At 42.8% G+C, this 57671-nt stretch carries 48 protein-coding genes (1 of these 48 running past the window's edge); 19 read left to right on the top strand and 29 right to left on the bottom strand.

Translation table 11 applies throughout. The features are described 5' to 3' along the window. The 5 genes in view from BUC07_RS10835 to BUC07_RS10815 are tightly spaced (at most 27 nt apart) and all read left to right on the top strand, a layout consistent with a single transcriptional unit that may run on beyond the window. A protein-coding gene (locus BUC07_RS10835; RefSeq protein WP_073169261.1) for a PAS domain-containing protein crosses the window boundary here: on the top strand, positions 1 to 2160 show its 3' portion. The gene continues 81 nt to the left of window position 1, outside the view; the window shows 2160 of its 2241 coding nt (coding positions 82-2241); its start codon lies off the left edge, out of view; it ends in the stop codon at positions 2158 to 2160. A gap of 25 nt (positions 2161 to 2185) precedes the next feature. Beyond that, the gene (locus tag BUC07_RS10830; RefSeq protein ID WP_073169259.1) at positions 2186 to 2836 is read left to right on the top strand and encodes an MEDS domain-containing protein; all 651 of its coding nucleotides are present in this window, start codon (positions 2186 to 2188) and stop codon (positions 2834 to 2836) included. 15 nt (positions 2837 to 2851) lie between these two features. Next, positions 2852 to 4219 (top strand): PAS domain-containing protein, encoded by a 1368-nt coding sequence (locus BUC07_RS10825; RefSeq protein WP_073169257.1) that lies wholly within the window; start codon positions 2852 to 2854, stop codon positions 4217 to 4219. Positions 4220 to 4230: 11 nt separating this feature from the next. Beyond that, entirely contained in the window at positions 4231 to 6042 is a 1812-nt protein-coding gene (locus BUC07_RS10820) for a PAS domain S-box protein (protein ID WP_073169255.1), read from the top strand. A 27-nt stretch (positions 6043 to 6069) separates the two neighbouring features. Next, the gene (locus tag BUC07_RS10815; protein ID WP_073169253.1) at positions 6070 to 8364 is read left to right on the top strand and encodes a transporter substrate-binding domain-containing protein; all 2295 of its coding nucleotides are present in this window, start codon (positions 6070 to 6072) and stop codon (positions 8362 to 8364) included. On the opposite strand, the gene BUC07_RS10810 is transcribed toward BUC07_RS10815, so the two are convergent. Further along, positions 8340 to 8801: a peroxiredoxin gene (locus BUC07_RS10810; protein WP_073169251.1), complete on the bottom strand. Its 462-nt coding sequence runs from the start codon at positions 8799 to 8801 to the stop codon at positions 8340 to 8342. The genes BUC07_RS10815 and BUC07_RS10810 overlap by 25 nt on opposite strands. Before the next feature lie 550 nt (positions 8802 to 9351). On the opposite strand from BUC07_RS10810, the gene tnpA reads away from it, so the two are divergent. From tnpA to BUC07_RS10780, 6 genes are all read left to right on the top strand, one after another. Then, a complete protein-coding gene (gene tnpA, locus BUC07_RS10805) occupies positions 9352 to 9786 on the top strand; it encodes an IS200/IS605 family transposase (RefSeq protein ID WP_073169249.1) in 435 nt (144 codons plus the stop codon). Between the two features lie 268 nt (positions 9787 to 10054). Beyond that, positions 10055 to 11836: an L-fucose isomerase gene (locus BUC07_RS10800; protein ID WP_139279542.1), complete on the top strand. Its 1782-nt coding sequence runs from the start codon at positions 10055 to 10057 to the stop codon at positions 11834 to 11836. A 52-nt stretch (positions 11837 to 11888) separates the two neighbouring features. Then, positions 11889 to 12887 carry a GntR family transcriptional regulator gene (locus BUC07_RS10795; RefSeq protein ID WP_073169247.1) on the top strand — a complete coding sequence of 333 codons (999 nt, stop codon included), beginning with the start codon at positions 11889 to 11891 and terminating at the stop codon, positions 12885 to 12887. Positions 12888 to 12920: 33 nt separating this feature from the next. Then, a complete protein-coding gene (locus tag BUC07_RS10790) occupies positions 12921 to 14414 on the top strand; it encodes a TolB family protein (protein ID WP_083578210.1) in 1494 nt (497 codons plus the stop codon). 28 nt (positions 14415 to 14442) lie between these two features. Next, positions 14443 to 15918 carry a TolB family protein gene (locus tag BUC07_RS10785; protein ID WP_083578206.1) on the top strand — a complete coding sequence of 492 codons (1476 nt, stop codon included), beginning with the start codon at positions 14443 to 14445 and terminating at the stop codon, positions 15916 to 15918. A 13-nt stretch (positions 15919 to 15931) separates the two neighbouring features. Then, a complete protein-coding gene (locus BUC07_RS10780; RefSeq protein ID WP_073169242.1) occupies positions 15932 to 17707 on the top strand; it encodes a DUF6057 family protein in 1776 nt (591 codons plus the stop codon). A gap of 9 nt (positions 17708 to 17716) precedes the next feature. On the opposite strand, the gene BUC07_RS10775 is transcribed toward BUC07_RS10780, so the two are convergent. The 6 genes from BUC07_RS10775 to BUC07_RS10755 form a co-directional block, all read right to left on the bottom strand. Next, positions 17717 to 18559, bottom strand: a complete 843-nt coding sequence (locus BUC07_RS10775; protein ID WP_083578205.1) for an MFS transporter — start codon at positions 18557 to 18559, stop codon at positions 17717 to 17719. Next, positions 18457 to 18900, bottom strand: coding sequence for an MFS transporter (locus tag BUC07_RS20540; RefSeq protein WP_083578204.1), 444 nt, complete (start codon positions 18898 to 18900; stop codon positions 18457 to 18459). The genes BUC07_RS10775 and BUC07_RS20540 overlap by 103 nt, the downstream gene beginning before the upstream one ends. A gap of 108 nt (positions 18901 to 19008) precedes the next feature. After that, positions 19009 to 20892, bottom strand: coding sequence for a RagB/SusD family nutrient uptake outer membrane protein (locus BUC07_RS10770; RefSeq protein WP_073169241.1), 1884 nt, complete (start codon positions 20890 to 20892; stop codon positions 19009 to 19011). Between the two features lie 30 nt (positions 20893 to 20922). Continuing rightward, a complete protein-coding gene (locus BUC07_RS10765; RefSeq protein ID WP_083578202.1) occupies positions 20923 to 24357 on the bottom strand; it encodes a TonB-dependent receptor in 3435 nt (1144 codons plus the stop codon). Positions 24358 to 24474: 117 nt separating this feature from the next. Beyond that, positions 24475 to 25455 (bottom strand): FecR family protein, encoded by a 981-nt coding sequence (locus BUC07_RS10760; protein WP_073169238.1) that lies wholly within the window; start codon positions 25453 to 25455, stop codon positions 24475 to 24477. Positions 25456 to 25524: 69 nt separating this feature from the next. Then, positions 25525 to 26112 carry an RNA polymerase sigma-70 factor gene (locus tag BUC07_RS10755; RefSeq protein WP_073169236.1) on the bottom strand — a complete coding sequence of 196 codons (588 nt, stop codon included), beginning with the start codon at positions 26110 to 26112 and terminating at the stop codon, positions 25525 to 25527. Between the two features lie 483 nt (positions 26113 to 26595). Between BUC07_RS10755 and BUC07_RS10750 the strand changes: the two genes are divergently transcribed. Beyond that, positions 26596 to 28593: a DUF3078 domain-containing protein gene (locus tag BUC07_RS10750; RefSeq protein WP_073169234.1), complete on the top strand. Its 1998-nt coding sequence runs from the start codon at positions 26596 to 26598 to the stop codon at positions 28591 to 28593. A gap of 260 nt (positions 28594 to 28853) precedes the next feature. Continuing rightward, positions 28854 to 30026: an esterase gene (locus tag BUC07_RS10745; protein ID WP_073169232.1), complete on the top strand. Its 1173-nt coding sequence runs from the start codon at positions 28854 to 28856 to the stop codon at positions 30024 to 30026. A gap of 7 nt (positions 30027 to 30033) precedes the next feature. On the opposite strand, the gene BUC07_RS10740 is transcribed toward BUC07_RS10745, so the two are convergent. After that, entirely contained in the window at positions 30034 to 30771 is a 738-nt protein-coding gene (locus BUC07_RS10740; protein ID WP_073169230.1) for an NUDIX hydrolase, read from the bottom strand. A 148-nt stretch (positions 30772 to 30919) separates the two neighbouring features. Here BUC07_RS10740 and BUC07_RS10735 point away from each other — a divergent pair, with 148 nt between their 5' ends. After that, a complete protein-coding gene (locus BUC07_RS10735; RefSeq protein WP_073169228.1) occupies positions 30920 to 33241 on the top strand; it encodes a glycoside hydrolase family 3 protein in 2322 nt (773 codons plus the stop codon). Between the two features lie 26 nt (positions 33242 to 33267). On the opposite strand, the gene BUC07_RS10730 is transcribed toward BUC07_RS10735, so the two are convergent. The 10 genes from BUC07_RS10730 to BUC07_RS10690 all read right to left on the bottom strand — a co-directional run bounded on the left by BUC07_RS10730 (position 33268) and on the right by BUC07_RS10690 (position 39289). Next, positions 33268 to 34341 carry an MraY family glycosyltransferase gene (locus BUC07_RS10730; protein ID WP_073169226.1) on the bottom strand — a complete coding sequence of 358 codons (1074 nt, stop codon included), beginning with the start codon at positions 34339 to 34341 and terminating at the stop codon, positions 33268 to 33270. Between the two features lie 293 nt (positions 34342 to 34634). Beyond that, entirely contained in the window at positions 34635 to 34796 is a 162-nt protein-coding gene (locus tag BUC07_RS20925; protein WP_175552517.1) for a hypothetical protein, read from the bottom strand. Positions 34797 to 35034: 238 nt separating this feature from the next. Further along, entirely contained in the window at positions 35035 to 35751 is a 717-nt protein-coding gene (locus BUC07_RS10725; protein WP_073169224.1) for a hypothetical protein, read from the bottom strand. A 66-nt stretch (positions 35752 to 35817) separates the two neighbouring features. After that, positions 35818 to 36150 carry a type II toxin-antitoxin system PemK/MazF family toxin gene (locus BUC07_RS10720; protein WP_073169222.1) on the bottom strand — a complete coding sequence of 111 codons (333 nt, stop codon included), beginning with the start codon at positions 36148 to 36150 and terminating at the stop codon, positions 35818 to 35820. Beyond that, complete coding sequence (locus BUC07_RS10715; RefSeq protein WP_073169219.1) at positions 36147 to 36389, bottom strand: ribbon-helix-helix domain-containing protein; 243 nt, start codon at positions 36387 to 36389, stop codon at positions 36147 to 36149. Before BUC07_RS10715 ends, BUC07_RS10720 begins: the two co-directional genes overlap by 4 nt. Positions 36390 to 36441: 52 nt before the next feature. Continuing rightward, the gene (locus BUC07_RS10710) at positions 36442 to 37377 is read right to left on the bottom strand and encodes a radical SAM protein (protein ID WP_073169217.1); all 936 of its coding nucleotides are present in this window, start codon (positions 37375 to 37377) and stop codon (positions 36442 to 36444) included. A gap of 46 nt (positions 37378 to 37423) precedes the next feature. After that, positions 37424 to 37630, bottom strand: a complete 207-nt coding sequence (locus tag BUC07_RS10705) for a hypothetical protein (RefSeq protein WP_073169215.1) — start codon at positions 37628 to 37630, stop codon at positions 37424 to 37426. 42 nt (positions 37631 to 37672) lie between these two features. After that, complete coding sequence (locus tag BUC07_RS10700; protein ID WP_073169213.1) at positions 37673 to 37987, bottom strand: DUF5320 domain-containing protein; 315 nt, start codon at positions 37985 to 37987, stop codon at positions 37673 to 37675. A 17-nt stretch (positions 37988 to 38004) separates the two neighbouring features. Continuing rightward, the gene (locus BUC07_RS10695; protein WP_073169362.1) at positions 38005 to 38442 is read right to left on the bottom strand and encodes a DUF134 domain-containing protein; all 438 of its coding nucleotides are present in this window, start codon (positions 38440 to 38442) and stop codon (positions 38005 to 38007) included. A 193-nt stretch (positions 38443 to 38635) separates the two neighbouring features. Then, positions 38636 to 39289, bottom strand: a complete 654-nt coding sequence (locus BUC07_RS10690; RefSeq protein ID WP_073169211.1) for a carbohydrate-binding family 9-like protein — start codon at positions 39287 to 39289, stop codon at positions 38636 to 38638. A 131-nt stretch (positions 39290 to 39420) separates the two neighbouring features. Between BUC07_RS10690 and BUC07_RS10685 the strand changes: the two genes are divergently transcribed. Beyond that, positions 39421 to 42357 (top strand): DEAD/DEAH box helicase, encoded by a 2937-nt coding sequence (locus BUC07_RS10685; protein ID WP_073169209.1) that lies wholly within the window; start codon positions 39421 to 39423, stop codon positions 42355 to 42357. A 41-nt stretch (positions 42358 to 42398) separates the two neighbouring features. Here the strand turns inward: BUC07_RS10685 and pfkA are convergent, their stop codons facing one another. Further along, the gene (gene pfkA / locus BUC07_RS10680; RefSeq protein WP_073169208.1) at positions 42399 to 43415 is read right to left on the bottom strand and encodes a 6-phosphofructokinase; all 1017 of its coding nucleotides are present in this window, start codon (positions 43413 to 43415) and stop codon (positions 42399 to 42401) included. Between the two features lie 202 nt (positions 43416 to 43617). On the opposite strand from pfkA, the gene BUC07_RS10675 reads away from it, so the two are divergent. Continuing rightward, on the top strand, positions 43618 to 43836 hold the full coding sequence (locus BUC07_RS10675) for a hypothetical protein (RefSeq protein WP_073169206.1): 219 nt from the start codon (positions 43618 to 43620) through the stop codon (positions 43834 to 43836). Between the two features lie 27 nt (positions 43837 to 43863). Here the strand turns inward: BUC07_RS10675 and BUC07_RS10670 are convergent, their stop codons facing one another. The 10 genes from BUC07_RS10670 to BUC07_RS10625 form a co-directional block, all read right to left on the bottom strand. Beyond that, complete coding sequence (locus BUC07_RS10670) at positions 43864 to 44610, bottom strand: NYN domain-containing protein (protein WP_073169204.1); 747 nt, start codon at positions 44608 to 44610, stop codon at positions 43864 to 43866. Between the two features lie 2 nt (positions 44611 to 44612). Continuing rightward, positions 44613 to 45386: a tetratricopeptide repeat protein gene (locus tag BUC07_RS10665; RefSeq protein WP_073169202.1), complete on the bottom strand. Its 774-nt coding sequence runs from the start codon at positions 45384 to 45386 to the stop codon at positions 44613 to 44615. A 7-nt stretch (positions 45387 to 45393) separates the two neighbouring features. Further along, positions 45394 to 47208, bottom strand: coding sequence for a BatD family protein (locus BUC07_RS10660; RefSeq protein ID WP_175552516.1), 1815 nt, complete (start codon positions 47206 to 47208; stop codon positions 45394 to 45396). A 23-nt stretch (positions 47209 to 47231) separates the two neighbouring features. After that, entirely contained in the window at positions 47232 to 48005 is a 774-nt protein-coding gene (locus tag BUC07_RS20655; RefSeq protein WP_073169200.1) for a tetratricopeptide repeat protein, read from the bottom strand. A gap of 7 nt (positions 48006 to 48012) precedes the next feature. Continuing rightward, complete coding sequence (locus BUC07_RS10650) at positions 48013 to 49050, bottom strand: VWA domain-containing protein (RefSeq protein WP_245792698.1); 1038 nt, start codon at positions 49048 to 49050, stop codon at positions 48013 to 48015. Positions 49051 to 49063: 13 nt separating this feature from the next. Beyond that, the gene (locus tag BUC07_RS10645) at positions 49064 to 50059 is read right to left on the bottom strand and encodes a vWA domain-containing protein (protein WP_175552515.1); all 996 of its coding nucleotides are present in this window, start codon (positions 50057 to 50059) and stop codon (positions 49064 to 49066) included. Between the two features lie 6 nt (positions 50060 to 50065). Further along, positions 50066 to 51067, bottom strand: a complete 1002-nt coding sequence (locus tag BUC07_RS10640; RefSeq protein WP_073169198.1) for a hypothetical protein — start codon at positions 51065 to 51067, stop codon at positions 50066 to 50068. 4 nt (positions 51068 to 51071) lie between these two features. Next, positions 51072 to 51953: a DUF58 domain-containing protein gene (locus tag BUC07_RS10635; RefSeq protein ID WP_073169353.1), complete on the bottom strand. Its 882-nt coding sequence runs from the start codon at positions 51951 to 51953 to the stop codon at positions 51072 to 51074. 77 nt (positions 51954 to 52030) lie between these two features. Then, positions 52031 to 53026, bottom strand: coding sequence for an AAA family ATPase (locus BUC07_RS10630; RefSeq protein WP_073169196.1), 996 nt, complete (start codon positions 53024 to 53026; stop codon positions 52031 to 52033). A gap of 549 nt (positions 53027 to 53575) precedes the next feature. Further along, a complete protein-coding gene (locus BUC07_RS10625) occupies positions 53576 to 54016 on the bottom strand; it encodes an Hsp20/alpha crystallin family protein (protein WP_073169193.1) in 441 nt (146 codons plus the stop codon). Between the two features lie 696 nt (positions 54017 to 54712). On the opposite strand from BUC07_RS10625, the gene BUC07_RS10620 reads away from it, so the two are divergent. The 3 genes from BUC07_RS10620 (at position 54713) to BUC07_RS10610 (ending at position 57591) form a co-directional block, all read left to right on the top strand. Continuing rightward, the gene (locus BUC07_RS10620) at positions 54713 to 56473 is read left to right on the top strand and encodes a TlpA family protein disulfide reductase (RefSeq protein ID WP_073169191.1); all 1761 of its coding nucleotides are present in this window, start codon (positions 54713 to 54715) and stop codon (positions 56471 to 56473) included. 378 nt (positions 56474 to 56851) lie between these two features. Next, complete coding sequence (locus BUC07_RS10615; RefSeq protein WP_073169189.1) at positions 56852 to 57250, top strand: TerB family tellurite resistance protein; 399 nt, start codon at positions 56852 to 56854, stop codon at positions 57248 to 57250. Between the two features lie 2 nt (positions 57251 to 57252). Next, positions 57253 to 57591, top strand: a complete 339-nt coding sequence (locus BUC07_RS10610) for a hypothetical protein (protein WP_073169188.1) — start codon at positions 57253 to 57255, stop codon at positions 57589 to 57591. The last annotated feature ends 80 nt before the right edge of the window (positions 57592 to 57671 follow it).

Below are 57671 nucleotides of genomic sequence, written 5' to 3'. Positions count from 1 at the left end.
AACTACAATCTCTCCGAAAATGAACTTAATGAGGTATTGGAGGAAGTGGGCTTTTATCAGCAGGCGCTGGAGAAAAGAACACACGATTTGGGCGAGCGGGAGAAAGAACTCAACTGCCTTTATAATCTATCGCTGCTCGTCGAAAAACCCGATATTACGGCTAAAGAGTTGTTTCAATCACTCGTGGAGCTGGTTCCCGGCTCATGGCAATATCCGGAAATTACCTGTGCCCGGATAATTTACAACGGAAAAGAATTTAAAACCGCTAATTTTAAAGAAACCCCCTGGAAACAATCGGCCCCGGTTTTAGTCGATAATGAAAAAAAGGGCACTTTCGATATCTTTTTACTTGAGGAAAAACCTGACCTGGGGGAAGGGCCATTTTTAAAAGAAGAAAGAAACCTGCTGGATACCCTGGCCAAAAACGTGGGATATTTTCTGGAACGGAGGAAAATGATAAAAGCATTGCGTGACAGCGAAGAAAACCAGCGTGTAATCCTTCATTCGTTGGGCGATGCAGTGATAGCTGCTGACACCAACGGGCAGGTTATCCAGATGAATCCCATAGCAGAGCAACTTACGGGCTGGAGTTTCAGTGAGGCCGGGAATAAACCCATTGATGTGGTTTTTCGCATTGTAAATGCCACAACCGGTAGAAAAGTGGAAAATCCGGTAAAAAGAGTACTTGAAACCGGAAAAATTGTGGGACTGGCCAACCATACAAAACTTATTTCAAAAAACGGAAAAGAATACCAGATTTCCGATTCGGGCGCTCCTATTAAAGATGATCAGGGGGCAGTTATGGGCGTAGTTCTTGTTTTCAGGGATGTTACCGAAGAGTATAATATTCAGCAAAAATTAAAGGAAAATGAAGAGCGTTTCCGGGTAATTGTTGAAGGTGCGCCTGACCCAATCTTTATTCAGTCGGAGATGAAATTTGCCTACCTGAATCCGGTTGCCTGTAAACTATTTGGTGTTAAATCAGCAGATGAGCTGGTGGGCACTCCTGTAATGGAACGCTTTCATCCCGACTATCACGAAAAAATCAGAGAAAGGGTTCGCAATTTAAATACAGAAAGAAAATCTGTAGTTGAGCCGCTTGAACAAATATTTTTACGGGTTGATGGTAGTGAGGTATGGGTGGAAACATCAGGAGAACCTATATTTTATAAAGGAAAAAACGGCGCCCTGGTTTTTGTGCGCGATATTACGGCCCGGAAAAAGGCAGAAAAAGAACTGGCCCATTCCCATGAATTAATGCGCTATATTATTGAGCATGCCAACAGTGCTGTTGCTGTTCATGATTGCGATTTAAAATACGTGTATGTCAGTCAGCAATACCTCCAACAGTATAAATTGGTTGAAACAGATATTATCGGAAAAAACCATTACGATATTTTCCCGGATTTGCCGCAAAAGTGGCGCGATGTGCATCAAAAAGCACTCCGGGGCGAAGTTTCAAAAGCTGAACGTGACCCGTATTACCGCGATGACGGTTCAATTGATTGGACACGCTGGGAGTGCCGCCCCTGGTACAAAGCCGACGGCGAAATTGGAGGAATTGTACTTTATACAGAAGTGATTACCGAACGCATTGAAGCCGAAAATGCTTTGCGCGAAAATGAACGCCGGCTTTCCACCCTCATGGACAACCTCCCCGGCATGGCGTACCGCTGTAAAAATGATGCGGAATGGACCATGGAATTTGTAAGTTCAGGTTGCCTCCCGCTCACCGGTTACCCCGCCGACGAGCTGAATAATAACGAAGTAATTTCTTACGGACAGCTAATTCATCCTGATGACAGAAAAAAAGTTTGGGAGGAAGTACAGGCGGCTATAAAAGAAAACCGGAGTTTTGTTACAGAATACTGGATTACCGACAAAAACGGAAAGGAACACTGGGTTTGGGAACAGGGCCGGGCAATTAATTCTGACAGTGAAGAGCAGGATTATATCGAAGGTTTTATAATGGACATTACGCAGCGTAAACTGGCAGAAACCGAATTAAAACAGAGAATGGAAGAGCTGGAGAAATTCAACCGTGTCATGGTAGGTCGCGAAAACAGGATGATTGAGCTGAAACGGGATATAAATGAGCTGCTTATGAAATTGGGGCAGCCCAAAAAGTATCGCATTCAGGATGAGAATGAGGAAAATTGATTATTTTTAGCAGAAAGGAAAAAATATGCACATCAAAACATCGGACCAGGAAAAACTGAACATGGGTTTTGGCGGTTACACCTGCAACTGGGGATTGCACATTTGTGGGCTTTACGAAACCGAAGCCGAGCGCGACGAAATCATTTTCGGGTTTTTGCACCAGGGAGCCATCGAAAAAGACAAACAGCTGTATTGCCCCGAGGAGCACAGCCAAGAGGAGTTTATTGAAAAATACGGAAAGTTTTACCCTGAATGTAAACACCACCCGCACGATCCAGCGCTTTTTACAATAAGAGGCGCTAAAGAATTCTACTATCCTGGTGGCACTTTTTCCCCTCTTGCAATGGATAAAAGCCTCAATGAATATTTTAATGAATCCCAGAAAAAGGGCCGGCGCAATATCCGCGCCACAGCAGAAATGGTGTGGGCACTCGAAGCCATTCCCGGCGTGGAACACCTCATGGTTTACGAATCGCGGCTCAACTATTTCATTCCGGGAAAACCATGGATTAGTGTCTGCATGTACAATGTCAATAAATTTTCGGGCAGCACTATTATGAATGTATTGCGCACCCATCCATACACCATTTCCGGCGGGGTAATTACCCAAAATCCATATTACCAGGATCCCGATGAATGGCTCAGGCAAAATGCACCTGAATTCTTAACTGTTTAATGAATTTTTTGGACTATGAACTTTGCACATAACCTTTTTCTGCTGATGTTTAACCTGTCGCAACTGCATAGCAGGTCCAAAATAATTGAGCTGTTTGTTGACGGGATGAACGATGCTTTCCGACCTGTAAAATTTAACTACCTGCCCGAAAAAGGTTCCGAAAACGACATGGAAATCAAAACCCGGAATTCATTTTTTGGTGTTGTTGAGATTGAAAATGAAGGTGAACTTTCAGATGAAAACCGCAGCCTTATTCAAAACGCAGTGCAAATGCTGGCCGTTATTTTGGAACGACTTGTTTTCGATGAAAATCGTAATGAAGAAAAACTGTCCATTGAAAAAATTGCAGAAGAAAGAAATGTAAAATTACAGCAAACCGTGGGCGAGCTTAAAAAAGCCCGAAAAGCTTCCCTTAATTTAATTGAAGACCTGACCGAAGAAATTGAAAAGCGCCGGAAATCTGAAAATGAGCTGAAAGAAAGCGAAGAGCGGTTTCGCCTCGTGATGGAGAATAGCTTGGATGCCATTTTAATTACAAATCCTGACGGCTCAATATTAAATGCCAATAAAGCAGCCTGCGACATGTTTCAAATGACAGAAGAAGAATTGACCCGGGCAGGCAGAGAAGGCATTGTAAACCTGGATGATCCCAACCTCCTTAAATTCACTGAAGAACGCAAAAAGAAAGGACATGTTTCCGGCGAACTCACTTTCTTTAGGAAAAATGGTTCACTATTTCCGACTGAAATAACTTCTTCAATATATAAAACCGGTAAGGGTGAACTCAGAAATAGTTTAATCATCAGAGATATTACACAACGAAAAAAGCATGAAGAAGATCTGAAAGAAAGCGAAGAACGCTTTTCCACTGCTTTCAAAGCGAGCCCGGCCCCATTGGTTATTTCCGACATTGAATCAGGGCTTATTATCGATGTAAATAACCGATGGATTGAAATGCTTGGGTATCCAAGGGAAGAACAAATTGGGAAAACCTCAAAAGAAGTCGGCATTTGGCGTAATCCTTCAGAACGCGATCGGCTTATTCAGCAAGTCTTACAAAACGGCTCTTTTAAAAATGAATACATTGAATTTAACACAAAAGGAGGAGAAGTGATTATTGCACTCTGGTCAGCTGAAACCATTATGCAATCAGGCAGGAAAGTGATGTTATCCATGATTCATGATATTACTGAACGGGTAAAAGCAGAAAATGAATTGCGCCGCTTAAAAGAAAACCTTGAAGTGGAAGTGGAAGAGAAAACAAGTGAACTGCGCGAACGTATTGCCGAACTGGAGCGTTTCCAGAATGCAACCATCGAACGCGAATTCCGGATAAAAGAGCTGCGCGAGGAGATAAAATTGCTGAAAGATCCAGAATTATAAAACCATTGCAGATGAATACTTTAATTTGTGTCAGGCATAAAATTACTGCAGCAACAATTTTGCTTTTGGTTTTATCTTTTGTTTTCGCCAAGCAGGCATTTTCACAGCCCGACAGTACCATTAAAGTAGGCATTTACCAGAATCCGCCCAAAGTATTTATTGACGAAAGCGGAAATGCAGCCGGTATTTTTATCGAAATACTCGAAGAAATGGCCCGGCAAGAAGGGTGGCAGCTGGAATATTTCCGTTGCAACTGGAGCGATTGCCTGCAGTCGCTCGAAAATAGCGAAATTGACCTGATGCCCGACGTGGCTTTTTCTTATGAACGCGCACAAAAATTCAGCTTCAATAACCTGCCGGTTATCGAAAGCTGGTCGCAGGTTTATGCGTCGCCCGGAAGCGGAATTTCGCAACTTTCAGATTTGGAGGACAAAAAAGTGGCATTGGTCGAAGGCTCGGTCCAGCAAACATTTTTCAAGCAGGTTATGGCAGGCTACGGATACAGTTTTACTGAAATTCATGCCTCTTCATTCGGAGAAGCATTCTCCGAAGTGAAAATTGGTGTTGCCGATGTGGCAGTGACCAACAATTTTTTTGGCGAAATGAATTTCAACGATTACGATCTGAAAAAAACACCGGTTATTTTTAACGCCGCCATTTTGCATTTTGCCACTCCCAAAGGAGAAAATACCTGGTTGCTCAAAACTATTGACAGCCATTTGGCCGACTGGAAGAACACGCCGCGCTCTTTTTATTACCAAATACTGGAACAATATAAGGGATTAGAAATAAGTCAGTCAGAGAAACACTCACATTTTCCGTATTATTTCGCAGTCGCTGGTTTGGTGTTGTTGGTCGGGCTCGTATTATTGGGGTACAGCGTGCGGTTAAAAAAACAATCTGCCCAAACCCGTTCAAATGTCCTGCAATTGAACAAAGAAAAAGAAAAGTTGCAAAGTTACTTTGAGAATTCTCCTTTTGGAGTATTTGTCGCCAACGAAACAGGGCATTTAGTTGAAGTGAACCCCAAGGCTTGTGAACTTACAGGTTATTCATCCGGAGAAATACTCAAAAAGTCTATTTCAGAATTCGCACCTGAAGAGTTACGGGATGAAGTTGCAAATCATTTTAAAAGAGTGGATGTTGGCGGGAAAGCTTCTGGAATATATCCGTTTTTGACCAAAACAGGTAAAAAGAAGACATTGACGGTGGATGCAGTAAAAGTTTCAGACACCCACATTGTTGCGTTTGTAAACGACATTACCGATAGCATGTCTGCAAATTCGCGGCTCGATCGGTTGGGTAAAATTTTCCACCAGTCGGTAAACGAAATTTATTTAATCGACGCCGTTACCCTGCGTTTTGTGGAAGTGAACAATGCCGCACTGGCCAATACCGGTTACACCCTCAGCGAGATGAAACAAATGACACCGATGAACCTGAAACCGGATATTCAGGAGGAAGACGTTAAAAAGATTTTTGAAAAATTAAGGTCAGTGGAAAGTCAGCCTGTTCGATTTGAATCCCGGCATTACCGTAAAGACGGTACTTTTTATGAAGCCGAAATAAATATTCAATTGCTGGAATACAGAAATGAAAAGCTTTTTTCGGCGGTGGTACTCGACATCACTGAACGGAAAAATGCAGAAAACGAATTGAAAAAAATGAAAGAAAAGCTGGAAATGCAAGTGAATGAAAAAACAAAAGAGTTGAACCAACGCATTGAAGAACTGGAAAGCTTCCGAGAGGCGACTATAGAGCGCGAACTGCGCATGGAAGAGCTGCGACAAGAAATTAATGCACTGAAAAATGATAAAAATTAAACGAACTGCTAAAACTAACACTAAACAATGATTGGGAGCGAAATCATAAATTATTGGATAACTTTTGCCAGGAAGAAAATTCTTGAGGAATGGTTTTTATTTCAGGGATTTAACGTAAAAAAAAGTATCAGTGTCTTTCTGTTTTTTTTCTTTTTTGCGCCCTTAATTTTTGCACAGCAAAGCAATTCAGCTATTACTGATTTCAATCAGGAAGATTCAATTGTTATTGCCTCCGAACCCGATTATCCGCCTTATTGTATTGTGGACGAAAATGGAAACGCTGATGGTTTTTCGGTTGAATTGTTTAAAGCCGCTGCCGAAGCAGCAGGATTACAGGTAGGTATAAAAATCGGGGTCTGGAACCGGATTAAAAATGACCTGGCCGAAGGACAAATCGATGCCCTTCCGCTGGTGGGGCGTACACCCGAACGCGAAGGAGTGTTCGATTTTACAATGCCTTATCTTTCGTTACATGGTGCTGTATTTGTGCGCAAAGGTACAACCGGCATTAATTCCTTTGAAGATTTGAAAGGCAAAGAAATTGCGGTAATGGAAGGCGACAATGCCGAGGAATTTGTGCGACGCGAAAAAATTTCAGTTAAGATTTTCACTACCAGTACATACGAAGAGGCTTTTCGAAATTTGGCAAACGGCCAGTACGATGCAGTTATAACTCAGCGTATTACAGGGGTAAAACTTATTGAAGAATTGGAATTGAGAACGTTAGAACCTCTGAAGTTTCAAATTCCACAATTCCGACAAGATTTTTGTTTTGCGGTTCAGGAAGGAAACAGCCAATTGCTCAACCGGCTTAACGAAGGACTCTCGATTGTAATAGCCAACGGCACCTACGATGAAATAAAAGCCAAATGGCTGGGACCCGACGATGACTCACTTGTAGCCCCCTATAATCTGGCTAAAATTTTACTCTTTATATTAATTCCCTTAGTTGCTGTTTTTGTTGCTTCGTGGATTATTTTTTTACGTAAAGAAGTAAAAAAACGCACCCGGATTTTAAAAGAAGAAATTTCGAAACATAAAAATACATTGCAGGAATTGAGGCAACAACAGACTATTGCCAAAAGTAACGAAGCTCAAATCAGGCTGTTGCTGAACTCAACTGCCGAAGGATTTTACGCCATCGACACCAACGGAAATTGTACGCTGATAAATCAGTCTGCACTTGAGATGTTGGGATTCAGCACTAAAAATGAGGTGCTTGGGAAAAATATGCACGATTTGATTCACCATACTAAACCCGACGGAACGGAATACACAAAAGATGACTGCCTGATTTTAAAAGCTTTCCAGGCAGGAAGAGGTACATACAGCGACATGGAAATGTTGTGGAGAGAAGATGGTACAGGATTTCCGGCTGAATATTTTTCGTATCCCATTCGCCAAAATGAGGCCATTACCGGTTTAGTTGTAACTTTTAGGGATATAACTGACAGGAAGAAAGCGCAGAGTGAACTCCTTCAGCTAAAAAACGACCTCGAAGTTAAAGTGTCCGAACGCACTGCCGAACTGGAAGATAAAATACAAAAGCTCAATAAAAGCCAAAAAGCCATGCTTTACATGGTGGAAGACCTGAACAATATTACAAAAGAATTAAAAGAACAACGCCGGTTGCTGGAATATTCCAACAACGAACTCGAGGCGTTTACTTATTCGGTTTCGCATGATTTACGGGCGCCGCTAAGGGCAATCAATGGTTTTTCAAGTTTCCTGGCCGAAGATTATGCCGATAAACTCGACGATGAGGGCAAAAGGTTTATACAAACAATCAGGGCCAATGCTGATAAAATGGACACGCTGATTTCCGACCTGCTCAATCTTTCGCGGGTTTCCAGGGCCGACTTGAAGCATTCGGATGTTGACATGAAGGCAACGGCCACAGAAATATTTGAAGAAACAGCCACCGAAGATGAAAAAAGCAGCTTCGAATTGACAATCCACCCAATGCCTGAAGTGAAATGCGATCAGCGGCTCATCCGCCAGGTATGGCAAAATTTAATTGGAAACGCTTTGAAATACAGCTCAAAATCCGACATTAAAAAAATTGAAATTGGCACAACTGAAAGCGAAAATAATAATGATTATGTGTATTATGTAAAAGATCACGGTGCCGGCTTCGATCCGAAATATGTGGATAAAATATTTGGCGTTTTTCAGCGATTGCACAAAGAGGATGAATTTGAAGGAACCGGGGTTGGTTTGGCCATCAGTAAACGAATTATTTTCCGGCATGGCGGCAAGGTTTGGGCCGAAGGGGAAGTGGGCAAAGGGGCCGCCTTTTATTTTACGTTGCCCAAAACCTGAAGTGCTTTGTCAACATGCTCCTTTACATTGGTTTGCGAGTTGAAAATATAAACCACTTTCCCGGTGCGGTCAGCTACATAAGTTACACGGCCAGGCATCAGCCCGAAAAAACTGGACGGCACACCAAATAATTTACGCACTTTGTTGCCCTCATCACTCAGTAGTTTGTAGTTCAGGTTGTGTTTTTCTGCAAAATTTTTATGGCTCCCCACCGATTGTCCGCTGATTCCAAAAACCTCTGCCCCTGCATCTGCAAAATCTTCATAATGGTCGCGGAAAGAGCAAGCCTCCCTGGTGCAACCAGGTGTGTCGTCTTTCGGGTAGAAGAATAGCACGATGTTGCTTTCCCCAATGAAATTTTTCATGTCCGCCACCATCCCGTTTTGATCCGGTAAAGAGAAGCCGGGAATTTTGTCGCCTATTTTTATTGCTGTCATAAATTTTTGTTTAAATGTTTTGTTGAATACTGTAACAAATTTGCTGCTTTCAGGTTTACTCCGGAGGCTTTTATGTTGAAAAGCATTTCTGAAAATAATTTAAATTTTATATATTGCAGCACAGTACAGCACAGCACAATATGAGAACTGATTAATCTCGGTTAGCAGCTCTTCACCTGGTGAATGATAAAAGTGAAAGTTCTTAACCAGTTTTCGGAATGGGCCAGACAAACGAAAGATGATAACTGACCCCGGCTTTTAAGCTGGGGGATTTGAAAGGATGCCGGGCTAAAGCCCGAGGACAGAGGTGAATGTCAGCCAGCCCCTGGCTTAAAAGCCAGGGTTATTAGTTATTAGGTAAGTGGAACATCGGATACTAACGCCAGTCAACAAACTGAGGAAAGTGAAAGCCAGTTAGGATAGTGCCCTTAGTATGAATCCAGCATTCGGGTAGGAACAGGCAAACGAAAACTAACCCCGGCTTTTAAGCTGGGGATGCAAGGATAGCAGATGAATAACCGGGCTTTAGCCCACATAAAGAAAAAACAACATGTCTTATGTAAGAATTTGGATACACGCAGTTTGGGGAACAAAAGAAAGGATCCCTCATTTTGCAGGTCCGGTTAAAAACAAGGTTTTCGACCACATTCGCAAGAATGCAAAGGAAAAAGGAATATTCCTGTTCGAAATTAGCGGACATAATGAGCATGTTCATTGCCTGATTTCGCTTACGGCTGAACAGACCATGGCAAAAGTGATGCAATTGTTAAAAGGGGAATCTTCCTACTGGATAAATAAGCAGAAGGTAGTTCCAGGGGAATTTGAATGGGCAGATGAGTATTTCGCTGTATCAGTGAGTGAATCGCAGGTGGGGCGGGTGCGACAGTACATCCGTAACCAGGAGGAGCATCACAGGAAGAAGAGCTGGGGAGAAGAAGTGGACGAGTTCCTTAATAATTACGGATTTGAAAGGATGCCGGGCTAAAGCCCGAGAACAGAGGTGAATGTCAGCCAGCCCCTGGCTTAAAAGCCAGGGTTATTAGGTAAGTGGAACATCGGATACTAATGCCAGTTAACAAACTAAGGAAAGTGAAAGCCAGTTAGGATAGTGCCCTTAGTATGAATCAAGCATTCGGGTAGGAACAGGCAAACGAAAACTAACCCCGGCTTTTAAGCTGGGGATGCAAGGATAACAAAAGAATAACCGGGCTTTAGCCCACATAAACAAATAATTCATTCTAAAATAAATAACTATGGCAAACAGATTAATTGGGAGGAATCCCAAAGTAGGTATCCGTCCTGTCATCGACGGACGTGAAAGAGGCGTACGCGAATCGCTCGAAGAACAAACCATGAACCTGGCAAAAGCCGCAGCGCAGCTCATTGAAGAAAATCTGCGTTTTCCCGGTGGGGAAGAAGTGGAGTGTGTGATTGCCGACACCACTATTGGCGGTGTGGCCGAAGCTGCTTATTGCGCCGATAAGTTTGAACGCGAAGGGGTAGGAGTGTCATTAACGGTTACACCATGCTGGTGCTACGGCACCGAAGTGATGGATGCCAATCCACTTGTTCCCAAAGCTGTGTGGGGATTTAATGGCACCGAACGGCCCGGTGCAGTTTACCTCGCCGCAGCCCTTGCCGGATACACGCAAAAGGGATTGCCTGCGTTCGGTATTTATGGCCGCGACGTGCAGGATGCCGGCGATAATTCCATTCCGGAAGATGTGAAAGAAAAAGTTATCCGGTTTGTGCGTTCGGCACTGGTAGTGGCTCAAATGAAAGGAAAATCGTACCTCTCGTTGGGATATACTTCAATGGGAATTGCCGGCTCAATGGTGAATCCCGATTTTTTTCAGGAATACCTGGGCATGCGCACCGAGTTTGTGGATATGAGCGAAGTGAAACGCCGCATTGACGAAGAGATTTTTGACAAAGAGGAGTATGAAAATGCGCTGAAATGGACCCGCGAAAACTGTATTGAAGGCGATGATTACAATAAACCCCAAGTACAGGTTGATCGTGGCCGGAAAGACAAGGAGTGGGAGACTGTGGTGAAAATGACGCTGATTTTCCGCGACCTTATGATTGGTAACCCGAAATTGAAAGAGGCCGGTTTTGGTGAAGAATCGAATGGAAGAAATGCCATTGCAGGTGGTTTTCAGGGGCAGCGCCAGTGGACCGATTATTTGCCCAACGGCGATTTTTCTGAAACGTTGTTAAATTCTTCATTCGACTGGAACGGCATTCGCGAAGCTTACGTGTTTGCTACCGAGAATGACAGCCTTAACGCGGTTCCCATGTTATTTGGTCATTTGCTCACCAATACAGCGCAGATTTTTTCTGATGTACGCACTTACTGGAGCCCCGATGCGGTAAAACGGGTTACCGGCAAAACATTAACAGGTATGGCAAAAGACGGAATCATCCATCTCCTCAATTCAGGCTCAACAACCCTGGATGCAACCGCCCAGCAATCCGATGAAAACGGTAATCCGGCAATGAAACCATTCTGGGATATTACGGAAGATGAGGTTGACAAATGCCTGGCTAAAACCCGTTTTTGCCCTGCCGATCGCGAATATTTCAGGGGAGGCGGTTTTTCCAGCCAGTTTAAAACCGAAGGGCAGATGCCGGTTACCATGTCGCGCATAAACATGGTTAAAGGGCTTGGACCGGTGCTTCAACTGGCCGAAGGCTACACCGTTGAGCTGGACGATGATGTACATGAAATACTGAACGAACGGACCAATCCAACCTGGCCAACCACCTGGTTTGCACCACGGACAACCGGAAAAGGTGCCTTTAAAGATGTTTATTCGGTTATGGCCAACTGGGGCGCCAACCACGGGGCAATAAGTTACGGGCACATTGGTGCCGATTTAATTACCCTGGCCTCCATGCTGCGCATTCCGGTAAATATGCATAATGTGGATGAAGACAAAATTTTCAGGCCCAGTGCATGGAATGCGTTCGGTGAAGATAAAGAAGGCTCCGATTACCGTGCCTGTGCTAATTTCGGATCGGTTTACAAATAAAATTCTCAAGTCATAGTCTCACTCTAAGTGAGGCTATGACTGGTTTTTAAAAATGAAAATATCTGAATTATATATCACTAAACAAGCCGGGCAAACCAAAATCCAGCAGTTGGTGCATTCCATCACCGAAGCCATCAGCAATGGGAGGATGAAGGAAGGGGACACACTTCCTTCGGTAAATCAGTTGAGTAGCCAGAGTGGTTTTTCGCGCGACACGGTTTTTAAGGCGTACAGCATCCTGAAAAAACGGACCGTAATTGAATCGGCACCCACAAAAGGCTATTTTGTGGCCAACGAAACATACAAGGTTTTTTTGCTGCTCGACGATTTTAGCGCGTTCAAAGAGCAGTTGTATCAGTCGTTCCGCAAAAATCTGCCCGAATCCTATTCGGTGGATTTGTTGTTTCATCATTACAACGAAGAAGTTTTTAATCAGTTGATTCAAAACAGCCTGGGACGTTACAGTATGTACATTGTTATGAACATCGACCACCGCACCATTTCTCCGGTTTTGGATAAAATCGATCCCAATAAATTGCTTGTTCTCGACATGGACAACCCTTCCGGAAGAAACAGAAATTATTTGGTTCAGGATTTCAATCGGGCGGTTTTGCAATGCCTTGAAGAAGGGGGACCGCAGATAAGAAAATACGACCAGCTGATAATGGTTTATTCGGAAAAAGACACGCCTCACCCGGCTGAATCAGTTACAGCTGTAAAACGATTTTGCGAAAACCATCAAATCACATTCAGAAAAATAAACCGTGTGAATGCTGTTCCGTTAAAAAAGGGACAGGCCTGGTTTGTAATTCGCGATGCCGATTTGGTGGAGGTGATAAAAAAATGCCGGGCAAACAAACTTAAACTCGGGCAGGATGTTGGGGTGCTTTCCTATAACGACTCTCCCATGAAGCAAATTGTCGGTGGCGGAATATCCGTTATTTCAACCGATTTTGAAAAAATGGGTGGATTGGCAGCAGAGTTCGTGAAAAATAAACAGCCGATTCAGAAAGTGTTACCAACTTTATTAACTTTGAGGGAGTCATTGTAATTCTGAATATTTAAATAAAACCTATAAATGAAAATGAAAATTGATTCAATTAACCTGCTAATTTTGTTTTTGGTGTTTTCAGTAAATTTAAATGCCCAGCAAATGTTTCAGAATTTTGAAGGCGATAATATTGGCAACCCCAAATTGAAAGGGGATTTTGTTTTCAACAAAAAAGATCAGTCTTTCACAGTTGAGGGAGCCGGATACAACATCTGGTTCGAACGCGATGAGTTTTACTTTGTTTCGCAGGAAGCTGAAGGTGATTTTATTTTTTCTGCCAGGCCAGCATTTGTAGGCGAAGGTGTTGATCCGCACCGGAAAATGGGATTGATGATCCGGAATTCTAAGGAGGAAGATGCTGTTTATATGGACGCTGCCATTCATGGGGATGGCCTCACGTCGTTGCAATTCCGCAACAAACCTGGCGGCGAAACCCAGGAAATTACTTCTGAAATGAGTGCACCTGATTTTATCCAGATAGAGCGAAAAGGGAAAGAATACATTTTCAGGGCTTCGAAAAATGGTGTACCGCTGGTTGAGGTGGGGCGGGTTGTCCTGGCTATGTCGCCTTCGGTTCGCGTGGGGATGTTTGTGAGTTCCCACAACGAAGAGGTGAAAGAAAAAGCGAAATTTTGGAATGTCCGGTTTGAAAAACCGGCAGCCGAAGATGTTGACGGTTATCAAAGTCCTTCGCCCGGCAGGCTCGAAATCATCGACATCGGGTCGGGCATTCGCGAAGTGATTTACGAAACCGAAACCCATATTGAGGCGCCCAACTGGTCGCGTAACGGAAAATTTCTGGTTTATAATTCCGGCGGGAAATTGTATAAATTCGATTTGAAGAAACGAACACCGGAATTGATTAACACCGGAGATGTGACGGACAACAACAACGATCACGGAATTTCTTTCGATGGCAAAACACTGGCAATAAGCAGCAGTACTGAAGATAACGGCCAGCACCATTCCATTATTTACACGGTTCCGGTTGAAGGAGGTACCCCGTTTCGGGTCACACCCAACGGGCCGTCTTACTGGCACGGCTGGTCGCCCGATGATAAATGGCTGACCTATTGTGCGGAGCGTGGAGGAAATTACGATGTGTATAAAATTCCGGTAAACGGCGGCGAAGAAATTCGGCTGACCACTGCCGAAGGACTGGACGACGGGCCGGAATATTCACCGGATGGTAAATACATTTATTTCAACTCGGTGCGCAGCGGAACCATGGAAATCTGGCGGATGAAACCCGATGGCTCAGACAAGGAACAGGTGACAGACGATGCGTTCCAGAACTGGTTTGCACATCCGTCGCCCGACGGCAATTGGCTGATTATGATCTCTTATCCTCCTGAAGTTCCGGCCGGCTCGCATCCACACAACAAAAGGGTGATGTTGCGGTTAATGCCGGTAAACGGTGGCGAAATCAAAACGGTTGCCTTTTTGTACGGCGGCCAGGGAACGCTTAATGTCCCCTCATGGAGCCCCGATTCAAAAAAAGTGGCTTTTGTAAGTTTTACGTATTAATACTTTTTGGGGAACAGAACCTATTGATATGAAACTGAAACACCTGATATATTATTTTATGCTGATTTATTTACTCGGTGCCTGTGCAACGGTGCCGGAGGAGGACAGCATCTCAATGGAACGAAATCCAGCTATTGAACCCGATTATTCAGCAATTACCATCCCTTTCAATATTGCGCCGCTCAATTTTTTTGTTGAAGAAAAAGGCGATGCCTTTTTTGTGGTGGTGGAAGGAGCTAACGGTTCCTCACTTACTGCTTCTTCCAAAAACGGGAAAATTCAGTTTAATGAAAAAAAGTGGAAAAAATTGCTGGAACAAAACCGGAGCAGGCAATTGGTTTATACTGTTTATACCGAAAATGATGATGAATGGCGCAAGTTTCAGTCGTTTAACCAAACTGTGACTGATGCCGGAGTAGATCCTTTTTTGTATTACCGGCTTTTGCACCCGGGTTACGAAAGCTGGACTGAAATCAGTATTGTTCAGCGTAATCTTTCCAGCTTTCAGGAAAAAACAGTGGTTGAAAACAACGTGCTGGAACAGAACTGTGTAAACTGCCACTCGTTCACCAATCAGAATACAGAAAAATTTTTGTTTCACGTGCGGGGCTCGCATGGTGGCACCTATTTCTGGGATAACGGCGAGTTACAAAAAGTGAACCTGAAAACAAAAGAGATGGAAAATGGGGCGGTTTACCCGCGCTGGCATCCATCGGGCAACTTCGTGGCTTTTTCGTCGAATAAAGTGGTGCAGCAGTTTCATGCTGCTGAATCGAAAAAAATCGAGGTTTCCGACCTGAATTCATCGCTGGTAATGTACGATACCCAAACAAACGAGATGATGGATGTGCCGGTTGGCAATGACGGACAATTTATGGACACCTACCCGGAATGGTCGCCCGACGGAAAATATCTCTATTTTTGCCGTGCCGCCCAGATTGGCGAAGAATACGATTACCGGGACATTAAATACAATTTGTGCCGGGTTTCCTTTCAACCTGAAACCCGTAAATTCGGGGAGACTGAGCTTGTTTTTGATGCATCGGCTGAAAATTCCAGTGTCTCTTTTCCGCGCATTTCACCCGATGGTAAATCACTTGTTTTTACGCTGCACGATTACGGCTGTTTCCCAATTTGGCATAAAGAAGCCGATTTGTATTCCGTTGATCTTGCCGATTTTTCTGTATCGGAAATGGAAAATGTAAACAGTGATTTTACCGAAAGTTACCATTCGTGGTCGTCGAACGGAAGATGGCTGATGTATAGCAGCAAGCGCGGCGACGGGCTTTCGGCAAGGCCATACATTGCCTGGGTGGACGAAAACGGGATTGCCGGGAAACCGTTTGTGGTGCCACAGGAAGATCCCCTGTTTTACAGTCGGTTCATAAAAACATTCAACATACCAGAGTTTGCAACTACTGAAATTTCATTTACCCCGGGTCAGCTGCGGAGAACCGCCGAAAGCCAGGCTTTACAGGCCCAATGGGCAGAAATTGAGAAATAAATGATTTAGTTTGATGAGAACAACTAACCTGAAAACCAGCCGATTTTTACACCTCTTGCCTTACCTGCTTTTTTTCACCGGAACAGTATTCTACTTCTACTGGTTTGCCAACTATATCTTCTTTTATCAGGAAAAAACATCGCTGTTTTTGGTGTCTTTTTCGTATTTAAAAGAACATTTCGATCAGCCGGGCGGCTTTTTGGAATACCTCGGAAGTTTGGTATCGGCTTTCTATTACCACAAATTTACAGGACCGGTACTGATGGGGCTGATTATTTTCGCCTCGGTTCTTTTGGTGGCCCGGATTGCTAAAATCAAAACAGGAAAGCCGGCACCTGTTTTCCCATTTTTAATTGGAGCGGGAATGGTTTACCTGCAGGCCAACTACCAGTATGCTGCAGTTAACAATCTTGGAATCTTTCTGCAGTTATTGTTTTTCTATCTCACTTTACGTTTTTTCAGAAAGAGGCTGGAGTGGATTCCGGTGCTCCTGTTTCCGGGTTGGTACATTTTAACCGGTGGCTTTTCATGGATTTTTCTGGTGCTGTTTGCAGTGCATTTGGTAATAGAAAGAAATGAGCACTGGTGGAAAAAAATAGTGTTGGTGCTGGTTTTAAGCGCAGCCGCTTTTTTCATCTCAATGGAATTTCTGTTCTATCAAACACCCGCCAATCTGCTGGTTTATCCCATTGAAGCGCAACAAACAGGAATGCAGTTAAAAGAACTTGCTGTCCTTGTTTTCATTATTCTGCTGCTTCCGGTTCTCTCAAAATTTAAAATTAGTAGTCTTCAGAATAAAAAGAAAAAAAAAATCAACTGGGTTCAGTTTGTACCGTTTATTATTTTGATTGGTTTGGCGTTTGCACTTGTTCCCAAAATCGACAAAAAGAACAGTCACTATTTTCATGTGGAAGAACTGTTTTACAAACAGCAATACGAAAAACTGATTGCTTTTAATGAGGCATTTCCATCCACAAACAGACTTACTATTTTCCTGAATAATATTGCACTTGCCGAAACCGGACAGCTTACCGATCGGCTTTTTGAATTCCCGCAGGATCCAAATGGCGGAACGCTATTCCTCGAGTGGGAAATGGTAGGCGAAGTTTTAAAGCGCGGCGGTTACTTTTATTACACGGTAGGAATAATTAACGAAGCACAGCGCTGGGCTTACGAATACATGGTAATGCGCGGCTACACTCCCGAAGGGTTGAAAATGCTGATAAAAACAGAATTGATTAACGGGAATTATGAGGTAGCCCAGAAATACATTCACACGCTAAAGCAAACAATTTTTTACCGACAAGAAGCCCGTGCTTATGAAAAATTGCTGTTTGACGATGAAGCTGTTGATGCCCATCCCGAGCTGGGCGAAAAGAAACGGATGAAACCGGAATCCGATTTTTTTGTGCTTTCGGATAATCCGGCGGCCAACCTCCGGCAAATTGTATCCACCGATTCAACCCATCTTTTTGCACTGGAATACCAGTTTGCCTGGCAGCTGCTACAAAAAGATATTGAAGGCATCGTTGAAAATCTGCCGTTGCTCGAAAAATCCGGGTACAGGAGAATTCCCCGCCATATACAGGAGGCTGCAGCAGGGTACAAACAACTGCAAATGGGACCTTTTCCCGAGTTGGGGTATCTGGGAATCGATCCGCAGATTGAGCAGCGCTTCAGGCGGTATTACCAGGTTTTTCAGCAAAACAGCTCATCACGGGAGCGAGCACATCGGGCACTTTACCGCGACTTTTCCGATACTTTCTGGTTTTACCTGTTTTTCAAATAAGGAAAATGTTTAATCCACATCTTTATTTCTGAAAAATATAACAAAAAGAACAAGCAGTACTGCCGAGAATATTGTTGTAACGGCCCAGATGGCATCCCAGTTATATCCTGCATCAGTATGATAATAGTCGATTAGTTTGGCACAAAGGAAGTTGCCAGCGAGCAGCCCCAGTCCAAAAGTGACCAGGAAAATAAAACCCTGCGCCTGCGACTTCAGATGTTTGGGTGCTTTTTTGTCGATGTAAATTTGTCCGCCCACATAAAAGAAACCGAAAATCAGCCCGTGAATCAGAATACCGATGTAATACATCCAGGGCTGGGTAATCACACCACCTGCGTAAAATGACAGGTAGCGGATAACCAATGCCACCAGTCCGTAAATCATGGTTTTGCGTAACCCGAATTTTTTAATGGCCACCGGTACAAGCAGCATGAAACCCATTTCGAAGAGTACGCCCCAGTTAATGGTAACTGAAATATATTTTGTATCGATGAAAAGAAGGAATTCCGAAAAATAGGAATAGTACATGGCAAACGGGATCATCGACAGGAAGGAGAGAACGATGAAAATGGCGAAATTCTTGTTTTTCATTAATTGCACGGTGCCCAGTCCGAATGCATCTATGAGCGTGGCTTTTTGCCCTTTTGCCAAAGGTGGTGTGTTGGGCAGGCCAAGGTTGGTAAATGCCGCAATGAAACTTACACCGGCACCGCAATAAAACGGGATGTTGGTTCCGTCGAAGTCGGTGTTTAAAAACCGGATGAAAATGATACTGAAAATACCTGATGCCACCCATCCGATGGAGCCAAATACCCTGATTTTCGGGAATTCTTCCGATGGCAGGTGTGCCATGGAATGGCGCTTGTGAGGCTCCACGAAGGCATATAGGCCAGCATGCCCAGCAGCAGGCAGAGGAATAAAATATTGGGGTTGTTGGTAGTTCCTGCCCAGAGCAGCATGGCAGCATGAATAAAATTCAAACCCGCCAGCACTTTTTGCGCGGCAAAAAAGCGGTCGGCCAGCATACCCACCAGGGGCGAGGCCATGCAGCCAATGGCCATTGAGCTTAGAATAAGCGCTTTTTGGGTGCTCCCAACTTCGAGGTTTGTGAGGTAAGCGGCCAGTGGGACCCACCAAACGGCGTACATCATGTATTGGAGGAGCATCATCGTGGAAAGTTTGAATTTAATCATGTTTCTGGTTTTATTCTTATTGTGTTTTTTACTAAATGAATTGGTACAATTTAAAAAGACCGGCTCAATGAACCGGTCTTCTTAAATTTATTTTAACTAAACTATTGGTTAATTATAACCGGGATTTTGTTGCAATTGCGGTGCTTTGTTCATTTCAGTTCTTGAAATGGGCAGCCAGTAGAATGAATCATTCCATTGTCTGTCGTCCACACTTTGCGCTGTGTCGTAGAACCATTTTTTGCTGCCATCGGCATAATGGTAAATTTTCATGTGATATACATCTTCAATTACCTCGTCGGCAATCATCCACTTGCGCATCATGTACCAGCGGTCGCCTTCAGCAAACATCTCGAGCTGGCGTTCTTTGCGATACCACTCCCTGGCCTGATCCTGATCGGAAGTTACCCTGTCGGGCAATCCGGCACGGTTACGAACCCTATTCAGGGCATCCAGCCCTTCCTGAAGGTTATCTCCGCCCAGTTCAATGCAGGCTTCAGCATAGTCGAGCAGAACTTCAGCGTACCGCATTTCTATCCATGCGTTTTCGTTATTAAAGTGCTGGCCAACTGTTGCCGGGTCCTGGTATTTTTTGAGGTAGTACCCGTTTTTGGTTCCGTTCCACGATTCGATAAAACTTTGCCTGGTATCAAGCCCTGCCTGGTCAATTTCATCCTCATTGGGCGCGGGTTTCATGAAATATCCGGTTTGAATACGGCCTTCCGGGTCAATTCCCTGGCCGTCACTTGGCCGTTGCATCCACTGGGCACCATCAAAAAATACAGTGGCGTAGAAACGCGGTTCGCGGCCTACGTAAGGATTTCTTTCCGGATCTTCGGCCAGCTCTTCAGCTGTAAATTCACGCACGGTAGTGTTTCCCGGATCGTATTTGTCAAACTGGAAAGGTTCACCGTTAGCCATTTCAAACTTACGTACAACAGGCTCATTCGGGCCGTTGTTACCCCAGTTGTGGTAACCGTTTGGTCCCCACCAGCGGTTTTGGGTGGTGGTATTACCCTGCGACTGCAAGTGCTGGACACCCCAGATAGCTTCATCATTCCATTCTCCTTTTTGGGTGAAAATGCTGAAGAAATTATCGGCGTACTGCATAACCACTTCTTCAGTCATTTCTGCCGGAGGATCGTCGGTGGTACCTGCCAGTGCGTAATGTCCGTGTTGGCCATCGATTACAGCTTTGGCAGCTGTCTTGGCTGCTTCCAGCCTTTGCGTCCGAGAACCGCTCTGGAATGAAACCAGCGGATTGGATGGTTGATAACCCCCATTCATCAGTATTCCGGTACTCCAGCTCAGAATTCTCGATTTCAAAGCTGCAGCGGCTCCTTTGGTGGCACGTCCCTGCTCAATTCCGTCTTTTTCTGGAAGTAAGGAGATAGCTTGATCCAAATCAGCCAGAATGAAATCCAGGGTTTCATCAATCGATGAACGTTGAACAGAAAGGAAATCCTGATCGAGTTCGAAAGGCTCATCAATGAGTACCACACCACCATACGAACGCATCAGGTTCACATAGTCGAACGCCCGGATAAAATAGGCTTCCCCTTTCATGCGCGGCAGGAGCACTTCGTCGCTGGATGTTTCTATTGGAACATTGTCGATGTTGGCCAGAAAAATGTTCACATTTTTAATATTGCCATATAACGACCATGTTATCCAGTTAAATCGCCAATTCCCAAAATGGCCCAGTTGGTCGGGACTCATGGTTCCTTTTATGTTAGTATATTCTCCGGGTCGGTGAATACACAGTACCTCATCAGTGGCACCGGCAAGTATATCTTCCCGCAACCCGAGCAGCATATTGTTGTCAACACCAATATAGTCGTAACATCTGCCCAGGTAGGCCTTGGTTAAGTTGATGTCCTCGAAAACCGATTCCTCATTGAAGGCATCCACGGCTTTCTGGTCGAGCACATCCTCGCAAGATGTTGCAAACAGCAGCATCATTGCCATTATCGAATAGATTATCGTTTTTTTCATATTCTTCATTTTTCAAATTACTTAAATGTTTTAAAACGTTACCCTTGCTCCAATTGCCAAAGTCCGGATTGCCGGATAGGTCATGGGTGCACCAATTTCCGGGTCAAAGTTCTTTTGCGCAGCGTAAATCAGGAACAGGTTGTTACCTGAGAAATAGACACTGGCCCTTGAAATACCGGAATTACCAAATACTTCATTTGGAATATGATAGGTAAGTACCGCATTTTTCAAACGGCAGTAAGCCATGTTATCGTAATGGTAGGTACTGTTGTTCACGTCGAATGCCCAGTAAGCATCGTCGCGGTTATAAGCCCTGGCCACATCGGTGTTTCTGTTTTCCGGTGTCCAGCGGTTGTCGAAACTCCACTGGAAGTAGTTTCCGGCTTCTCCGCGTCGTCCGTCCTGGATATTCATCCGGTAATAAGTTCCCTGGCCTTGTGCCAGTACCGAGAGGGTCCAGTTTTTATAGGTTGCATCGAGCGAGATACCGTAGAAAATTTCAGGTGCATCGGTTTTATCCAACAGAATACGGTCGTCGGCAGTAATTTCACCGTCACCACTTACGTCTTCAAAAATCACGTCACCTGGTCCGGCGTCTGTCCAGCTTGGCAATGCATCCACTTCGGCCTGGTCGGCGAAAATACCGATGGCATTGTAGAGCAGTTGTGCACCATAGGGATGGCCGGTACGCTGTTGCCACGGAACTGCCCTTTCGGGTTCGTCCATGAAAACCACTTCGTTGTGGTTGTAGGCAATGTTCCCGGATAAATCGAAACGGAAGTCGTTGTTGATTTCCTTGTGGTAACCGGCAATGATTTCAAACCCGCGGTTATCTACTTCGGCGATGTTTTCATCAGGAAGAGCAAGTCCGGTAAATCCGGGAACTGAAGCATCTCTCGAGGTAAGAATATCTGACCGTTTGCTGTAGAAAAAGTCAGCATCAAGCGAGAACATGTTGTCGAGTAGTTGCGATTCAAAACCAAGGTTGTAGGTGGTTTGTTTTTCCCAGGTAATATACGGGTTGGCCACACCTTCCTGCTGTACCACTGTTTCAACTACTTTGCCAGAACTCATGGTCAAACCGCTTCCCAATACGTATTTGTTCATGTACTGGAACGGATCACCCGGGTCCATACCCATTTTACCGTAGGTAGCTTTCAGTTTAAAGTAATTGATGAAATCGAGGTTTTCCTGCCAGAAACTTTCTTCTGAAGCTCTCCATCCTAACAGTAATCCGGGGAAGTTACCCCAGCGGCTGTCGGGAGGAAATTTCAACGAACCGTCGCGGCGGAAGATGGCTTCCAGTAAGTATTTGCCCTGGTAGCTGTAGTTAAAACGACCTATCCACGATTTACGGGCGTAAATATCCATGCTTCCCCAGTTGTCCTGATCGGCATCGGCGCCTGCATCTAATGTTTGTACGACATCAGAAATATAGTATTTGCGGAATGCGCCGAACCAGTTGCCTTTTTGATCGATCTGTTCGAAAGCTCCAAAGAGATTAATGGAATGGTCGCCAAAATCACGGGCATAGTTAAAGTTAAAGTTGGTCAGCATTCTGATATCCCTGTCGTAATCCTCTGCCAATTCCGGAGCAGAATAACCACGCGGGGTGGGAGTAAGTTCCATGTCGGTAATGTAACCTTCCGAGTCGCGCACGGCTGTATCCCATTTTGGGAAGTAGAGAATCCATGGTTTCCGGAATCTTTTGCGGTAAAAATTGGTCGCATCGTATGAGAATGATGCATTCAAAGATAGTCCTTCAATCATTGTAGGAGTAATGGTTCCGCTAAAAGTAACCTGGTTAACGTACGACTTTTGGTCGTCGTAACCGCCTTCCAGTGTTGATGTTACCACAGGGTTGTCGCCATACTCGATGTCGGGTCCCGGTTCGCCGGTTGGCCAGAACGACCACTGGGTAGGTACCAAACGTGTAGATTGTCCGTAAATGTCTGCCGCACTTTTTGTCGGGTACAGTTTACTATTCAGAAACCCGGCATAATCAATTGAAGTACTAAACCATTCAGTAATCGGAATATCCAGGTTTGCCCTCAGGTTATACTGACGGTAATTAGTTGATTCCTGTTTGTAAATGGCTTCTTCGTTTTTATACCCGAAAGAAACATAGTAGCTCATCCCGTTGGCAGTTCCACCATTGAGGCTCACGTTATGTTTTGTGGTGGTGGTCCAGTTGGCAATCAGATCACCCACCCAATCACTGTTAGGATGTTCCCACGGGTCGCGGCCACTGTAAAAAAGGTCGATATCTTCATCGGAGAAAGTCCTGGGCTTGTTTTCATAATCCTGGAATTCGCTGAGCATGGTGGCATAGTCACCGGCATTGGTAACTTCAGGAAGTACGGTTGGTTGCATGAATCCCTGGTAGAACTGGTAGCTCAATTGTGGTTTTCCGGTTGTTCCCTGTTTGGTGGTTACAAGGATTACACCGTTTGCAGCAGTAGAACCATAAATAGCTGCCGAGGCATCTTTCAAAACTGAAATACTTTCGATGTCAACCGGGTCGATATCACCAAGCGAACGCCCGGGAATTCCATCAATAACCACCAACGGAGCAGTTAGCTCAGGGTTATCTCCACGGTCGCCCAATGTAGTACGTCCGCGTACCAAAATTGTTGCCTGGTTTTGTCCTGGTTCGCCACTCCCCTGGATTACAACCGACCCGGGCATGCGGCCCGAGAGGGCGTTTGTAACATCGGACGATGGGATGGACTCAATTTTTTCGCCGCTAACCGAGGTTACCGAACCTACAATGTTGGCTTTTTTCTGGGAAGCATACCCCACGGCAATTACTTCTTCCAGACCGATGGTTTCGGCTTGCAGCACCACATCAATGTTGGTTTGGTTGCCAATAACCACTTCCTGGGTGCGCATACCTACAAATGAAAATACAAGAGTTCTTGCATCTTCAGGAACTTCAAGTGAATATTCCCCATCAGCATTGGTAACAATTCCGGTAGTTGTTCCTTTTACCACAACAGAAACTCCAGGCAGTGGCGCACCTTCTTCGTCGGTTACCGTTCCGGAGATTGTCCGTTCCTGCTGGCCAACAGAAGAGGATTTGGCCGGACTTGCTGATTTTTCTTCTTCGGGAAATACAATCACCTGACGGTCGATAACTTTGTAAGCCAGTTTATGCTGGGGGAGGATTTCATCGAGAATCTCCTCAACCCTGGCATCGGTTGTGCTCACAGTCACCTTTTGGTTGTCGTTCACCACATCGTTGTTGTAAATGAACTTAAACTCACTCTGGTCGGTGATTGTTTGGAAGACTTCTTTCAGGCTGGCTTGTTTCACTTTCAGGTCGAATTTAACCGACTCGGAATAGGAACTGGCCTGAACATTGACCACCAGTGCCATCAAAAGCATTAGTGCTATTGAAACCCGGTGGATTTTTTTTAGCTGTCGGAGAAAAAGGGACAGCAAACCTTTCGTGTTTTGTTCCATACAATAATGGTTTAGCTTGTTAAACAATAATAAATTAAAAACTCACAATTATCTTTCTCAAAGGCAGTAGCTAATTCATTTGCTGCCTTTTCGATTATAATTGGTTTAGGTATTTTTTTATTTCACAGAACGGATAAATACACCGTCGTCAGTTATTTCGTATTTAAATTCTTTTGCTTCTTTTAAAAGGTGCAATATTTTCTCCAGTGGTTCTTCCTCAAAATCAGCTGTGAACCTTAATTTTCCGGTTTGCTGATCGCCAATATAAACAGGTGTTTCAAATTTTCTTTCCAGTGTGTTGGCTATGCTGTAAAGCTCTTCGTTTGAAAAACTCAGCAGTCCGTTTCGCCATGAGGCAGGTTTTGTTGCTTCAATTGCTGAAACATTTATTTTGTTTTGATTTTCAGAAAACCGGGCTTTTTCCCCGGGATTAAGGTATAATCCTTTTTCTGTATTTTCTTTGGGGGTTAGTTTTACTTTTCCGTGGTAGAGTTCAATCTCCTGATCTTCAGTATCAGGATAGGCAATAATGTTGAATTTGGTTCCCAGCACAGTGGTTTGCAAATTGCGGGTTTCTACAATAAATGGTTTTTCGGCATCGGGTTCCACTTCAAAGTAGGCTTCGCCCATCAGCTTAACTTTGCGTTCTTCGCCCCGGAACGGTTCAACGGCCAGCAGATATGATTTGTTGTTTAACCACACTTTTGTGCCGTCCGATAAAATTATTTCTTTCACTTCGCCCGTTTCAGAGTAGTATTCGTTCACGGTTGTATTTTGCCCGGGCCGGGATAACAGGTAGGCCGAAAAACCGAGTGATAATATCAGGAAAATTGTTGCTGAAATTTTATAGATCAATCCTGCATTAAAGCGGGAGTTACTTTCATATGTGAATCCCAGCTTTTTTTCGGTCTTTTCAATTATATTGTGTGGTTTATGGGAAGGGAAATAGTAAAACCAAAAATTTTGCAGTTGCTGAAATTGTTTTTTCAACGAATGGTTTACCGAAAATTCATTATGGAGCAAGGTCTTTTCCTGCTCCGAATTTCCGGATGTTAATTCTTTGGAAATGAGTTCGTATATTTTATCTTCACTTTCCATGTAATCGTTTCTTTTAATACGACGTTGAACTACGGAAATTCACCTAAACAGAATTGATATTTTTAAGGATTAGAATAAACTAGCTTGCTTAAAGGGTTGGGCTTTGTGTTTTTTTCTGTTTTTAATACCAAGTAGGACGGTTATTTTTTTTATGGCATAAACCAGGTGGTTGTTTACTGTTTTTTCTGACACTTCCATCACTTCAGCAATTTCTTTATATTTCATTCCGTTAATTTTGGCCAGGGTAAAAGCCATTTTACATTTGGGCGGAAGTTTGTCGATGGCTTTGTGGATTTGGGCAAGCGTCTCTTTGCTGATATATTCAGTTTCGGGACATTCAACAGGAATAAACCAGAAATTTTCCATCCCGTCGATGGAAATTACCTTGTCATTTTTTTCTTTACGGATATGCGAAATGCATGCATTTTTTACACTTACAAAGAGGTAAGCTTTAAGGTTGCTGATTTTCCACAATTTGGTACGGTTTTCCCAGGTTTTTACAAAAACGTCGCTGACAATTTCTTCGGCAATTTCTCTTCTTCGAAGGAAGCCCATAGCAAAAAGGAAGAGTTCATCGGAGGTGCATTCCATAAGTTGCCTGAATTTTTTTTGGTCTCCCCTGGCAATGAGGTTTATGCTATTTCTGTCGAATGGCATAATATTAAAGTTAGGTTTGTCCGTTATTCCGAACTATTTATTAGTTATAGCTATTCAAAAATACTCAATGACATTTGAATAAAAAAGTATTTTTCACATTTATATTGTAATTTTAGTATAAACCAAATAAAATGAGCTGTTTACAATCCCAGTTTGTCGTCTGCTTTTTTCATGATTTCGAGCGGAAGCGCGGCAAATTCAGGCAGTGGAATTCCAATTTTCTCACATTCCAGTATGTTTTCACGTGTTACTTTCCAGCTTCTTTTCTTGAAATCATATTACTTTTGTTTTTTCTGGTTTTATTTTTGTGGTGCAAATCTTAATTTTTCGTAATAATCACGTTTATTTTAATTTCAGCAGGTTGTCACTTTTGCTGCTAAAATAACGATTATACTTAATAGATTGGACGAAAAATCGCATACTAAATAACATAAATACTATTTTTGCGTTTTGAACTCAAAAAGCTGTAAAAACTTTTAAACTATGGTTTCAGGAATAAGTAAAAATTTTGCTTTACTGCTATTGTCATTCATTTTTGTAAATGCCGGTTTTTCTCAAAATAATACTTCTGATGATGAAGAAAAACAAACCCTTGAATTTGGTATCGATTTATTGAAAAGGTATTTCGGTGAAGAAAAATATTGGCATGTTACCCAAAGCGAAACGGGAGAATCAGTTCGTGGGTTGGTTCATTTTATTGAAAAAGACCCCATAGATACCATTCTGTTTAGTCTGGAAGACGCAATGAATGATTCAGCCAAATATTTTGTTTACCGCCTGCCCGAACATGTTCCTGACAGTCTCAGCCTTCCGGGTTATTATCCGGCTGCCAATCTCCAAAGTGACCTTGACAGTTTATGGGAAAAACTGAGGCAAAAATACATAGAAGAAGATATTACTGTGCCCCTGCAACTGGTTACCGATATCGAGGAAAAGGCAGGAACAATACCGGCAGGAGAAAGCGAAATACTTTTCCGGGAGGGAATTTACACTTTTCCTGACAGTCTTCGGATTCCGGATGTAATTCCGGATTCACTGATGCAGTCGCCCGACGATTTTGCCCGGATTTTGCGCCTCGATAGCATGCGCAACCGTTACATGGAACAAATAAGAAAAGAATATAACGACTCGGTAATTTGGGCTTACCGCGATTCAGTTGTTGAGAATTACCGAAAACAGCGGTTGCAGGAAGAGTTTAACACCCGGAAAAACCGATTATCCGATTCGGTAAGAGTAAACAATTTTGAAGTCCTGAAAAATTACAACGATGCAGTTGTAAGAGCGGTAAACGATTCAATTTCTTTGATACTGGATGAATTTATCGAATATGCCGATTTTATTGATACCACAAGATTGCGGATGACCAACCTGGAGGGTGATGAAGCATCTGTTTTGTTGCAAAATAACAACCAGTATTTTTCGCGTGTGTGGCTGAAAAATGAGCAGAATGATTCACTCCGGTTATTGGTGAAAAACCTGGACAAACGAACTATTCAGCTGCTAATTGACGATGGAGTCACATTTAACCGTTTCACTGCAAAAGAAACCAAAGATTTCGATTTTAAAAGCCTGAACAGGGATATAACCGGTTTTTCGGGTGTGGGCCAAAAATACCAGGTGCTCACTCCATGGCGCATCGGGGGTGACGGTTCGGTAGGCTTTACCCAAACTTATATTGAAAACTGGAAAAAAGGGGGGCAAAGTGCCCTTTCGCTTTTAACGGTTTTAAAAGGGTTTGCCAACTATTCAAGCGACAATGGAAAGGTGAAGTGGGAGAATTCGGCTGAATTCAGAAACGGATATATCCGACCCGGGGGAAATGAATCGCAGTTGCGGAAGAATGACGATAAATTTGAAATTACTTCACGTTTTGGCTTAAGTGCGTTTAAAAAGTGGTACTACAGCTCAGAATTTAACTTTGAAACACAGATTTTCAACGGATACAATTATCCGAAAACCGATGAGTCGAAGCCGATATCAGCTTTTATGGCACCGGCCCGTACTTTTTTTAAAATTGGACTCGACTATAAACCGAATAATAACTTCTCGCTGTTTCTTGCCCCGCTTACAGCCAAGAATGTCTATGTAAGGGATACCCTTAAAATTGACCAGACAAAATTTGGTATTGAAGAAGGTAAAAAAGGGTTTTGGCTTCCTGGTTTGAATGCCGACCTTAACTTCAGAAAAAATCTTACCCCGGATATTTCTTATGAAACGAAATATAAGATGTTTATAAATTTCAGGGAACCGTTTTCAAAGTTTGATATAAACTGGGAAAATCAGGTGGTTATGCGGTTAAGTGATCATATCAATATGCGTTTGTTTGTGCACATGATTTACGACGATGATGTGAAGTTTCCCATTGTAAACGACCTGGGGGAAGTGGTAGGCGAAAAGGCTAAAGTTCAGTTAAAAGAGTTTTTTACCATTGGTTTTTCCTATAAGATAAACCGCCAGGTTACCCGCACACGTCGGAATTGACTTTCATGTTGAAATGAACGAAGGTCAGCCTTTTGTCTTTTAATTTCTTTTGGATAGAATCAATAGCATTTACCTGGTAGATTACGCTATATTTCCTGTATTTGCGTGACATGTAGGCCAGTTGTCCTGAGTGATTATTCTTGCGGCCTTTTTGAATTGTTTTTTTTTGTTAATGTGTCATTTTTACACAAAAGTATTATATTTACCCAAACAATTCAACTCAAAAATATTTTAAACGAAATCTGCTAAAAGTAATCCAAATGAAGAACTATCTGATTTTAACACTTATGATTGTTGTTTTTTTATCTGTTTCAACCTATGCACAGCAATCGCTGTTTGGTGGCGAAGAAATTGTTTCGCCCGAAATTCACGAAGATAATTCGGTTACCTTCCGGGTGAATGCACCCAGCGCCAAAGAGGTGAAACTGTCTGGCGAATGGATGCCTGCCGAAGGCTGGTCTCCCGGTTCGGCTGCTATGGATAAGGGGGAAAACGGAATTTGGAGTTTTACCACCAAACCGCTGAAACCCGAATTGTACAGCTATTCATTTATTATTGACGGTTTTAAAACCACTGACCCGAACAATCCGTTTATCGTGCGCGATGTGGCATCGGTAATGAACATTTTTATCATTGGCGGCAAACAGGCCGATCTGTATAAAGTGAACGATGTGCCGCACGGAACCGTTGCCCGAAGATGGTACGATTCACCATCGCTGGACATGGCACGACGCCTGACCATTTACACACCTCCCGGCTACGAAAACAGCTCAGAAAAATATCCGGTTTTGTATTTGTTGCACGGTGCCGGCGGCGATGAAGAAGCGTGGATTACTCTTGGCCGGACCGCTCAGATTATGGACAACCTGATTGCGCAGGGCAAAGCCAACCCCATGATTGTGGTGATGCCCAACGGAAATGTGATCCAGAATGCTGCACCCGGCGAAGGAACCGATGGTTTTTACAAACCGCAGTTTATGGTTCCCAAAACAATGGATGGCACCTACGAAGCTTCATTTCCTGACATCATGAAGTTTGTGGAAAGCAACTACCGCGTGGAAGCAGATAAATCTAATCGGGCCATTGCAGGCCTTTCCATGGGAGGATTTCATTCACTGCACATTTCGCGCTACTATCCCGATACATTCGATTATGTGGGACTTTTTTCGGCTGCTATTTTGCCCAATCAGGATGTGACACATGAAGTGTATCAAAACATTGATGAAACACTGAAACGGCAAATGGAAAACGACTATGCTCTCTACTGGATTGGAATAGGGAAAACCGATTTTTTGTACGAAGCCGTGAAACAGTACCGCGAAAAACTTGACAGCATGGGCATGGAATACACCTACCGCGAAAGCGAAGGCGGTCACATCTGGCGAAACTGGCGGGTTTACCTTTCTGAATTTGTACCGTTGTTATTTAAATAATTGGTTTTCACCAACTCCCGCTAAATCCCTCCTTTAGCGCTTTATTGTAATTTTCCAGGTTGAATTCATACAGGTAGGGGGCTTTGTATGCACCACCTTTTTTGCGTTCATCCAGCTTGTTCAGAATTTTATACGACAGGATTTTTCGCTGAAAATTGCGGCGGTCGAGACTTTTGCCCAGAATGGTTTCATACAGTTTTTGCAGTTCGGGCATGGTGAATTTTTTGGGAAGAAGATTGTACCCAATTGGCTGGTAAGTCAAGTGAAGCCTTAATGTCTCCAGCGCTTTGTCTAAAATTTGCCGGTGGTCCATCATCAAATTATCAATTTCTTCCAGCGCTTTCCATTCGCATTTGTCAGAAAAAAAATCAGGAGCCGGATCCACCTTGTGAAAATCCACCAGTGCATAAAATCCTGTGGAAATAAATCGTTGGCTGAACCAATCCAATCCCTCTCCAGAACCCGATTTTTCAAGGTCTTTTACGGCCGGGTTCATTTCCGAGCGTTTCGGATCGCTGAACACATGAAATTGCTGCAAAAAAATGTTATCCATTCCGGTGCGTTCTTTCAGTACACGTTCCGCTGCCTCCTCAAACGACTCTTCTTTTTTTACAAAACCACCCGGCAGCGCCCATTTTTTCGTATATTTCATCTGAAGCAGTAAAACTTTCAGCTGGTTTTCATGAAATCCGAAAATGACGCAATCGAGCGAAATATGATTAAGATATGCCTTAAAATTTGTCATTTCTTTAAAACGTGGGTTTCTGCTGCAAAATAAACAAAATCTTTGTTTCGGTTGCATCAATCGGGGGAAAATACTAATATTGTGTCAGTGTGACATTTTATCCTTTGTGTAGTTGAACTTAAAATATTGAACCAATAAATCTAACGCGATGAACTCTAAAATCAACTCAATTTTATTTTCTCTTTTTGTACTGATTCTTATTACCGGATGTGGCTCCAAATGGAGTGAAGAAACAAAGAATGGCTACAACCTGGTGCTCAATGATGGCGGGCAAACGCTTGGATATTCTCCTCAATCGGGAGTGACCCTGATTGAAGAGAACGGATTTGCGTTTAAAGATCTGAATAAAAACGGAGAACTGGATGTATATGAAGACTGGCGGAGACCGGTAGATGAACGGGCAGAAGATTTGGCCGCCCAAATGAGTGTGGAACAGATTGCCGGGTTGATGCTCTACAGCGGTCATCAGTCTATACCTGCCGGGAGCCGGAGAGGTTTTGGTGGCGGTACTTACAATGGTAAACCGCTTGCCGAAATTGATGCAAGCCCAAGTGATTTAACCGATCAGCAAATTCAGTTTTTAACTGAAGACAACCTGCGGCATGTGCTGATAACTTCGGTGCAGTCGCCCGGAATTGCAGCTCAGTGGAATAACAACATGCAGGCGCTGGTGGAAGGACTCGGCCTGGGAATTCCCGGAAATACCAGTTCCGACCCACGCCACGGCAGTGATTCGTATGCCGAATACAATGCCGGTGCAGGAGGCGATATTTCCCGCTGGCCCGGCACACTTGGCCTGGCAGCTTCTTTTGATCCGGAGTTAATGCAGCAGTTTGGCAACATTGGCTCCCGGGAATACCGCGCGTTGGGAATCGCCACGGCACTTTCGCCACAAATCGATTTGGCCACCGAGCCCCGCTGGAGCCGTTTCGACGGGACCATGGGCGAAGACCCGGATTTGGCTGCCGACATGGCGCGTGCCTACGTAGATGGATTCCAAACTTCGGGAGGCGAGGCGCACATTTCGGGCGGATGGGGATTTCATAGTGTGAATGCCATGGTAAAACACTGGCCGGGTGGTGGCCCCGAAGAAGGTGGCCGCGACGGGCATTTTGGCTACGGCGCCTATGCGGTTTATCCGGGAGATAATTTTGAAGATCATCTAAAACCATTTACCGAAGGCGCTTTCAAGCTGAATGGTCCCACACAAAAAGCCTCTGCGGTAATGCCGTATTACACCATTTCGTGGAATATTGACACGGTTTATGGCGAAAATGTGGGGAACGCCTTCAGTAAATTTATTATTGACGATTTGCTGCGCGGCACTTACGGTTACGACGGTGTGTTATGTACCGACTGGGGAATTACAGGCGATGTTTCCAATGTGTACGAGTTTCGTGGGAAGAGCTGGGGAGTGGAAGAGCTGACGGTGGCTGAGCGGCATTACAAAGCGCTGATGGCCGGAATGGACCAGTTTGGCGGAAACAATGAAATGGGACCGGTGCTGGAAGCTTACAAGATGGGAGTGGAAGAACACGGCGAAGAATTTATGCGGCAGCGGTTCGAGCAATCTGCCATCCGGTTGCTGCGGAATATTTTCAATGTCGGATTGTTCGAAAATCCTTACCTTGATGTGGCCGAAACAGAAGCAACTGTTGGTAATCCAGAATTCATGAAAGCCGGATACGAAGCACAATTGCGGTCTGTTGTGATGCTGAAAAATCACGCGGATGCCCTTCCGCTTGAAAAACAGCTAAAAGTGTATGTTCCTCAGAAGTTTATTCCTGCTTCCACCAACTGGTTTGGACAAGAAACCCCTGAAAGATGGGAAGATGCCGCAAGCCCGGATATTGTGAATAAATATTTTGAATGGGTGGATTCACCTGATGAGGCTGATGTGGCGCTGGTTTTTATCGATAGTCCGCAGGGGGGAACCGGTTATTCGCTGGAAGATGTGGAAAAAGACGGAAACGGGTATGTGCCAATTAATTTGCAGTATGAAGATTATGTTGCCACAGATGCCCGCGATGAGAGTATTGCCGGTGGAAGTCCGTTCGAGGATTTCACCAACCGTTCGTACAAAGGGAAAACAGGCACTTCGTCCAACAGTTACGACCAGGAAATGGTGAATGATACCAAAGCTAAAATGGGGGCAAAACCAGTGATTGTAATTATTGATGTTTCCAACCCGATGGTGATGCGTGGCTTCGAAGAAAATGCAGATGCGGTTTTGGTGCATTTCGGAGTTCAAAACCAAGCTGTTATGGAAATTATTGTCGGCAGTTCAGAACCATCGGCCTTGCTGCCGTTCCAAATGCCGGCCAATATGAAAACCGTTGACATGCAATATGAAGATGTTCCGCGCGACATGGAAAGTTACGAGGATGAAGACGGCAACAGGTACGATTTTGCGTTCGGTTTAAATTGGGAAGGAGTTATTAACGACGAAAGGGTGGAGCAGTACAGGTGAGGATAGCGCCTGCCCCTGATTAATTTTTACGATTTCTCTCTTTTCTTATGGAATTTAATTAAAAGCATAGGTATAGCAGAAACTGCAAATCCAATTATTATAAAGCTGATAAATAGGTAGTTTACATTAAATTTATAGTCATTGCATATGAATGCTGCAACAATTAAAATGGCATTGGCAAACACAATTATCAGCGTAACTTTTAAGTGATGTGGTACAAGAGTAAGCAACCGGTGGTGAATGTGATTGTTGTCAGGAGAAAAAGGTGATCTTTTTTGGTGCATGCGTATGGACATTACCCGCAGTGTATCAATCATAGGTATTAAAATGATAACAAATGAAACAGCTGGTGCGCCATGAATACTGAAAGGGCCGGAGTTAACAATATTCAGTTCGTTAAATTTGATGACCAGGGTTGAAATGATTAAACCTACCACCAGCGAGCCGGAGTCACCCATGAAAAGCTTGTTTTTATGGCCAAAAACATTGTACGCAAAAAATCCGGTAAGGCTTCCCACCAAGGCAAAGGACATTATGGCCAGAGGAATTTGTTCCGCCATATAAAACCAAACCCCAAACACGGTAGCCGATAAAATGGCCAGTCCTGATGCCAGTCCGTCAATGCCATCAATCAGGTTAAAGGCATTAATAATTACCACCATAACAAAAAGAGTCAGTAAAATACCTGCAAGCGGAGAAATTTCATAAATTCCAAAAACGCCATGTAAACTGGTGAAATAAAGATTTCCAATAATACTTACCATGAAGGCGGAGAACAGCTGAGCAATGAGTTTCATTTTGGCAGAGATTACCACCAGGTCATCTTTTAGCCCAATTAAAAAAAGTAGTATCGAAGCGGCAACAATGTATTTTAGAGAATCGAAGCTATAGCCATTTGTTGAGGCGATAGTACTCAGTGTGAACCCAAAAAAAATAGCAACTCCTCCCAGTGGAGGAACCACCTGTTTGTGTATTTTTCTGTCATCAGTAAAGGAATCGTATAGCTTCTTCTCCCTCGCCACACTTAATACATGTGGAATGGATAGAAGTACCAGGATTAATCCAATAATAAAAGCTGTTATTACATAAACAATTGCCATAGTGTTTTTAGTAAGGTCATCATGCAAACTTGAAATACCTGCTTTTTCCCCTGAAATTTTTAATTAGAAAGGGTAAATTCATTGGGAAAATGTGCTTATAAAACTAAACGATATCATTTCTATTGTTCTGTTTCATACAAAATATGTGAAATAATTACGCTATCTGCATTGTAAAATGCATCCAAAGATAAAAGGATTATTCCTGTAACATTTTATTTTATATGGTTATTTTAATATTCTACCAGAAAAAAGGGATGTGTTTCTGACTTGTAATTCTCTTTTAGTAATTGAACTTAAAAATTAACAATTATTCCAACTGGTGCATAGCAACTGAGCAAATCGCAAACCGAATGGGGCCCCGGAACTAATTTGTGTGGCATGCGCAAAGAAGCGGGTTCATTGATTTCTGAGCCGCCGGTTTGTTCTGAAGCCGCAGAAGTTGTCTCGTTTTTCATTTGTCTGGATGCTGGCAGTGAAACAACCGAAATAAAAAGAAAAATATATACCCCCAATTCAGGGGGTGGAAATAATAAATAATTTACTGGATTTATCAGGAATAAAACCGGGACTGCTCTTAAATTTTAACTCGAGAATGTTAAAGGATAACATTCGCCGGGAGGTCAATAATCTTTAAACCTCGCGCTTATTTTGAATGATTTTCGGCTGCTGAAATTCAACAAGGATTTGTGGCTGTTAAAAGTGAAATTTGAAACTCAGGCTGTAGTTGAGTTCTGAACCCGGTGGCTTGGAAATATTCCAGTTTTCATCCCAATCCAAATTTTTATAAGCTGAACCGAAATCCACATTGTCGCCACCCAGGGCTGCTCCCAATGAAAACTTTCTCAATACGCGGATTTCAGCGCCTGCTTTGATGCTGTAATAGAATTGCGATGCCAGTTTCCGCTTTTCAGAAAAAACAACAATATTGTCGGACGATACAATTTTTCCTTCTGATTTTATAAAACGGATGCCCATTCCTGCCCCGGCAAAAAGCGAAAAACCTGTTTCATCATCGAGCAGCAGGTAGAATTTGGGATGGACACTCACTGCCAGCATATCGGCATCGAAGTATTGCCAACCCCGGAATTCGAATTCATAATTTTCCGTAATTTCAACCATTTCATTGTTGTTCAGTGTGTTGTTGCCCACTTTGATATTGAGGCCAATGCCTGCGAAATCGTGTGTTTTTATTTCATATTCGAGGCCCAGAAAATAATGGGAATAATCATCATTGGCACTGAAAGGCGCTCCGGTGTAAATACTGATGCTGTGTTTTTCCTCCCTGTTAGTATCTTTTTCTTCCTCCGGATAAACGACTCCTTTAAAGTCAAGACCGTCATTCACCTGGGCGTTTAGTGTGAGGGATACTCCGGTAATCCAGAATAATATAAAAAAAATACTGCGTTGCATTATATTTTTCAGATGAATATTTTCGTGTTGAGATTATATCTTATTAGATTTTTACAAAAAATTTCATTAATACCTCAGGATATCATCCAGCCCCTTTTTTAATTCTGAAAGTTGTTTTGTTGTGATGTTCCCAATCTTCTTTATTAATCGCTCTTTTGAAATGGAACGAATTTGAAAAATAATTGCTTCAGATGGTTTCGTTAATCTGTTTTGGTCATCAGGATGCAGCACCACGTTGCCTTTGTAGTTTTTTATTTTTGTGGAGAGCGGACAAACAATTACCACAGGCATGAGGTTGTTCAATAAATTTCCACTTAAAATAACTACCGGGCGGGAACCTTTCTGTTCACTTCCACGCACCGTATTCAGGTTAGCCAGCCAGATTTCGCGTTGTCTCATTTCTCAAATTTTTCCACCTGTTTAAGGTATTCTTCCATGCCTTCTTCGGCCATCATAATTATATCGTTGTCGGTGGCAGCCTGTTTAAATGATTTTACGTATTCAGCCCGGTTTAACTGATCCAGGTAGATTCGGAGAGCTTTTTCAATAATTTTATTTTTGGGAATGGCCAGTTTTTCTGCCGTATCTTTTAAACTGATTAATAAATCGTCGGGTAACGTACTGGTGAAAGTTTTCATTTGTGTTCTCTTTGTATTTATAAAACACAAATATAATTTAAAAATATGAAACTTATTTTTTCAGCTGGTAAAAAACGCCACGTTTTTGCCGGATGTGTTCAATGCTCTGATTATTCTCCAGAATTGTGAGATACTTGTTAATTTCGTTTACATGAGTTCCCAGTATTCGGGCGAGGTCGTTGGCCGTGCAGGGGCGACGGTCGATGGTCCCCAGAATCGCATTTTCCATGTCTTTCCGGTAGGCCTGTTGTTTTTTTCGTACCGCAGCGCTGGCAATAATTTCAACGTTGTCAAGTTGCAAGTAATCTTTAATTCGTTCCAGGTCTTCGTGCGATGCACCCTGAAGGTTTTCCATGCGGCCCGGCCGGTCGAGAGTGTTGAGCTGAACGCGGTTGGGTGCAATTTGCAGAATGGCATTTCTTAGCGCTGTAAGTTCGGGAGGTGAATCGTTGTAGCCGGGTAAAATGAAAATTTCAAGCCAAATTTTCCCTGAAAATTCTTTGCTGAAGCTGATTAATCCGTCAATTGTATTTTTAACTGTAACGCCCGGCGCCGGTACGTTTATTTTTTGAAATGCCTCTTCCGTTGCAGCGTCGAGCGAAGGCAGAACCAGGTCAGCCTGAAAAAGTTCTTTTCTGACTTCTTCTGAAAATAACAGTGTTCCATTGGTAAGCACCGCAACCGGAATGTGGGGTTGTTTTTCTTTGATAAAGCCAATTATTTCTCCTATTGATGAATTAAGTGTAGGTTCCCCGTAGCCGGAAAAAGTAATGTAATCGGGTGCCGGGCTGGATGTGAAATACTGCCCGAGTTCACTGATGATTTTATTTGCCGGGATGTAGGCCATCCGGTTGGTGGTGAGTTTTGTTGTATCTCCCACCTCGCAGTAAACACAGTTGAGCGAACAAACTTTGCGGGGCACTAAATCAACTCCCAGCGACATTCCCAAACGGCGCGATGGAACAGGGCCAAACAGGTATTTATACATTTTTAAGTCGGTTAAAAAATATGCAAAAACAGAATGGCAAAATTACTTATTTTTTATTCTTCACCAATTCCTCGCGCACCATGGTGTGGCCACACTCGGGGCATTTAAGTTTCGTGCATTTTTCGCCTCTTTGGTGCATTACTTTGTGTCCGCATTTTACACAAACGCAAAATCCTTCGGGGCCGTAAGCTCCACCTTTGTTTCGTCCCTTGTAGTCACCCGATGGATTTCCTCTTCCTTTTCCAAATTTCATTTTTTCTTTTTTAAAAAGGCAGGAATTTCACCTGCCAATTATTCATTGTTTTTCTTTGCGCAACTGTTCCAGTTCTTTTTCGGCCTCAGATAATTGGTCTTTCAGAACACGAACCTCGTTTTCGAGACTGGCTTCGCCTGCAGTTGCATCTTCAAAATAACCGGGAGCTCCTGCAAAAGGATTTCCCCAACGGAATCCAAATCCTCTTCCGCCTCTGCGTCCGGCTCCTCGGCCAGGTCTTCTGCGAAAGCCTGTTCCCCGCGGTTGTACTTCCCGATTGTTGTCGTTGCATGGTCCAAGTTGCCTGCCGGTCATGGGGCCGGCACCTTGCGGACCTGTTCTGTTAAATCCTGGCATAATGTACTCCTTTCTTTTTAAATTTTAGTGCAGCACCTACCGTGTCCAAATCCGCCGGCCAGGTTTTGCAATCTGTTCGATTGGCATTGCGGACACTTTTGAAGTGTACTGTTTATTTTAGTTTTGAACAAATACCCACAATCCAGGCAGCGGATAATATTTTTTCTGAAATGTATATTGCCGCCACCGATAGTGAGCATTTTTCCGTTTACCAATGTGTCGGTAATTTTAGCACGTGCAACGGCTACTAACCTTGAAAAAGTTGAGCGTGAAATTTCCATTTCCCCAGCCGCTTCTTCGTGCGAAAGCTCCAGTAAATCAGCTAACCGAACCGCTTCGTATTCATCGAGCGACAGATTGTTTTGAAGAAGCGATTTGGCAGCCACTCCCACTGGTTTAAACTCTGTGAAAAGTGGTGGTTCATGAATTGATCTGCTATTTTTTGGTCGTGGCACCTGCAATCCTTTTTTATATTTACAACACAAATATAATGCACCTATGTGTAAAATAAAAATAATTGTACAATTTTTTTATGAACTTAATTTCGTTTAAGCAAAAAAATCCCGCAAAAACACATTGGTTTTTGCGGGATGTAATATTTTGTAAAACAATTATTTCAGTAGATATACCCTGCCGGTAGTTTTGGGGTTATTCAAATTTTAAATTGCCGAAATAACCCGGTTGGTGATAATCGGGTTCATCTGTTCCAACAGGATTCCAGGTCACATAATGGGGTTCAGATGTTTCATCTCCACATTTATAGAAATTACCTTTGGCGCTCAGTTCGTCGAGTGAATTGATATTGCTGTAAGCAAAACATTCAAGCGGTATTCGAATCATCATTTCCCATTCAAAATTACCGGTTTTTTCTTCGAACGGCTCGCTTCCCAGGCTTGAATGAGTTTCAATTTTTTCGACCGTTTGGGCAGGTACAAACTTGCGGTTGTTTCTGCCCGGTCCAAAAGCCAAATGAGTGGTGCCAATTCCGTTAAGTTCAAAATTGTAGTAATTTTCATTGTCGAACGATACGAAAAACTCCACGCAACTGTCTTTGTAAACATCACCGTTGGTGCGGGTTTCGCGTGCCAGGATATGCTTTTCTTTCACATAAAATTTCAGCCAGATTTGATCCCCGGTGTGGGCAATTCTGAATTGAACATCAGGCCGGTACGGAAAATCTTTCCAGTTGATGTGGCCTATTGAATGAAGTATTGCCTGGTTCTCGAGCAGATGTGCAGCTTCTGAAATTTTTGCATTTTTCTTGTCTGCCGTTTTAATTTTATTAATAAATAGTTGTGCCATTTTACTTTTTTCGTAAAGATAAAAAATTAGCCCCGCCGGGCAAAGGATTTAACTTAAACATCAGGAAGGAATGGCCTGAAAACGGGCAAGTCTGATTATATTTGAGGTTTGCTTTTACAAAACAGTTTTTAATGAACCAAAACGAATTCATTATTGCTTTAACGCAGCATCGCTATTTAGGTAACGTTTTTTTGCCTTACATTATTCACGAAAAGGATAAGTTTTACACCATTGAACGGCATGTGAAAAAGCGTGATTTGGACGATTCTGAATTATCTCTGAAACCCTACGAGAAAGAGCTGGTTGAGATCATTGAAAAATACAGCGATGAAAACCTGGTGAAAAAATTTTCACGGGCTGGCAGCGTTTCCGAATTTTATTCGAAGCTTGAACCCGCCTGGTTCGAAAAGCAGGTATCTCCGTTTATTGAAAAATGCATGTTTCAGGTGGTGTCCATTTTAATGTTGAGCCCGGTGCGTCTTTTCAACAAACAGGTGAAATACTCCAATTTATACGATGAAGACGAAATTAAGGTGCAGCCCCTGTTTGCACGTCCTGTTTTCTATTTTAAGCGAACCGAAACAGAAACCCGCTACCGGTTAAAAGTATTTCTCGATGAAAAGGAACTCCCGCTGCAAAACCGGAACATCAAAATTGTAACCAACAACCCCTGCATGATTTTGCAGCGTGCCCGTCTTGTAGCTTTTGAAAAGCTGGATGCCAAAAAACTGGTTCCGTTTTTTGAAAAAGAGGCTGTTTCGGTGCCCAACTCCATAGAGGAGAAGTATTACGGAGGTTTTGTCCGCAAAACAATTCGCGATTTCGATGTGGAAGCCGAAGGGTTTGACATTGTGGAAGATGTAGCTGAAAAAGTGGCTCTGCTTTCGGTGGAGTACAATTTAAAATATGAACCCTGTTTTGTTTTGAAATTCCGGTATGATGACAAAACTTTTTTGTCCAACGATGAAAAAGTAATTTCAGTTCAGCAGGAAAAAATAAACGGGCGTTTTGTATTTCGCAAAATTCAACGCGATTTTGAGTGGGAGAAACGAATTGAAAACAAATTGAAAAAAGCCGGTTTGAAAATTTCAGGTGGCTATTTTTCTGTGAAGGGAATGGAACTGCTGGAAAAAACCAATGCATTTTACTTTCTCATCAACTGGCTCAATACCAATAAACCGCAGTTAAATGCTGCAGGGGTAAAAATTGAGCAGGCGAAACTGGAAAAGAAATATTTTACGGGAGAACAGCACCTCGATCTTGAGACCAAAGAAACCGATGACTGGTTCGATGTTTATGCCACAGTTCAGTTTGGCGAATTTAAAATTCCGTTTATCAAACTGAAAAACCACATTTTAAACGACATTCGTGAGTTTGAACTTCCCAATGGCGAAATTGCTGTATTGCCCGAAGAGTGGTTTGCCCGTTATAAAACCTTAATGCCTTTTGCACAAGGGAAAGGCGAAAAAATGCAATTCAGCAAACATCATTACGCATTGCTGGGCCGGGTTTTAAAACCCAACGATAAATCGTTTCTTGATAAGTTTCAGAAGCTGAATAAAAGCACCGCAGAAGTTGAATTACCCGAAGACATGAAAGCCAGTTTGCGAAGTTACCAGGAAACCGGGTTTCGCTGGTTGTACGGACTGCATAAAAACAGTTTTGGTGGCTGTCTGGCTGATGATATGGGGCTGGGAAAAACCCTGCAAACGCTGGCACTGCTCTTAAAACTGAAACGCCCGAAAGGTGATGTTAATTCAGTTCATCCTGTGGCTGTTGGCGGTCAGCTCGATTTATTCTCAACCGGAAAAAGAAACGATACTTTCCAGCCGGCCAGTATGATTGTGCTGCCCACTTCGCTGGTTCACAACTGGGAGGGAGAAATAAAAAAATTCACTCCTTCGCTGAAAGTTTACAAGCATGTGGGGGCACAGCGTAAAAAAGCAGAAGAAATGGAGCAGATGATCCGTTTTTACGATGTAATCCTCACCACTTACGGCACCTTGCGAAACGATTCCGCTTTCTTATCGAAACATGAATTTTTTTACCTGATACTGGACGAAAGCCAGTACGTGAAAAATCCTTCTTCTAAAACGTACAAATCTGTTTTAAAACTGAATTCAAAATACAAGCTTGTGCTTACGGGCACCCCCATCGAAAATTCGCTGTCCGATTTGTGGTCGCAAATAAATTTTCTAAACAAAGGAATGTTGGGCAACCTGGCGTTTTTCAGGCGCTATTTTATTACTCCCATTGAAAAGCATAATAAAAAGGAGCCGCAGGAAAAGCTGCAAATTCTTATCCGGCCGTTTATTCTTCGGCGCACCAAGGAAGAAGTGGCCAAAGACCTGCCGCCGTTGATGGAACAGGTTATTTTATGCGAAATGGCCGGCAGCCAGCAAAAAACCTACGAGCGTGAAAAATCCGTTATCCGCAACTCCATTCTCAGCAGCATTGAAGAGAACGGTGTGAATAAATCAGCCATGATTATTTTGCAGGGGCTGACCAAACTGCGTCAGCTGGCCAATCATCCGCAATTGCTGGAAGATGGTACAGAGGCAGAATCGGGCAAATTTGAGGAGATTTTTCTGATGCTTGAAAACCTGATGGCTGAAAAACATAAAGTATTGATTTTTTCGTCGTTTGTAAAACACCTGGAACTGCTGAAAACCAAAATTGAACAGAACCACTGGAAATACAGCATGCTCACCGGGCAAACATCCAATCGTGGTGAAGTTATCCGGCAGTTTCAGGAAGAGCCCGACAAGCGGATTTTTTTGATTTCGCTGAAAGCTGGTGGAGTAGGGCTGAACCTCACCGGTGCCGATTACGTGTTTATAATCGATCCGTGGTGGAACCCTGCGGCCGAAAATCAGGCCATCAGTCGTGCGCACCGTATTGGCCAGAAAAAGCACGTGTTTGTTTACCGGTTTATTACCGAAAATTCCATCGAAGAAAAAATTCAACTGTTGCAGGGACGCAAAAATTCACTGGCCGAACAATTTATCAATTCAAATAATCCGTTACAGGAGGTAACCAAAGATGAAATTCTGAGTTTGCTGAAGTAGTTATCCGTCCAGCGGCTTCAATCCGCTTGACGGGTAATGATCTACATCGAAATTATCTTACTGATTTCAATCCAGTTTTTATCAATTTTGTCGCGTTTTGTATAAGCTTCTTCCAGCGGGGTAAAAACGATTTCCCGGTTTACTTGTCCGGCCATCAGGCCTGTTTTGCCTTCGAGCAATCCCTTAACAGCAGCATGTCCCAAAAGACTTGCCAGTACTCTGTCGTTGCAACTGGGAGAGCCGCCACGCTGAATATGCCCCAGCGTTGTAACCCGTGTTTCGTAATTGGGAAGCCGTTGTTTCACTTTTTGTGCTATTTCAGCGGCACCACCTTCTTCGTCACCTTCGGCTACAATTACAATCCCCGAGGTTTTGTTTTTCCGCCGCTCCATTTCCATAAAATGACAAAGCTGGTCGATGTCAGTCTGGATTTCGGGCAGCAAAGTGGCTTCTGCGCCGCTGGCAATGGAAGAGTTAAGTGCGATGAAGCCGGAATGGCGCCCCATCACTTCCACGAAAAAAAGTATATTGTGCGATTCTGCCGTGTCTCTGATATTGTCCACAGCCCTGATTACTGTATTTATTGCCGAATCGAAACCGATGGTAAAGTCGGTTCCGTAAATGTCGTTATCGATGGTGCAGGGAATACCGATAACCGGAATCCCGAACTCTTTGTAAAGCAGGTCGGCACCGCGGAAGGAGCCATCTCCTCCGTTAACAATCAACGCATCGATTCCGGCTGCTTTCATATTATTGAATGCGCGCTCCCTTCCTTGTTGCATTTTGAATTCGGGACAGCGGGATGATTTCAGTATGGTTCCGCCGCGTGAAATAATTTTGGAAACCGAGTGCGATTTCATTTCAATAAAGTCGTTGTTGATTAGCCCGGAAAAGCCGTTTTTTACACCAACAACTTTCAGGTTATAATAAATGGCACTTCTCACAATGGCCCTAATGGCAGCGTTCATCCCGGGGGCATCTCCACCAGAAGTAAGCAGGGCAATTTTTTTAATGTCTTGGGGATTTGCCGGAGTGTTACTGTTTTTTATTTCTGACATAAATTAGTTTGAATTTATGTTGTTTATTTGGGTGTGCAATTTAGCAATAATCCCACGTTTGTGCGAAACCAAAGCAGTTGTTTTTGCATATTTAATTATGCATTGGTAACTACAACCTATATCTCGAAAACTAAAAGAATTGTATCTTTGTTTGAGTTATGGTAATGTTTTTGTACGTAATCAGAAAACATAATTGCAGGGAATGATGAAGACAGTAACAGTTGAAATTAAAAATGATCAAGCGCTTACTTTACTTGAAAGTCTTGAGAGTATGCATATCATTAAAATTGTAAGAAGTGGATACACGCAGAGAACAAAGAAAAATTCTGAAAGATTTTCAGGAGCTATTTCAAAAGAAACAGCTCAAAAACTTAAAAAACATATAGCCAATATCAGAGAAGAATGGGAAAGAGATATTTAATAGACAGTAATTGTATCATTGATTATACTACCGTTTTTTATTTCGCACGTAAATTAGTTTGAATTTTCCTCTGGAACTGTCGCGTTGGTCGATTTCGAATTTTCCGATGGAGTCGATGAGAGGGGTGAGTTTCTCGAAGCCATAATTACGCGAATCGAAATTGGGCTGCTTTTTTTGGAGCAGGCTGCCCACGTCACCCAAAAACGCCCAGCCGTCGTCGTCGGCCAGGTCGGAGATTGTGGAAGAAATAAGTTTGACCACTTTGGGTGTAATTTTATCAACCTGACTTTTTTTGACGGGCTTGTCGGTTGTTGTGCTGCCTTCAGTCTCTTTCGTTCTGTTTTGGAGAATTTCAATGTAAATGAATTTATCACAGGCTACAATAAACGGATCGGGAGTTTTCTTTTCGCCAATGCCATATACTTTCATTCCTGCTTCGCGCAACCGTGTGGCCAGTCGTGTAAAATCGCTGTCGCTCGACACCAGGCAAAAACCATTTACTTTTTCGCTGTAAAGAATGTCCATGGCATCGATAATCATGGCCGAGTCGGTGGCATTTTTACCGGTTGTGTAGCCATATTGCTGAATGGGAGTGATGGCATTTTCGAGCAGTAGGTTTTTCCATTTCGACAGAAACGGTTTGGTCCAGTCGCCGTAAATGCGCTTTATTGTAGGATTACCATACTTGGCAATTTCTTCCATCATCTCTTTTACGTAGGCGCTGGGAATGTTGTCACCATCGATGAGGACGGCCAGTTTAAAATCATTTTCCATGATTAAATTTTTACGATACATGAATCGGGCAGCCAGCCCACATTTCCGTCGGATAACCTGATTTCTTTCCAGGTGCTGGCACTGTCCGATATCTGTACTTTAACGCCTTCGTAAAGCAAGAAAAGGTCGGTGCCGGTTTGTGACGGGGCACTTTTAACTGTTACCCTTGGGCAAAATACAATGGCATGGTTTCGGTTTTCTATCTTCTTTTTTTGACGGTCAGCGAAAGAGTAAGTGAACCCGGAAAAAATAATGGCGAAAATACCCAGCCAGAATGCCAGCCGTTTCAGGCCCGCCCGTTTACTAAAAATAAACAGCGCAAGTAGGCCAAGGAATAGAATAAACGCACCGATACTGATAAACGACCAGGAATCGGCAGTGAACTGGTTGACCACCCGGCTGCGCCAGCGCACGAAAAAAGGCTGGGGCAGGGCTTCAATTTCGGTTACCACCGATTGGTTGGCCAAATCGAGATTGAACTGGATGTCTTCATCCTGCGGGGCCAGCAGTTTGGCACGTTCGTAATTTAAAATGGCGTTATTTACATCGCCGGTTTTATAGTAAGCATTGGCAAGATTAAAATAGAGTTTGGCCGATTCCTGCCCCTCCTGCAAAATTTGCTCATAAGCCGAAATTGCCTGTTGAAATTCTTCCGTAGTGTAGTAGGCATTGGCTTTCTCCCACAGGAGCTGCGTGGAGTCCTGTGCTGATGAATTCAGGACCAAAAAAATCCAAATCCATATAAAGCCATATTTTTTCAATAATTGTTTAAGCATCTTACAGTTACTTTTTTATCTGTTTTTCCAATTTGCTCATGGTCGAAACGGCTTTTTTATACAGGTCGCTTCGGGCTTCTGAACCTTCCGACGGGGCATACTGTGCAAACTCGCACTGTTCGATAATGTCCACAAAGTCATTTACCAGGGCTTCTTCCACATTTCGCTGCTGCAAGCTTTCCACTGCACTGTCGCGGTTCAGATTGGCCACCGGAATCCCCAGTTTATCGCTTAAATAGCCCCAGAAAGCTTTCAGGATAGCTTCGTGGAAAGCTTCATTTTCATTCTTTTTCATGAACCCTGCAGCTGTTTTCAATCGCTTGACAGCAATGCGGTTGGCTTTTTTATTTCGCACGAGTGCAGCATTGGCATTTTCGCGTGCTTTTTTGCGGTAAACGGCAATCAGCGCAAGAAATAACAAAGCACTACCTCCATATACGGAATAAAAGAGCGGAGTTCCAAAAAAAGTGAATCCTTTTTCACGCAATGACGGATTTCCCTGTTTTATATACCGGATATCCTGTCCAATCAGCTGAAGATCTTCACGCCGTGTGCTGCTGACCACAGCCCCCGGTTGGTCCGTGCCTTTTGTAACGTGTAGCGAATGTTCCCTTGTTGCTTTGGTGACATACCGTCCTGTGGCCGGATTGAAATAAGCGAACTCCACCGACGGGATGGTGTAATCACCTTCGAAACGGGGCTGGAACAGGTATTCTACTGTTTTTGTGCCTGACACTCCGTTGTCCGAAGTTTGTACATTATCGTTTGAGCGCGGATCGTAAACTTCAAAATCGGTTGGAAGCTCCAGTTCTGGCGTTCTTATCAACCTGATATTGCCGGAGCCGCTGATGGTTACTTTGAGTGTAACTGCATCGTTTGTAGTAATGTTTTCATTATTGATTTCCGAAGAAATATTGAAATTACCCACGCCACCGTAATAGTTGGCAGGTTCGGGCGGCAGGTCTTTTACATTTACCGAAACAGGATCGCTGGTAACGGTGGTTTTTACGGTGCGTACTCCGCTAAAAAAATCGTCGAAGAAACTGCGCTGCCTAACCCGTTGCTGCACGAGCAGTGACATGCTGAAAGGTTCAACCGTTATTTTCCCGTTTTGTTGCGGGAAGAGCACCGTTTTTTTCAGGATTCCAACCTGGTAAATACGGTCGTTGTAAACTTCGCGCGAAAAATTAATTTGCTGCGGTATTTCAATGTCCTGGGTATAAAATCCTTCAAAAGTAGGAAGATTTACCTCGTCGAATCCTGAAACCGGAATGTCGGGGCTGACATACAATTTTACAGTAGCAATGATTTGCTCGCCCCTGAACACATTTTGTTTGTTCATTTCAACCCTGACAAACAGGTTTTCGCCACCCAAATCAACTGATTGTTGTTCTCCTTCGCCCTGAGGTTGTGATTGCGGTGTGGATTGCTGCTTGGCCTTAACCACTTGTATTTTCAGTGAATTCGACTCAAAAACGTCCCCGCCAACTTCAATTGTGGCAGGTCTGATTTCAAATGTTCCCGTTTCTTTGGCACGCAAAATATAGGTGTAAGAAAATGTTACTTCGGTGGTTGTGCGGCCGTTAATGGATTGCATGCGGGTTGACTGGCCGGTGCTTGGCCCCATTAATACATCAAAATTGTCAGTAAGGCCCGGTGGCAGTTGCAGGTTGCTTCCTCTTTCGTTCAGTGTAAAAGAGAGCCGGAATTGTTTTCCCATTTCTACCGCGTTGGGCGCCGACATTTCAAATTTGGTTTGTTCGGCCGACACCCCCGCGGTCAAAATGAAAAATAAAAAATATGTAATTAGTTTCTTTATCATCTTATCTGCTTGTAAGCGTTGAACTACCATTCTTTTTCAACATTCGATTTGCGTGCTTTGGCTGCTTTCTCTTTTTTTACTTTTTCCTGAATATCGCGCTCATCGTTTTGCAATGCCTGCAGCAACTGTTCCGCATCTTGTCTCGAAATTTTGTTTTGTTGTTGCTGCTGCTGTTGTTGTTGGTTCTGATCCTGATTTTGCTGATTTTGCTGATTTTGTTGATTTTTTTGCTGATCCTGATTTTGCTGCTGATTCTGGTTATTCTGATCCTGCTGCTGTTGCTGCTGATTTTGGTCTTGTTGCTGATCCTGGTTTTGATCCTGATTTTGCTGCTGCTCTTGCTGGTTTTTCAGCATTTGAGCAAAAGCCAGGTTGTATTTTGTTTCAATATCATCCGGTTTTTTGCGCAGCGCTTTTTTATACGATTCAATGCTTTCGTCAATTTTTTCCTGCATCAGCTGGCTGTTGCCCAGGTTATGAAGAGCCCGTGCCTGTTCTTCCGGCGTTTCCAGCTTTTCGCTCAGCTCACTGAATTTTCTTTGGGCTTCATCAAAACGCATCTGTTTATACATGGCATCGGCCAGGTTGAATTCCCATTTTTCATGCCCCGGCCTTTTATTCAGTGCTTTGCGGTATTCTTCTTCGGCCTGGCTGAACTTTGTCGTATCGAGTTGCAAAGTATCTTTCAGGGCCTCTTCGTAAAGTTGGTTGCCGCTGCGAACGAATTTGCGCTCGTTTTGGCCGAAAACAACTACTGAAATCAGCAGTAATGGTATGAATAAAATAGTTCGTATCATAGTTGTTTTATTTTGTTGAAAACAGGTTTACTTTCATTAAATATTTGTTCTTTCTTTCAAGAGTAACAAACTCCAGAAGCAATAACAACAATCCAATTGCAAAAAAGTACTGAAACTGGTCGTCGTACTCGGAATAAACCAGTGTTTCCATTTCTTCTTTTTCCAGTTTGTTAATTTCGTCGAACAGGGCATTGAGCCCCACCTGTGCATTATTAGCCCGAACGTATATTCCGTTTCCGGTTGATGCAATTTTCTCCAGCATGGTTTCGTTCAATTTTGTAATCACCACTTCGCCGTTTTTGTCTTTCATGTAATCTTTCTGACCGCCCTTAAGCACTGGTATAGGCGATCCCGAGGGTAAACCCATTCCAATTGTATGTACTACAATTCCGTTTCCCACAGCTTCCTGTGCTGCTGACACCGGGTCGTCTTCGTGGTTTTCACCATCGGTAATTACAATAATGGCTTTGTTGGACTGGCCTTCGGGAGTGAACGATCGAATTCCCATTTGAATGGCTGTACCAATTGCCGTTCCCTGCGTTGGAACTATCTGGGTGTTTACTGAATTTAAAAACAGTTTAGCCGAATTGTAGTCGCTGGTAATAGGCAACTGCATGTAGGCATCGCCGGCAAAAACAATGAGCCCGATTTTGTCGTCACTCAAACGGTCAACTAGCCTTGAGATGGCCCGTTTGGCTCGTTCCAGCCGGTTGGGTTCAATGTCTTCTGCCATCATACTGTTTGATACATCGAGGGCAATCATCAGTTCCACGCCTTCGCGTTTTACCTTTTTTAGCTTTGAACCAAATTGCGGGCGGGCAGCACCAACAATAAAAAATGCCAGTGCGAGCATGAGCATGATGAATTTAAACACAGGCCTGCTCTTTGAAGTAAACGGCATTAAAACACTGATGGTTTCTTGTTTGCCAAATCGTTTCAATGCTCTCTTCCGGGCAATTCTCGACCAGGCAAAAATAAGGGCCAGCAGTGGAATAATGAGCAGCCCCCATAACAATTCAATATTTGCAAACCTGAACATTTCCATTTTTTTTCGTCTTTTAAGGGATACTCCTGAATACTGTTGTTCTTAAAATCAGGCTTAAAACAATTAACAAAATTCCTGCCAGTGCAAACGGCAAAAATTCTTCCGATTTGCGGCTGAACTCCCGCACTTCAATTTTCGATTTTTCCAGCTGATCTATCTCTTCGTAAATTTCTTCCAGCTTGGTGTTGCTGGTTGCCCTGAAATATTTACCGTCGGTAATGGTTGAAATCTCTTGCAGCATCTCTTCGTCAATTTTAACTTCAATGTCGCGTAGCTGAGTTCCGTAAGGTGTTTGCACAGGGTAGGGGGCGGTTCCCACGCTTCCCACACCAATGGAATACACGCGGATACCAAATGTGCGGGCAATTTCGGCAGCTGTGAGCGGGGCAATTTCGCCCGAATTGTTTTCGCCGTCGGTGAGCAGGATTACCACCCTGCTTATGGCATCGCTGTCTTTTAAACGTGCTACCGAAGTGGCCAGTCCGTTACCAATGGCTGTTCCGTCTTCAATGAGACCTGTTTCAACATCTTTGAAAAGATTGAGCAGAACGGCACGGTCGGTGGTAAGCGGGCATTGCGTAAATGCTTCTCCGGCAAAAACTACCAGGCCCATCCTGTCATATTGTCGGCCTGATATGAACTCTATGGCCACCTCTTTGGCTGCTTCGAGCCGGTCGGGGGTAAAGTCGCGCGCCAGCATACTGGTTGAAATATCGAGCGCAATTACAATGTCAATCCCTTCGGTGGTCACGTTTTCCCAGTTACGCGACGACTGCGGCCTTGCCAAAACAACGGTGAAAGCAGCAATGGCCAGCACCTGCAGTAAAAATACCAAATGGCGCAGGTAGTGCCTCAGCGTTTTCGGGGCTTTAAAAACTGAAGCAGTAGAGGAAACCTGTATGCTAGCTGTGTTTTTCTTTTGCCGAAAAATATACCAGGCAGCCATTGGTACAATAACCAACAGCAGGTAAAAAAAATCGGGGTTTTTAAATGTCAGTCCTTCAAACATCCTTTGTTATTTTATTTCTACTTCTTCAACGTTTTCATCGTCATCATCCGCCTTGTTCTCAGGTTTCTTTTCTTCTTCTTTTTTTGTGTCGTTCACAAAAAAGTAAGCGTTTACCAGTGCCATATTATCATCGTCGGGCAGAGGCTTGTATTTGGCAAATTTCACCAGGTCGGCCAGTTTTAAAATCTGGCTGAGGTTTTCAAATGTTTTGTCTTTCAGCAAACCGGGCCTTGCCCTGAAACTTTCAATGGTTTCGTCGGAAGTTTGCTCCATGGCCTGAATTTCAAAACGGTCTTCAATATATCCCCTGAGGGCTTCGGTGACATCACTATAAAATTGTTTGGTTTTTCCTTTCTGCCAGAGTTTTTCACTTTTAATACGGTCGAGTTCGCGCAAGGCAATAACATGCGCGGGTTCTTTGGGCTTTTTAGGCAGCGTGAAAATGGGTTTGTTCTGTTTTTTCCGTTTGATTGAATAGAGAATAAAAAACAGGATGGCGCCAATTAAAATTATTCCCAGAATATAGGGTGTAACCTCCTTCAGGGTTAACGGGGCATCGTAAGGCATTTTTATGTCGGTGGGGCCTCGTGTGGTGTCAATGGGAATGCTGTGCACACGCAGCGTCACCCCGTTGCTGGGCACCGAGTCGATTCGTCCGTCCAGGTCCAGTTTGAACCAGTAGGGCGGGATGCGGTAGGTTCCGCTGTCGAAACTGGTAATCAGGTACGATTGTATTTGTTTCTGAAACGACTCATCGTCATGTTCAAAAGTGTCGATGCCCGAGCGGCTGAGTACTTCAATTTTTTCGAGTAGAGTATCGGGAACCTGCGGGAATTCAATTTCCACATTTTTGGGGTGATCGATTTCCAGGAAAAGTTTCACCTGGTCGCCCAGTAAAATGTTGGTAGAGTCGATACTGGCAGTAGCTTTTATACGCTGTGCGTTTGCAGCAATAACTGCCGGCAAAAGAAAAAGTAGTGTTAAAGCTGTATGTTTAAAAAGCTTCATTTTTTTATTGTTTAAGTGCCCTCTTTTTAAAAAGGTTCATCAACGATTTTACGTAATCCTGGTTCGTGTTAATTGCCGTGTAGTCCACACCGCATTTTTTGAACATGGAATCGAACCGGGCTGCATGTTTAATCCACCAGTCGGCATAAATTTTCCGTGTTTTGCGCGAACTGCTGTCCACCCACACATACTCCCCGGTTTCGGCATCTTTGAGTTTCATCATTCCAATGGGGGGAAGTTCTTTTTCGCGTTCATCGTAAATTTTAAGCGCCACCACATCGTGCTTGTTATTGGCAATGGAAAGCGCCATTTCCAAATTTTTGTTATCGTCCATAAAGTCGGAAATAACAAATGCAGTACACCTTTTTTTTATGGCGTTGGTCAGGTAGCGTATGGCTCCTGTTATGTCGGTGCCACTGTGTTGCGGATGAAAATCAATCAGTTCGCGAATGATGCGCAGAATATGGCTTTTCCCTTTTTTGGGCGGGATAAATTTTTCAATGGTATCAGAAAAGAAGATGACCCCGATTTTGTCGTTATTCTGAATAGCCGAGAAGGAAAGGATGGCTGAAATTTCGGTGATGACATTCTTTTTCAGTTTTTCAAATGAACCGAATTCGCGGGAGCCGCTTACGTCGATAAGCAACATCACGGTAAGTTCCCTCTCTTCCTCGAAAATTTTTACATAGGGGTGGTTGTAGCGAGCCGTTACGTTCCAGTCGATGCTGCGAATATCGTCGCCTATTTGGTATTCACGCACTTCGGAAAAGGCCATTCCGCGTCCTTTAAAAGCACTGTGGTATTCGCCCGCGAAAATATTCCGCGAGAGGCCACGTGTTTTAATTTCAATCTGCCTTACTTTTTTTAATAATTCAGTAGCTTCCATGAAAAGCGTTTCAGGTTTCACGTTTCAGGTTTCAGGTTGGAAAACATGTAACTTGCAACCTGTAACCTGCAACTTCTCTACGGTACTTCAACCGTGTTCAAAATATCTGTAATAATCTCTTCCGAAGTAATATTGTTTGCTTCAGCTTCGTAGCTCAGCCCAATACGATGGCGCATTACATCGGGGCACACCGCGCGTACATCTTCAGGAATAACATAGCCTCTCCGTTTGATAAACGCAAATGCTTTGGCGGCCTGTGCCAGGCTGATTCCCGCCCTGGGCGACGAGCCGTAGGAAATCATTTCCTTGTATTTTGAAAGGTTGTATTCATCGGGTACGCGTGTGGCAAATACGATGTCCACAATGTATTTCTGGATTTTTTCGTCTATGTAAACATCTTTCACCACATCGCGGGCTTTGAGAATATCTTCCGGTTTCAGAATCTGCGAAGTTTCAGGATACTGTTTCAGCAGGTTCTGGTTAATAATTTGTTGCTCATCCGCTTTATTGGGGTAGTCAATTACTACCTTCAGCATAAAACGATCCACCTGGGCTTCCGGTAACGGATAAGTACCTTCCTGCTCGATGGGGTTTTGGGTGGCCATTACCAGGAACGGTTCTTCCAGTTTAAACGTAGCATCGCTAATGGTGATTTGGCGTTCCTGCATGGCCTCGAGCAGCGCTGACTGCACTTTTGCGGGCGCGCGGTTTATCTCGTCAGCCAAAATGAAGTTGGCGAAAATGGGACCTTTTTTAATGGAAAACTCTTCTTTTTTCTGACTGTAAATCATGGTTCCCAAAAGGTCGGCCGGAAGCAGGTCGGGGGTGAACTGGATGCGCGAAAATTTGGCGCTGATGGTGTTGGCCAGCGATTTAATGGCCAGTGTTTTTGCCAGTCCGGGCACACCTTCGAGCAGAATATGCCCGTTGGACAATAACCCCACCAACAGGCTTTCTACCAAATGTTTCTGACCGATAATTACTTTGTTCATTTCCATGGAAACCATGTCAACAAACGAACTCTCTTTTTGAATCCGTTCATTTAGCTCTTTTATATCCACTGTCTGGTTCATATCTGTATGTAATTCTTTATTGTTTTTGTATTTCGTTTTTATCTGTGCCTTTTTATTTTATCTGTTTAGTCAAAAGTCAGAGGCCGGAAGCACGAAGTCGGAAGTCCACCTCTCTCTTCTATATATCTAAACGTCTAATTTTTGAGAGCACGAATTTAACCTATTGTGTTAGAAATTGGTCAATTATTTTGTTAAAAAGTTTTAAGCCCGCCAAGTCTTCATATAAGATTCAGTTTTTTCTGGTTTTGCTTCGGCCTTTCCTCTGCAACTATTAACTAATTTTTACTATTAACTTTCTTCTTTTTTGTTTCTGTACCCCTCTGTCTGCCGACATCTCCCCTTGGCAGGGGAGAACGCGCTGAGATAATCATCTGCTTATTTTTATTTTTCAGCACCGTATCGCTTAGCGCGATTTCCCTTTTTAGGGAATTGGGCGAAACCCAAATGGTAACGTAAATTTTCCATAAAAAAGGCAGGAACTGTATTCCTGCCTGTAATGTTTTTCCTCCGGTTCCCCTTCCGCCAGTTGGCGGAGGTTAGGGGAGGCCCTTACGAAATCTTAATTTCACGTGCCGGCTTCGGTTTTACTTCTTCTCTTTTTGGAAGCTTAATCTTCAGAATACCGTTTTCGTAACTGGCCGAAATTTTATCGCTGTCCACATCGTTTCCGGGCACTGTAAATGAGCGCTGGAACGACTGATAGCTGAATTCTTTCCGGGTATAGCTGTCTTCTTTTTCTTCTTTTTCATTTTTCTTTTCAGAAGAAATTGTCAACACGTTGTTCTGGAAATTGACATTGAAGTCTTTTTTGCTCATCCCCGGAGCTGCCACTTCGATGAAGTAATCATCGTCGGTTTCTTTTACATTAACTGCCGGCAACGATGTGTTGGTACTTGAAAAGTTTGAAGTACCCCAGTCCATTAAATCGTTATTAAAAAAACGATCGATAAACGATGGAAAATAACCTTCATTTCTTCTTGCGAGTGTCATGGCTTAACCCTCCTTTTCTTTTAATGGTTCAACATTTTTTTAAATTTTCTGTAAGCACAATATCAAATGGCATACCACGTAGATTTTACCGGTTTTTGAATGTCAGGATTTCGCTACAACTGCCTCGTTGTCAGTTGTTAGTAGTTGAATTGTGAATTACTCCGATTAAAATCTGTCAAATTTTCAGTGGAATACACGGCAACGTTGATTGAAGAATAAGTTCATTTGACAGGAGGAGAAAAATTTCCACGCGAAGGCCGCAAAAATACGTTTACGCAAAAAGCGCAAAGGATACAAGTATTGAAGATTATAGATTGCATTATTCTCTTCTATCAAGCTTTCCTTTGCGGTTTTGGCGTGTGTCATTTTGCGTGCTTTGCGTGGAATAAAAGCCCGCTCCCACACAATTTCATCGCATTGCTTTTTTTCATAAAATAAGCAGAAAGCGTCACACCTTTCCTGCCTTGTGTTTGTGGCCGGTTCAAAAAAATATTTGGTTAATTCTCAAAAGGTTGCTACATTTAAAACCGTAAAACTAAAGCAAAATACTAAAAGAAACCCGGGCCGCTTATGAAACCCGATGACAACAATAAAATCAGGAATTTTAAAGATAAGGAATAAATACCCAAAAGGTGTGCAATGCATGGCTGGATGGGGTGTGTTGTTCACTTTTGCTGGATATAATATATAAACTATATGAGTAAAACAATGAAACCAGGTAAAACCTTAAGAAATATGAAAACTAAAACTACAATCTTATTCTTGATTGCAATTTTTATGATTGCATGTAACGCAGAGCATAAAATCAGTATCGAAGATAAAAAATTTGATAAGTACTTTTTTAATGAAAAAAATATTCCGGTTGTTGAGGGGAAGGTGCTTAATCTTACAGATGAAGAAATTGAAAATACCAAATTAGAATATTCAATTGTAACTCCTTTTGACCAGGACCAATTTCAAGTTAAAAAGTACGGAATCCTTAATGCTGACGGAACCTTCGAATTAGAAATTGATTATGCCTTCCCATATCAACAGATTTGGCTACACATTGGAGAATCTTTTTACGCAGGTATTTATGCCAATTCTGATTTGTACATTGAACTTGATGCAGATAGTTTAAGGGAAAAACGAGTATATATGAACGGAGCAGGTGTGAAGTATTTAGGCACCGACGGAGAACTGAATACCTTTCTGAATAACCACATACTTTACAAACGAGAGGAACAACTTAGTATCGCGGAAAAACTTTCAACGTTAAGCAGGGACAAAAATTTAGATTATGAAAGTTTTTTATCAAAATATGATAGCCTTTATATATTGCTCCATAACATTGACGATGAATTTATCGAAAAGAATCCATCACCCTATTCCTGGATCCTGAAAAATGAAAGATTATCTGAATATTACGGAGATCTGTGCGTCCGGCATTGGAGTCCGACTGGTCCCAAAATGAGTGAAAATCTATTTAATGATATAATAAACCATAAACCTTATTTGGTATCAAATAATGGTTCCTCGTTTTATAACTATCTTTTTACCTATCTGGGAAGACGAGCAGGGAAATATGAGCCAATTATTGTGGATGATTTTCTTGGATACACTAAATTATCAGACGCAGAAAAAGTTAAAGTCAATGAATATTCTAATATAAAAGCTCAATCTGAACGGGGTAACCCTTTTGACACCATCAGATTTAGAGAACTATCAGAAAGCATATATCCTCTGCTAAATGATACGATTACTGCTTTTCAAACCTCAAAAACATTAAAATATATTGACAGTCTTTTTACCGACAGTAAGGCCGATTTTTTAAAACTCAAACTAACAAGTAAAGACCCAAAAGAGAAAAAAGTAATTATTGAAACCGCACTAAATACAATAAATACAGAATGGTGTAAAGAGATTTTAGAATCAGGTTATAAAGAAAGTATTGAGAAAATGGCTTCAATTGAACGTATTCTGAAAGGTGAAAAAAGTTTTACATCAACCAAAAACATTGGGGAGCCAATTGCCGAGATGCCATTTGGTGCAAAATTATATAAAGTCGATAAGTTAAAAGCTGAAGAATTACTTTCTAATATAAAAACAGCGTTTAATAACAAAGCTCTCATCCTGGATTTTTGGGCGACCTGGTGTGGTCCTTGTTTGGATGAAATGCCTTTTAGCAAAAAACTGCGCGAGGAGTTTAAGAGCCAACCCATAGAATTTGTTTATTTGTGTACTTCAAGTGGCTCGGACATAGAGAGCTGGAAGGCAAAGATAATTGAATTAGAAGTGGGGGGAACTCATTTATTTGTTGAGTCAAGCATTGAAAGTGAATTGATGAAGTTATTCTCTTTTGGAGGCTTTCCAAGTTATGCTTTTATCGATAAAAGCGGAAACTACAAGGCAGGAGCTATTAGCAGAATGTCGTATTTGGAAAAAGAGGAATTGAAAAAACTTTTGGTAGAAAAATAATGCCGGCTCCGCTCCCGCGCGATTTCACCGCGTTGCTGTTTTACCATAAAATAAGCAGAAGCACGACGCCTTTTTCTGTGTTGAATTCGCGGCCGGTTCAAAAAATATTTGGTTAATTATCAAAAGGTTGCTACATTTAAAACCATATAACTAAAGCAAAAACTAAATAAAAACCGGGCCGCTTATGAAACCCGAAGACAACAGGAAAATCAGAAATTTTAAAGAAAGGAATAAATACATAGAAGGTGTGCAATACTACATACCTGATGGGGTGAATTAATTTTTTTTATTGGATATATAAATTATTCTGGGGAAGTTTAAATAGAGACCAAAATATAATTTTTTTAACCATAGGAAATAACTTTAAAAGCAAACGAAATGATTGAAAATGAGAAAAAAATGTTTTTAGGTTTATATCAAATGTTGTTAGCGGATGAAGAAGTACACCCAAATGAAATAGCAATCCTTTACCAAATTGGAAAAGAAAAAGGCGATATTTCCGAAGAAGAAATTCAACGTGCTATTTTTTCACCAAACACTTTTGTGTCGAATGAAAATCTGAGTGACGATGATAGGATAGAATATTTGTATAACTTATCTCGCATTGCTTGGGCAGATGGTAGAATTGATGACAGAGAAAAAGAAATTCTACAAGAAGCAAGTAAACGACTTGGTTTTGCGAATGAAAACGTAGTGGAGATTTCTGAATTCCTTTTGAAGCAAGCAAAAGCAGAAAAGTCATTTGAAGAAATTTTACAAATCATTAAAAATTCGTAATCATGGGACTAAAGGATATCTTCACAACTCAAAGAAATAATGCAGCCGAGATGAAACTTCTCAAAGGTGATGGCGATAGTTCAATTGCTGTCATATCAGGAGCATCATATACTGCCCGTGGGACCAAAGATGCGGGTTATTGTGGAGGTTCGTCCCAAGCATTATTACCTAAGCTGCACGCTATTTATATGCAACTTACTCGCTATATCCAACAAGACGAAATGAAACAAAGCGAAAGGAAAAGCGAAATCAAACAAGAAATTAGTGGTTTGGAAGCAAAAAATGCTAACATCGAGAATCAAATAAATAATGAACAAGATAAACTTACAATACTTCGTTAAAAATGTGGATAACTATTTGAAAATGAGCAAAATAAACCATCGGAATATTTGATTAAACCCCTGATAATCAGTATCTTAAT

The organism is Tangfeifania diversioriginum, from assembly GCF_900141875.1.
GTDB lineage: Bacteria > Bacteroidota > Bacteroidia > Bacteroidales > Prolixibacteraceae > Tangfeifania > Tangfeifania diversioriginum.
Note: the sequence above shows the minus strand (reverse complement) of the source record. Positions and strands in the feature narration are given on the sequence as shown.

Coding starts and splice junctions, on each gene's coding strand:
- BUC07_RS10830 (WP_073169259.1), top strand. CDS start 2,186: ATGCACATCAAAACATCGGACCAGGAAAAACTGAACATGGGTTTTGGC.
- BUC07_RS10825 (WP_073169257.1), top strand. CDS start 2,852: ATGAACTTTGCACATAACCTTTTTCTGCTGATGTTTAACCTGTCGCAA.
- BUC07_RS10820 (WP_073169255.1), top strand. CDS start 4,231: ATGAATACTTTAATTTGTGTCAGGCATAAAATTACTGCAGCAACAATT.
- BUC07_RS10815 (WP_073169253.1), top strand. CDS start 6,070: ATGATTGGGAGCGAAATCATAAATTATTGGATAACTTTTGCCAGGAAG.
- BUC07_RS10810 (WP_073169251.1), bottom strand. CDS start 8,801: ATGACAGCAATAAAAATAGGCGACAAAATTCCCGGCTTCTCTTTACCG.
- tnpA (WP_073169249.1), top strand. CDS start 9,352: ATGTCTTATGTAAGAATTTGGATACACGCAGTTTGGGGAACAAAAGAA.
- BUC07_RS10800 (WP_139279542.1), top strand. CDS start 10,055: ATGGCAAACAGATTAATTGGGAGGAATCCCAAAGTAGGTATCCGTCCT.
- BUC07_RS10795 (WP_073169247.1), top strand. CDS start 11,889: ATGAAAATATCTGAATTATATATCACTAAACAAGCCGGGCAAACCAAA.
- BUC07_RS10790 (WP_083578210.1), top strand. CDS start 12,921: ATGAAAATTGATTCAATTAACCTGCTAATTTTGTTTTTGGTGTTTTCA.
- BUC07_RS10785 (WP_083578206.1), top strand. CDS start 14,443: ATGAAACTGAAACACCTGATATATTATTTTATGCTGATTTATTTACTC.
- BUC07_RS10780 (WP_073169242.1), top strand. CDS start 15,932: ATGAGAACAACTAACCTGAAAACCAGCCGATTTTTACACCTCTTGCCT.
- BUC07_RS10775 (WP_083578205.1), bottom strand. CDS start 18,559: ATGGCACACCTGCCATCGGAAGAATTCCCGAAAATCAGGGTATTTGGC.
- BUC07_RS20540 (WP_083578204.1), bottom strand. CDS start 18,900: ATGATTAAATTCAAACTTTCCACGATGATGCTCCTCCAATACATGATG.
- BUC07_RS10770 (WP_073169241.1), bottom strand. CDS start 20,892: ATGAAAAAAACGATAATCTATTCGATAATGGCAATGATGCTGCTGTTT.
- BUC07_RS10765 (WP_083578202.1), bottom strand. CDS start 24,357: ATGGAACAAAACACGAAAGGTTTGCTGTCCCTTTTTCTCCGACAGCTA.
- BUC07_RS10760 (WP_073169238.1), bottom strand. CDS start 25,455: ATGGAAAGTGAAGATAAAATATACGAACTCATTTCCAAAGAATTAACA.
- BUC07_RS10755 (WP_073169236.1), bottom strand. CDS start 26,112: ATGCCATTCGACAGAAATAGCATAAACCTCATTGCCAGGGGAGACCAA.
- BUC07_RS10750 (WP_073169234.1), top strand. CDS start 26,596: ATGGTTTCAGGAATAAGTAAAAATTTTGCTTTACTGCTATTGTCATTC.
- BUC07_RS10745 (WP_073169232.1), top strand. CDS start 28,854: ATGAAGAACTATCTGATTTTAACACTTATGATTGTTGTTTTTTTATCT.
- BUC07_RS10740 (WP_073169230.1), bottom strand. CDS start 30,771: ATGACAAATTTTAAGGCATATCTTAATCATATTTCGCTCGATTGCGTC.
- BUC07_RS10735 (WP_073169228.1), top strand. CDS start 30,920: ATGAACTCTAAAATCAACTCAATTTTATTTTCTCTTTTTGTACTGATT.
- BUC07_RS10730 (WP_073169226.1), bottom strand. CDS start 34,341: ATGGCAATTGTTTATGTAATAACAGCTTTTATTATTGGATTAATCCTG.
- BUC07_RS20925 (WP_175552517.1), bottom strand. CDS start 34,796: ATGAAAAACGAGACAACTTCTGCGGCTTCAGAACAAACCGGCGGCTCA.
- BUC07_RS10725 (WP_073169224.1), bottom strand. CDS start 35,751: ATGCAACGCAGTATTTTTTTTATATTATTCTGGATTACCGGAGTATCC.
- BUC07_RS10720 (WP_073169222.1), bottom strand. CDS start 36,150: ATGAGACAACGCGAAATCTGGCTGGCTAACCTGAATACGGTGCGTGGA.
- BUC07_RS10715 (WP_073169219.1), bottom strand. CDS start 36,389: ATGAAAACTTTCACCAGTACGTTACCCGACGATTTATTAATCAGTTTA.
- BUC07_RS10710 (WP_073169217.1), bottom strand. CDS start 37,377: ATGTATAAATACCTGTTTGGCCCTGTTCCATCGCGCCGTTTGGGAATG.
- BUC07_RS10705 (WP_073169215.1), bottom strand. CDS start 37,630: ATGAAATTTGGAAAAGGAAGAGGAAATCCATCGGGTGACTACAAGGGA.
- BUC07_RS10700 (WP_073169213.1), bottom strand. CDS start 37,987: ATGCCAGGATTTAACAGAACAGGTCCGCAAGGTGCCGGCCCCATGACC.
- BUC07_RS10690 (WP_073169211.1), bottom strand. CDS start 39,289: ATGGCACAACTATTTATTAATAAAATTAAAACGGCAGACAAGAAAAAT.
- BUC07_RS10685 (WP_073169209.1), top strand. CDS start 39,421: ATGAACCAAAACGAATTCATTATTGCTTTAACGCAGCATCGCTATTTA.
- pfkA (WP_073169208.1), bottom strand. CDS start 43,415: ATGTCAGAAATAAAAAACAGTAACACTCCGGCAAATCCCCAAGACATT.
- BUC07_RS10675 (WP_073169206.1), top strand. CDS start 43,618: ATGATGAAGACAGTAACAGTTGAAATTAAAAATGATCAAGCGCTTACT.
- BUC07_RS10670 (WP_073169204.1), bottom strand. CDS start 44,610: ATGGAAAATGATTTTAAACTGGCCGTCCTCATCGATGGTGACAACATT.
- BUC07_RS10665 (WP_073169202.1), bottom strand. CDS start 45,386: ATGCTTAAACAATTATTGAAAAAATATGGCTTTATATGGATTTGGATT.
- BUC07_RS10660 (WP_175552516.1), bottom strand. CDS start 47,208: ATGATAAAGAAACTAATTACATATTTTTTATTTTTCATTTTGACCGCG.
- BUC07_RS20655 (WP_073169200.1), bottom strand. CDS start 48,005: ATGATACGAACTATTTTATTCATACCATTACTGCTGATTTCAGTAGTT.
- BUC07_RS10650 (WP_245792698.1), bottom strand. CDS start 49,050: ATGGAAATGTTCAGGTTTGCAAATATTGAATTGTTATGGGGGCTGCTC.
- BUC07_RS10645 (WP_175552515.1), bottom strand. CDS start 50,059: ATGTTTGAAGGACTGACATTTAAAAACCCCGATTTTTTTTACCTGCTG.
- BUC07_RS10640 (WP_073169198.1), bottom strand. CDS start 51,067: ATGAAGCTTTTTAAACATACAGCTTTAACACTACTTTTTCTTTTGCCG.
- BUC07_RS10635 (WP_073169353.1), bottom strand. CDS start 51,953: ATGGAAGCTACTGAATTATTAAAAAAAGTAAGGCAGATTGAAATTAAA.
- BUC07_RS10630 (WP_073169196.1), bottom strand. CDS start 53,026: ATGAACCAGACAGTGGATATAAAAGAGCTAAATGAACGGATTCAAAAA.
- BUC07_RS10625 (WP_073169193.1), bottom strand. CDS start 54,016: ATGACACTCGCAAGAAGAAATGAAGGTTATTTTCCATCGTTTATCGAT.
- BUC07_RS10620 (WP_073169191.1), top strand. CDS start 54,713: ATGAGTAAAACAATGAAACCAGGTAAAACCTTAAGAAATATGAAAACT.
- BUC07_RS10615 (WP_073169189.1), top strand. CDS start 56,852: ATGATTGAAAATGAGAAAAAAATGTTTTTAGGTTTATATCAAATGTTG.
- BUC07_RS10610 (WP_073169188.1), top strand. CDS start 57,253: ATGGGACTAAAGGATATCTTCACAACTCAAAGAAATAATGCAGCCGAG.